This window comes from Brevibacterium renqingii (genome assembly GCF_017808095.1).
Classification (GTDB): Bacteria; Actinomycetota; Actinomycetes; order Actinomycetales; family Brevibacteriaceae; genus Brevibacterium; species Brevibacterium renqingii.
On sequence record NZ_JADBHG010000002.1, the window covers coordinates 228,370 to 286,040 of the forward strand.

General features: G+C 67.7%; 44 protein-coding genes (2 of these 44 only partly in view). 15 read left to right on the forward strand and 29 right to left on the reverse strand.

The window, feature by feature from the left end:
- The 8 genes from IIE29_RS06130 to IIE29_RS06165 all read right to left on the reverse strand — a co-directional run.
- Positions 1 to 672, reverse strand: partial view of an MFS transporter gene (locus IIE29_RS06130; protein WP_209324351.1) — the 5' portion only. The gene continues 555 nt to the left of window position 1, outside the view; only the first 672 of its 1,227 coding nucleotides appear in the window; its start codon is at positions 670 to 672; its stop codon lies off the left edge, out of view.
- A gap of 70 nt (positions 673 to 742) precedes the next feature.
- On the reverse strand, positions 743 to 2,149 hold the full coding sequence (locus tag IIE29_RS06135) for an amidase (RefSeq protein ID WP_209324352.1): 1,407 nt from the start codon (positions 2,147 to 2,149) through the stop codon (positions 743 to 745).
- Positions 2,146 to 2,856: an SRPBCC family protein gene (locus tag IIE29_RS06140; RefSeq protein WP_209324353.1), complete on the reverse strand. Its 711-nt coding sequence runs from the start codon at positions 2,854 to 2,856 to the stop codon at positions 2,146 to 2,148. Before IIE29_RS06140 ends, IIE29_RS06135 begins: the two co-directional genes overlap by 4 nt.
- 24 nt (positions 2,857 to 2,880) lie before the next feature.
- Positions 2,881 to 5,271, reverse strand: a complete 2,391-nt coding sequence (gene cutA / locus IIE29_RS06145; protein WP_209324354.1) for an aerobic carbon-monoxide dehydrogenase large subunit — start codon at positions 5,269 to 5,271, stop codon at positions 2,881 to 2,883.
- Positions 5,268 to 5,777 (reverse strand): (2Fe-2S)-binding protein, encoded by a 510-nt coding sequence (locus IIE29_RS06150; RefSeq protein WP_209324355.1) that lies wholly within the window; start codon positions 5,775 to 5,777, stop codon positions 5,268 to 5,270. Before IIE29_RS06150 ends, cutA begins: the two co-directional genes overlap by 4 nt.
- Complete coding sequence (locus IIE29_RS06155) at positions 5,774 to 6,739, reverse strand: FAD binding domain-containing protein (protein WP_209324356.1); 966 nt, start codon at positions 6,737 to 6,739, stop codon at positions 5,774 to 5,776. Before IIE29_RS06155 ends, IIE29_RS06150 begins: the two co-directional genes overlap by 4 nt.
- Before the next feature lie 4 nt (positions 6,740 to 6,743).
- Positions 6,744 to 8,219 (reverse strand): uracil-xanthine permease family protein, encoded by a 1,476-nt coding sequence (locus IIE29_RS06160; RefSeq protein WP_209324357.1) that lies wholly within the window; start codon positions 8,217 to 8,219, stop codon positions 6,744 to 6,746.
- Between the two features lie 237 nt (positions 8,220 to 8,456).
- The gene (locus tag IIE29_RS06165; protein WP_209324358.1) at positions 8,457 to 10,259 is read right to left on the reverse strand and encodes a PucR family transcriptional regulator; all 1,803 of its coding nucleotides are present in this window, start codon (positions 10,257 to 10,259) and stop codon (positions 8,457 to 8,459) included.
- A gap of 35 nt (positions 10,260 to 10,294) precedes the next feature.
- Here IIE29_RS06165 and IIE29_RS06170 point away from each other — a divergent pair, with 35 nt between their 5' ends.
- Positions 10,295 to 11,509, forward strand: a complete 1,215-nt coding sequence (locus tag IIE29_RS06170; protein ID WP_209324359.1) for an oxamate carbamoyltransferase subunit AllH family protein — start codon at positions 10,295 to 10,297, stop codon at positions 11,507 to 11,509.
- Positions 11,494 to 14,472, forward strand: coding sequence for a bifunctional FdrA/YlbE family protein (locus tag IIE29_RS06175; protein WP_209324360.1), 2,979 nt, complete (start codon positions 11,494 to 11,496; stop codon positions 14,470 to 14,472). The genes IIE29_RS06170 and IIE29_RS06175 overlap by 16 nt, the downstream gene beginning before the upstream one ends.
- Positions 14,473 to 14,501: 29 nt before the next feature.
- On the opposite strand, the gene IIE29_RS06180 is transcribed toward IIE29_RS06175, so the two are convergent.
- The 12 genes from IIE29_RS06180 to IIE29_RS06235 all read right to left on the reverse strand — a co-directional run bounded on the left by IIE29_RS06180 (position 14,502) and on the right by IIE29_RS06235 (position 27,316).
- Positions 14,502 to 15,635, reverse strand: a complete 1,134-nt coding sequence (locus IIE29_RS06180; RefSeq protein WP_209324361.1) for an XdhC family protein — start codon at positions 15,633 to 15,635, stop codon at positions 14,502 to 14,504.
- Positions 15,632 to 16,849 carry a VWA domain-containing protein gene (locus IIE29_RS06185; RefSeq protein ID WP_209324362.1) on the reverse strand — a complete coding sequence of 406 codons (1,218 nt, stop codon included), beginning with the start codon at positions 16,847 to 16,849 and terminating at the stop codon, positions 15,632 to 15,634. The genes IIE29_RS06180 and IIE29_RS06185 overlap by 4 nt, the downstream gene beginning before the upstream one ends.
- Complete coding sequence (locus tag IIE29_RS06190) at positions 16,846 to 17,763, reverse strand: AAA family ATPase (RefSeq protein WP_209324363.1); 918 nt, start codon at positions 17,761 to 17,763, stop codon at positions 16,846 to 16,848. The genes IIE29_RS06185 and IIE29_RS06190 overlap by 4 nt, the downstream gene beginning before the upstream one ends.
- Positions 17,764 to 17,791: 28 nt before the next feature.
- The gene (locus IIE29_RS06195) at positions 17,792 to 18,784 is read right to left on the reverse strand and encodes a carbamate kinase (RefSeq protein ID WP_209324364.1); all 993 of its coding nucleotides are present in this window, start codon (positions 18,782 to 18,784) and stop codon (positions 17,792 to 17,794) included.
- Positions 18,781 to 20,838, reverse strand: a complete 2,058-nt coding sequence (locus tag IIE29_RS06200; RefSeq protein ID WP_343071814.1) for a hydantoinase B/oxoprolinase family protein — start codon at positions 20,836 to 20,838, stop codon at positions 18,781 to 18,783. Before IIE29_RS06200 ends, IIE29_RS06195 begins: the two co-directional genes overlap by 4 nt.
- On the reverse strand, positions 20,835 to 22,964 hold the full coding sequence (locus IIE29_RS06205; protein ID WP_209324365.1) for a hydantoinase/oxoprolinase family protein: 2,130 nt from the start codon (positions 22,962 to 22,964) through the stop codon (positions 20,835 to 20,837). Before IIE29_RS06205 ends, IIE29_RS06200 begins: the two co-directional genes overlap by 4 nt.
- Positions 22,965 to 23,069: 105 nt before the next feature.
- A complete protein-coding gene (locus tag IIE29_RS06210; protein WP_209324366.1) occupies positions 23,070 to 23,924 on the reverse strand; it encodes an SDR family oxidoreductase in 855 nt (284 codons plus the stop codon).
- Positions 23,921 to 24,571: a nucleotidyltransferase family protein gene (locus tag IIE29_RS06215; protein ID WP_209324367.1), complete on the reverse strand. Its 651-nt coding sequence runs from the start codon at positions 24,569 to 24,571 to the stop codon at positions 23,921 to 23,923. Before IIE29_RS06215 ends, IIE29_RS06210 begins: the two co-directional genes overlap by 4 nt.
- A gap of 226 nt (positions 24,572 to 24,797) precedes the next feature.
- Positions 24,798 to 25,532, reverse strand: coding sequence for an ABC transporter permease (locus IIE29_RS06220; protein ID WP_209324368.1), 735 nt, complete (start codon positions 25,530 to 25,532; stop codon positions 24,798 to 24,800).
- Entirely contained in the window at positions 25,529 to 26,311 is a 783-nt protein-coding gene (locus IIE29_RS06225; protein ID WP_209324369.1) for an ABC transporter ATP-binding protein, read from the reverse strand. The genes IIE29_RS06220 and IIE29_RS06225 overlap by 4 nt, the downstream gene beginning before the upstream one ends.
- 56 nt (positions 26,312 to 26,367) lie before the next feature.
- On the reverse strand, positions 26,368 to 27,018 hold the full coding sequence (locus IIE29_RS06230) for a TetR/AcrR family transcriptional regulator (RefSeq protein ID WP_209324370.1): 651 nt from the start codon (positions 27,016 to 27,018) through the stop codon (positions 26,368 to 26,370).
- A gap of 52 nt (positions 27,019 to 27,070) precedes the next feature.
- Complete coding sequence (locus tag IIE29_RS06235; RefSeq protein WP_209324371.1) at positions 27,071 to 27,316, reverse strand: hypothetical protein; 246 nt, start codon at positions 27,314 to 27,316, stop codon at positions 27,071 to 27,073.
- Between the two features lie 323 nt (positions 27,317 to 27,639).
- Here IIE29_RS06235 and IIE29_RS06240 point away from each other — a divergent pair, with 323 nt between their 5' ends.
- The 6 genes from IIE29_RS06240 (at position 27,640) to IIE29_RS06265 (ending at position 35,185) form a co-directional block, all read left to right on the forward strand.
- Positions 27,640 to 28,914 (forward strand): pyridoxal phosphate-dependent aminotransferase, encoded by a 1,275-nt coding sequence (locus IIE29_RS06240; protein ID WP_209324372.1) that lies wholly within the window; start codon positions 27,640 to 27,642, stop codon positions 28,912 to 28,914.
- A gap of 34 nt (positions 28,915 to 28,948) precedes the next feature.
- Positions 28,949 to 30,847: a helix-turn-helix domain-containing protein gene (locus tag IIE29_RS06245; protein WP_209324373.1), complete on the forward strand. Its 1,899-nt coding sequence runs from the start codon at positions 28,949 to 28,951 to the stop codon at positions 30,845 to 30,847.
- Positions 30,848 to 31,003: 156 nt separating this feature from the next.
- Positions 31,004 to 32,317 carry a hydroxymethylglutaryl-CoA reductase, degradative gene (locus tag IIE29_RS06250; protein ID WP_343071815.1) on the forward strand — a complete coding sequence of 438 codons (1,314 nt, stop codon included), beginning with the start codon at positions 31,004 to 31,006 and terminating at the stop codon, positions 32,315 to 32,317.
- Positions 32,314 to 33,267 (forward strand): hydroxymethylglutaryl-CoA lyase, encoded by a 954-nt coding sequence (locus IIE29_RS06255; RefSeq protein WP_209324375.1) that lies wholly within the window; start codon positions 32,314 to 32,316, stop codon positions 33,265 to 33,267. The genes IIE29_RS06250 and IIE29_RS06255 overlap by 4 nt, the downstream gene beginning before the upstream one ends.
- 113 nt (positions 33,268 to 33,380) lie before the next feature.
- Positions 33,381 to 33,803 carry a hypothetical protein gene (locus IIE29_RS06260; RefSeq protein WP_209324376.1) on the forward strand — a complete coding sequence of 141 codons (423 nt, stop codon included), beginning with the start codon at positions 33,381 to 33,383 and terminating at the stop codon, positions 33,801 to 33,803.
- The gene (locus IIE29_RS06265) at positions 33,800 to 35,185 is read left to right on the forward strand and encodes a tripartite tricarboxylate transporter permease (RefSeq protein WP_343071816.1); all 1,386 of its coding nucleotides are present in this window, start codon (positions 33,800 to 33,802) and stop codon (positions 35,183 to 35,185) included. The genes IIE29_RS06260 and IIE29_RS06265 overlap by 4 nt, the downstream gene beginning before the upstream one ends.
- A gap of 103 nt (positions 35,186 to 35,288) precedes the next feature.
- Here IIE29_RS06265 and IIE29_RS06270 read toward each other — a convergent pair whose 3' ends face one another.
- Entirely contained in the window at positions 35,289 to 36,290 is a 1,002-nt protein-coding gene (locus IIE29_RS06270; protein WP_209324377.1) for a LysR family transcriptional regulator, read from the reverse strand.
- Between the two features lie 91 nt (positions 36,291 to 36,381).
- Here IIE29_RS06270 and IIE29_RS06275 point away from each other — a divergent pair, with 91 nt between their 5' ends.
- Together IIE29_RS06275 and IIE29_RS06280 are read left to right on the forward strand one after the other, a co-directional pair.
- A complete protein-coding gene (locus IIE29_RS06275; RefSeq protein ID WP_209324378.1) occupies positions 36,382 to 37,941 on the forward strand; it encodes an aminotransferase class I/II-fold pyridoxal phosphate-dependent enzyme in 1,560 nt (519 codons plus the stop codon).
- A 366-nt stretch (positions 37,942 to 38,307) separates the two neighbouring features.
- Positions 38,308 to 39,768: an MFS transporter gene (locus IIE29_RS06280; RefSeq protein WP_209324603.1), complete on the forward strand. Its 1,461-nt coding sequence runs from the start codon at positions 38,308 to 38,310 to the stop codon at positions 39,766 to 39,768.
- 158 nt (positions 39,769 to 39,926) lie between these two features.
- Here IIE29_RS06280 and IIE29_RS06285 read toward each other — a convergent pair whose 3' ends face one another.
- Positions 39,927 to 40,604, reverse strand: a complete 678-nt coding sequence (locus IIE29_RS06285) for a GntR family transcriptional regulator (protein WP_209324379.1) — start codon at positions 40,602 to 40,604, stop codon at positions 39,927 to 39,929.
- A 228-nt stretch (positions 40,605 to 40,832) separates the two neighbouring features.
- Between IIE29_RS06285 and IIE29_RS06290 the strand changes: the two genes are divergently transcribed.
- Both IIE29_RS06290 and IIE29_RS06295 read left to right on the forward strand, forming a co-directional pair.
- A complete protein-coding gene (locus tag IIE29_RS06290; RefSeq protein WP_209324380.1) occupies positions 40,833 to 42,917 on the forward strand; it encodes an oxidoreductase in 2,085 nt (694 codons plus the stop codon).
- Positions 42,914 to 43,930, forward strand: a complete 1,017-nt coding sequence (locus IIE29_RS06295) for a proline racemase family protein (protein WP_343071817.1) — start codon at positions 42,914 to 42,916, stop codon at positions 43,928 to 43,930. The genes IIE29_RS06290 and IIE29_RS06295 overlap by 4 nt, the downstream gene beginning before the upstream one ends.
- Positions 43,931 to 44,005: 75 nt before the next feature.
- On the opposite strand, the gene IIE29_RS06300 is transcribed toward IIE29_RS06295, so the two are convergent.
- Both IIE29_RS06300 and IIE29_RS06305 read right to left on the reverse strand, forming a co-directional pair.
- Positions 44,006 to 45,025 carry an adenosine deaminase family protein gene (locus tag IIE29_RS06300; RefSeq protein WP_209324381.1) on the reverse strand — a complete coding sequence of 340 codons (1,020 nt, stop codon included), beginning with the start codon at positions 45,023 to 45,025 and terminating at the stop codon, positions 44,006 to 44,008.
- A gap of 52 nt (positions 45,026 to 45,077) precedes the next feature.
- Complete coding sequence (locus tag IIE29_RS06305) at positions 45,078 to 46,436, reverse strand: NCS2 family permease (RefSeq protein ID WP_209324382.1); 1,359 nt, start codon at positions 46,434 to 46,436, stop codon at positions 45,078 to 45,080.
- A gap of 195 nt (positions 46,437 to 46,631) precedes the next feature.
- On the opposite strand from IIE29_RS06305, the gene IIE29_RS06310 reads away from it, so the two are divergent.
- Entirely contained in the window at positions 46,632 to 47,621 is a 990-nt protein-coding gene (locus IIE29_RS06310; RefSeq protein WP_209324383.1) for a LacI family DNA-binding transcriptional regulator, read from the forward strand.
- Between the two features lie 16 nt (positions 47,622 to 47,637).
- Here the strand turns inward: IIE29_RS06310 and IIE29_RS06315 are convergent, their stop codons facing one another.
- Complete coding sequence (locus IIE29_RS06315; RefSeq protein ID WP_209324384.1) at positions 47,638 to 48,963, reverse strand: FAD-binding oxidoreductase; 1,326 nt, start codon at positions 48,961 to 48,963, stop codon at positions 47,638 to 47,640.
- Positions 48,960 to 50,333, reverse strand: a complete 1,374-nt coding sequence (locus IIE29_RS06320; protein ID WP_425491443.1) for an aromatic ring-hydroxylating oxygenase subunit alpha — start codon at positions 50,331 to 50,333, stop codon at positions 48,960 to 48,962. The genes IIE29_RS06315 and IIE29_RS06320 overlap by 4 nt, the downstream gene beginning before the upstream one ends.
- 136 nt (positions 50,334 to 50,469) lie before the next feature.
- Here IIE29_RS06320 and IIE29_RS06325 point away from each other — a divergent pair, with 136 nt between their 5' ends.
- Positions 50,470 to 51,399, forward strand: coding sequence for a LysR family transcriptional regulator (locus tag IIE29_RS06325; protein WP_209324385.1), 930 nt, complete (start codon positions 50,470 to 50,472; stop codon positions 51,397 to 51,399).
- A 55-nt stretch (positions 51,400 to 51,454) separates the two neighbouring features.
- On the opposite strand, the gene IIE29_RS06330 is transcribed toward IIE29_RS06325, so the two are convergent.
- On the reverse strand, positions 51,455 to 52,357 hold the full coding sequence (locus tag IIE29_RS06330) for a hypothetical protein (protein ID WP_246475770.1): 903 nt from the start codon (positions 52,355 to 52,357) through the stop codon (positions 51,455 to 51,457).
- A 172-nt stretch (positions 52,358 to 52,529) separates the two neighbouring features.
- Between IIE29_RS06330 and IIE29_RS06335 the strand changes: the two genes are divergently transcribed.
- Positions 52,530 to 55,949 carry a hypothetical protein gene (locus IIE29_RS06335; RefSeq protein WP_246475771.1) on the forward strand — a complete coding sequence of 1,140 codons (3,420 nt, stop codon included), beginning with the start codon at positions 52,530 to 52,532 and terminating at the stop codon, positions 55,947 to 55,949.
- 26 nt (positions 55,950 to 55,975) lie between these two features.
- Here the strand turns inward: IIE29_RS06335 and dsdA are convergent, their stop codons facing one another.
- Complete coding sequence (gene dsdA / locus IIE29_RS06340) at positions 55,976 to 57,337, reverse strand: D-serine ammonia-lyase (RefSeq protein ID WP_209324386.1); 1,362 nt, start codon at positions 57,335 to 57,337, stop codon at positions 55,976 to 55,978.
- A gap of 31 nt (positions 57,338 to 57,368) precedes the next feature.
- Positions 57,369 to 57,671, reverse strand: partial view of an ABC transporter substrate-binding protein gene (locus IIE29_RS06345; protein ID WP_209324387.1) — the 3' end only. It continues 669 nt past the right edge of the window; the window shows 303 of its 972 coding nt (coding positions 670–972); its start codon lies off the right edge, out of view — the gene reads right to left on this strand; its stop codon occupies positions 57,369 to 57,371.

A 57,671-nucleotide genomic window follows, 5' to 3' on the forward strand; every position in this document is an offset into this window, starting at 1 on the left:
ACGGAGGAAGACCGCCCGTGACTCGGGCGGGATGGCGGGCAGCTGCAGGCGCAGGGAATGGGAACGCGAGAGCGCACTCTCCCTGACGCCCAGCAACGCCGCTCCTGCGAGCAGAAGGAGGACGGCGTGGATGAGGAACGGCGTGAACAGAGGGCGCGGCAATGCCTCGGCGACCGTTCCCGACATGAGGTTGCCCAATCCGAGGCCGCCGATGTTCGCCGCCGTGGCCAGTGACGTCGCGAGCCTGCGCCTGCCGGGCGGAGAATTCTCGAGCACTGTGACAGTCCCGGTGGCTGTGAAGATGCCGGCTGCGATCCCGGATAACACCCTTCCGGTGTAGAGCAGACCGAGATGATCACCGCTCATGAACAGCCCCGCCGAGGCGAGGGAGACGAGGACGCCTGCGGCCAGCAGCGGCTTGCGGCCCCAGGCCTCCGAGAGCCTGCCGAAGAAGACGAGCGCGGCGATGACGGCTCCGGCGTAGATCGAGAAGAGCAGCGTGGTCTGTGTGCTGCCGAACCCGAACTCGACCTGATAGCGCGGGTAGAGCGGCGTCGGCAGAGTGGTGCCGATCATGACGACCGCGAACACATAGGTCGCTGCGGCCAGCGTCCAGCCGGTGCCCGACCGATTGCCGACCGCAGCATGGTCAGCAGCTGTGCTGCGCTTCATCTCTGTCTCCCCTCTCGGACCGTTCGCTTCCTCTTCTCCGCCTGGCTTCCCGACTTGTGTTTCCCGATCCTCACAGGTCGGGACGGCGCCGGGCATATCCGGTGGCGGCCTCGAAGCAGCGGGCGATGCGGAGCACTGTGGCATCACCACCGACCGGTCCGATGATCTGCAGTCCGATCGGCAGACCGGTGGAGCTTAAGCCGGCGGGCACGCTCAGTGCGGGACAGCCCGTGGCGGAGATGAGAGTCGTCGAGTCGACCCACGCCATATAGTCCTCGATCGGTCGAGAGTTGATTCGAGTGGGATATTCGTCCTCCGCGGAGAACGGGAGGACCTGCGAGGTCACCGTGACGAGGACGTCGTGGGTGGAGAAGTAGTCGTTCATCGCCGACCACAGCCGCGCGCGTGCCCGGTCGAAGTCGAAGAGATCGGGCGCCGTGAGCGCGAGGCCGGCGTCGACATCGGCCTGCAGGGAGGCCTTCAGCCGCCCCGGATGGGCCGCATCCACCTCCCGCAGGTTCGCCGCGAACTCATAGGCCCTGGCCGTGCGGAACACACCGAGGGCCGCACGGAGGTCCGGCACGGACTCACTCAGCCGGGCGCCGAGGTCGGCGAACACCGAGGCGGCGACGGCGACCACATCCCTGACTTCGGCCTCGAGTTCGAGCAGACCATCGAGATCGAGAGAGAACCCTGCGGTGATTCCGCTGAGATCGGTCGCCTCCCCGCGCGAAGGCTCGAAATGCGGCGAGGCAGGCCCAGAGCCGGTCCCGCTGCACAGCTCCATAAGCCAGGCGACGTCGTCGACGGTGCGCGCCATGAAGCCCGGCTGGCTCAGCCACTGCCAGGGATCTTCGGGAAAGGTCCGAGGAATCCACCCGTGCGAGGGCCGGAGCCCGACGATGTTGTTGAACGAGGCGGGCAGGCGCAGTGAGCCGCCTGTGTCGGAACCGTCCCCGGCCGCCTGGACTCCGCAGGCGATGGCCGCGGCCGCGCCTCCCGAGGATCCGGCGGCCGACCGGGTGGTGTCGAAGGGGTTCCTCGTCGTCCCGAAGACGCGGTTGGCCGTGTGCGCTCCGGCCGCGAATTCGGGCACGTTCGACTTGCCCGTGGAGATCACGCCTGCCGCCTGCAGCCGAGCGACGACGGTGCTGGTCCGCTGCGGCACATGGTCGGCGAAGAGCTCGCTGCCGTAGGTCGTGCGCATACCTGCGGTGTCATGCGTGTCCTTGTGGGTCATGGGCACTCCGCAGAGTGGCGGCAGGCCCTCTTCACCGGCCGCACGCCGCCGGTCCGCCTCACGCGCCGCGGCGAGCGCGCGTTCGGGTTCGAGGGTGACGATCGCGTTCGTCGCCGGGTTGATCTCGGCAATGCGGTCGAGGTGCGCGGTCACGAGCTCGACGCTGCTGATCTCAGCGCTGTCGAGAGCGGCCGCCTGCTCGGCCAGGGACAGCCACGTCGGCGACTCCGTCGTCAACGACGACCGGCCAGGAGACCGAGGCAGACGCCGAGCAGCGCTGCACCCGCACCGACGGCGGCGCCGACGACGAAGCCGTCGCCGCAGGATCGATGGCTGCGGGCCGCCCAGGCGGCGGGAACCGCGGCATCAGCCGGTGCGGACGAAACTGCGGGCGCGCCCGCGGCGACGGTGCCCGATGCGACAGGAGCGGCAGCACCGGAACCGGAGAGCCCGTCCGCCTCCGCTCCGGACGAAGCACCTGCGGGCGCACCCTTCTCCGGCACACCGTCGCGGATGGCCGCGTCGATGTCGGCGAAGAACTTTTTCGCGATGCGTTTGGCGACCCCGCCGAGCATCCGCTGTCCGACTCCCCCGATCGGCCCGCCGAGCACGGCATCGGCTTCCCAGGTGATGTCGCTGCCGCCCTCGGCTCCGGGAGCCAGTGCCACCGAGATGTCCGCGCCGATCGTTCCCGGTCCGCCCGCGCCCTTGGCGCTGAGCACGAACGACGTGCCCTCGACCTCCTCGGAGAAGACGACGGTGCCCTTGTATGTGCCCTTGATGGCGGCGACGCCCATGGTGAGGACGACGTCGAAGCTGCCCTCACCGGTCCGGGTGAAGCTCTCGACTCCCGGAATGGTCGCGGCGAGGATCGACTCGTCGTGGAATGCGGCATAGGCCGTCGCCGGATCGGCGATCATCGTGGCTGTGGAGGAGATGAGCATGGTTCGGATGTCCTTCGGTCGGATTCAGCGGGAGCGATTGAGCTCGCCCGCGGCATGGTTAGTTCTCATATGCCACAGGGTCGAGGGGTCCAGCGGCATCGAGCGGATGGGGATCCCTTCGGCGTCCTCGAGCGCCGAGGCGATGGCAGTGGCGGCGGGAATCGTGCCGGCCTCGCCGGCCCCCTTGATGCCGAGCGGATTGAGCGGACTCGGAGTCTCGAGGTGGTCGGTCTCGACGTGGGGGACCTCGGACGCGAAGGGCATGAGGAAGTCCATGAAGGAGGCGTTGAGCAGCTGTCCGTCGGCGTCATAGGCCATCTTCTCGTACAGCGCCCCGCCGACTCCTTGGGCCACACCTCCGTGGACCTGCCCTTCGACGACGAGCGGGTTGACCATCGGTCCGCAGTCGTGGACGACACAGTAGCGGAGGATTCTGATGTCCGCGGTCTCTGGATCGGTCTCGACGATCGCGGCATGCATGCCGTTGGCCACGGTTGAGCGCAGCGGCGAGAAGAACTCCTGTTCCTCAAGCCCCGGTTGCTCTCCCGGCCCGATCGAGGGCTCGTCCTCGGCGGAGTCCTTGGCGAACTGGGTGGCCGCCCGTGCACTCTCGTCGAAGGCGTAGCGCAGCGGGTTCGACAGCACCGACACCGCCGCCAACGGCATCGACGCGCTGGGATCGCCCTTGACCTGGATCATGCCCTCGTCGATCTCAAGGTCCTCAGGATCGGCCTCGAGGGACTCGCCGGCGATCCGCAGAGCCTTCTGCCTCACCTTTTTCGCGGTGAGGTGGAGTGCGTTGCCGGCCATGACCGCTCCGCGCGAACCCCACGTGCCCACCGAATAGGGCAGCTTGCGCGTATCGCCGGTCTTAACATGGACTGTCTCGAGCGGGACTCCCAGCTCATCGGCGACGATCTGGGCGAAGACCGTCGCATGGGCCTGCCCGTGGGTCGTCAGGCCGGTCCAGACGTTCACCCGTCCGGAGGACTCGACCTCGATGTGTCCGCCTTCGTAGGGCCCGGCGCCGGTGCTCTCGATGTAGCAGGCGAGGCCGATGCCCACCCGGCGTCCCTCGCTGCGGGCCTGCTCACGGTAGGTTTCGAACTCGTCCCAGCCGACGATCGACTTGAGTTTGTCCATCGAGGTGACGAAGTCTCCCGAGTCGATGCAGCCCTCGGCTCCGTCCTGCATCCGTAGGCCCATAGGATGCGGGAAGTCGCGGACGAAGTTGCGCAGGCGCACCTCGGTGCGGTCGAGGCCGAGTTCGGCGGCGATCGCGTCCATCGTCCTCTCCATCATGAACACCGCATGGGCGCGACCGGCACCACGGTACGGGGTGACCATGACGGTGTTCGTGTACAGCGACCAGTACTCGACGCGGAACGTTGGGATCACGTACGGGCCCATGATGTGGGTGGAGGTGTTGAGCGGGACTATCACGCCGTAGGGCAGGTAGGCGCCGTTGTCATGCCAGAACTTCACGTCGAGTCCGAGAATCCGGCCCTCGTCGTCGAAGCCGACCTTGACCCATTGGGTCTGCGCTCTTTCGTGGGCGGAGGAGATGAAGTGCTCGCGACGGTCCTCGGTCCATTTGACAGTGGTCTCGAGCGCACGCGCGGCGCAGGCCACGGCGAGCTCCTCCGGCCAGGGGTGGTTGATCTTCACACCGAAGGCTCCGCCGACGTCGGGGGTGATGACCTCGACCCGGGTCAGCGGGATCTCGAGCTTGGCTGCGAGCACGGCCCGCAGACCCGTGCTCGTCTGCGTCGAGGAATGGACCTCCAGGCTCTCCTCGCCGGGATCCCACCGTGCCACGACGCCCTTGCCCTCCATCGGCATGCAGGCGCTACGCTCGAATTCGAGGTCGAGTTCGAGGACATGGGGCGCGCCCTCGAGCCCCGCATCGACATCGCCGACGTCCTGCACGATGTGAGCGGCGACGTTGTCCTCCATCCCCTCATGGACGATTCGCGTTCCCTCGCGGGACGCTTCGACGCCGACGACGGCCTCGCGGAAGCTGTACTCGACCTCGATGCGGTTCGCAGCGTCCTCCGCGATGTAGCGGTTCTCGGCGATGACCATGACGATGGGCTCACCGACGAAGTTCACATGGTCCTTGGCCAGGGCGTAACCGGTGTGCGGGGCGACGATGGAGGGATGCGGAATGAGCATCGGCAGCCGTTCCGCGGCCTGTCCGGGCAGGTCCTCGTGCGTCCACACCGCGATGACACCGGTGACGTCGAGGGCGCCGGTGACGTCGATGTCGAGGATGTCGGCATGGGCGTGGGGGCTGCGCACGAATGCGGCTGCGATCGCCGTTCCCGAGACGTCGTCGACATACCGGCCGTGGCCGGTGAGCAGGCGTGGGTCTTCGCGTCGGGTGATCTTCTGGCCGAAGAGGCGAGTGGTCATTGCGAGGCTCCCTCTGCGCGCAGTTCGGCGGCTCGACACACTGCGGAGACGATGTTCTGGTAGCCGGTGCAGCGGCAGAGGTTACCGGATACGGCCTCGCGCGCCTCTTCCGCGGTGGGGTTCGGATTCTCGTCGATGTAGGCGTCGATGGTCGTGACGAAGCCCGGGGTGCAGAAGCCGCACTGGAGACCGTGGCAGTCGATGAAGGCCTGTTGGACGTCAGACGGGTTCTCGGGATCGTCGCCGATACCCTCGACCGTTGTGATCTCATGGCCCTGAGCCGTGACGGCGAACATCAGGCAGGAGCGCACGGGCTCACCGTCGAGCTGGACCGTGCAGGCCCCGCAGACTCCGTGTTCGCAGCCCACATGGGTGCCCGTCAGCTCCAGGTCCTGCCGGAGCACGTCCGAGAGCAGCTTCCGGTCGGGAACCTCGAGCTCGTAGAGGGTGCCGTTGACTGCGAGTCGGATGTTCGATGTCGGTTCTGTGTCGATGTCTTCGGTCATGCTCGCCTTCTCTCCGTGTCGTCACCGGTCGTCACGACCGGGCTGTCCTCGCCGCGCGAATCCGCGGCCGTGCCGCGACCGCTCGCGCCGTCGCTGCGGCACAGGCGCCGGAACAGGCGGGAGGCGATCACTCCGGCAAGGTGTCTCCGGTAGTCCGCCGAGGCGTGGATGTCTCCACCGGGGTCGATGAAGTCGCGCGCCGCCTCGGCGACCGTGGCGGCGACCTCGGAGGCATCGCTGAGCCTTGCGCCCGATACGGCTTCGCCGAGGTCGAGGATGTCGGGAACGTCGGTGACGGAGACGAATCCACAACGCAGCCCCGTCACAGTCTCGCCGTCGACGTCGAGGATCATCCCCACTCCCGCAAGCGCGTAGTCCCCGCTGCGCCGGGCGAGTTCGTCGAAGCCTGTGCGCGAACCCGCAGACAGCGCTGGGAAGATCGCACGGGTGATGAGCTCATCGGATTCCAGCGAGGTCTCCAACGGCCCGATGTTGAGTTCCTCGGCGCCCAATGTCCTCTCACCGCGTCGGCTGCGCGCCTCGATGCGACCACCGGTGAGCGCGAGGACCATCGGCATCTCGCCGTTGGGATCGGCATGGGCGATCGAGCCGACGGTCGTGCCCCGATTGCGCACCGCGGGGTGCGCAACGAAACGCAGAGCCTCGCCGAGGAGAGGGTTGGCCCTGGTGACTTCCGCGCTGCGTTCGACCCGTCGATGCGTGACGCTCGCTCCCACGCAGATCTCCTCCGAACCGTCGGCGTCCGAGACCTCGAGCTCGTCGATACCAACCACGGAAGTGATGTCGAAGAGATCGCTGGGAGCGGCCAGGCGCATGTTGAGGACGGGAACGAGGCTCTGGCCTCCGGCGAGGATCTTTCCGGTGTCACCTCGAGCGGCAAGGAGGTCGAGAGTCTCGTCGACTGTCGTCGGTCGATGGATTCGCAGGGGTGATGGCTTCATCGTCTCATTCACTCGATTCCTGACCGCGTCGGCCGCGGTCGCTTTCCGCACCATCGACAACACGTCCTTGGTGCCCTTCCCGCCCGACAGAGAGACCAGCCCCACCGGCACCGCCGTCGGAGTCGGAAAGCATGTCAGCAGGTGCCAACCGGCGGGCAACATGGTACATGACCAGCATAGATATGGTTCCCAAGGCAATTCCCGAGAGGACGAAATCCTCGCTGAAGTTCAGGCTCACATCGCCGATCGCAATGATCAGGCCCGCCGAGACAGGCACGATGTTGAGCGGGTTAGCGAAGTTCACGCGGTTCTCGATCCAGATCTTCGCGCCCAGCATGCCGATCATGCCGTAGAGGACGACGGTGATACCTCCTAGGACACCTCCGGGTACCGCTGAGATGAGGGCGCCGAACTTCGGCGAGAGGCCGAACAGGATCGCCACCAGAGCGGCAACCCAGTAGGCAGCTGTCGAATAGACCCGAGTCGCTGCCATGACTCCGATGTTTTCCGCGTAAGTCGTCGTCGGAGAACCGCCCACGGAAGTGGCGACGACGGTTGCGACGCCATCGCCGATGACGGCACGGCCCATATACTTGTCGAGCGGGGCTCCCGTCATCTCTTCAACGGCTTTGACGTGACCAGCATTCTCGGCGACGAGGGCGATGATGCCAGGAAGCATGACGATGATAGCCGCGGCATTGAAAACGGGCAGATGGACACCGACGACTCCGGCCGCGGTGTCGGTCATGGGCGGAAATCCGATCCAGGGCGCCGTAGCGACACCAGAGAAGTCGACACGGAAGTGGGTCGTCACCTCACCAGCGGTAGCACTGAAAGAGGTGATCTGGCCGAACACCTGGTCGAAGATCCAGGACAGCACATAACCGAGCACAAGGCCGAGGAAGACAGCGATGCGACCAAGGAAGCCACGCACCCATACTGATACGAAGACGATGAAGACCATGACGATGACGGCGATCCACTGGTCCTGAGGCCAATAGGTGTTCGCAACCACCGGTGCGAGATTGAAGCCAATAAGCATGACGACGCCGCCGGTGACGACGGGCGGAAGGACTTTCATCAAAGCTGCAGAGCCGATGTAGTGGATGAACGTACCGACGAGGGCAAGGATGACGCCCGAAACCATGATCGCACCGGTGACCTCTGCGGGAGTACCTCCCTGAGCGGTGACAGCTGTGACGCCCCCGACGAAGGCGGCCGAGGTGCCGACATAGCTGGGCACCTTGCCCTTGACGATGAGCAAAAAGATGATCGTGCCGACTCCGGACATCATTACTGCCAGCTGCGGATTGAGCCCCATGATGATCGGGAAGACGAAGGTCGCTCCGAACATCGCAACGACGTGCTGGACGCCGAGCCCTACGGTTCTGCCCCACGTCAGGCGCTCGTCCGGAGCAACAGCCTGCCCAGGCGCTATGGTCTTTCCGTCGCCGTGGAGCTTCCAGGAAAACATCGACATGTGCCTCTCCTCATCGTTGAGAATTGCCGGCTCCGATACATGGTTCGTCAGTGATATAGGCCGCTTGACTCGATGTCTGCACGGTTACGGACCACTCCGACTCAGGAACCGACTCTATTGCGCCCTCGAGTCCTGTATCACGTCATTTCCTGCCAAAGAGAGACCCGGACCTTCGGCAGTCTTCGCCAACTTCCCTACTCGCAACATTCCTGCTCCGCAGATCCCGAACCCGCGCCTTCAGGGCAGCTTGACGATCTGCAGGGCGAGCGCGAGGGAGAGCCGCAGGTCCGGGTCCTCGGTAAAGGGACCGACCATCTGCTCGAGCTTGCCGATCCGGTAACGCAGAGTGTTGTAGTGGAAGAACAGCGCCCGCGCGGTCTCGGCGACGTTGAGATTATGGTCGAGCAGCTCCTGCAGGGTCTCGCGCAGCCCCGCGTACTCCTCCTTGGCATCAGTCGCCAATGGTCCGAGGACCTCTTCGGCGAAGTTGCGCAGCTCGGTCTGCTCCCCGACCTGGAGCAGCAGTCGGTAGACGCCGAGAGAGTCATAGTGACGCAGACCCTGACCGCGGGCGAGCTGCCGGCCGACCTCGAGCGCCCGCATCGCCTCCTGATAGGCCGGTGCCAGACGCGAGACGCCCTCGGCGGGGCGAGAGATCCCGACGGAGAACTGTCGCCGTCCGCCTCCCCCGTGCCCCCTCACCGAGGAGACGAATTCCTCCAAGCGACGGACTATCCTCTCTCGTGGTTCCGCTGCCAGGAGCACGATCACCTGATCGCCCGAGCCGACTACCGCCGCACGAGGATCGAACTGGGAGACGACCTTCGTCCAAGCGTCGGCGAACAGCGACTGCATCGTGCGTTTATTGCTCGCGTCCGTGGAATCGGCTTCGGAATCCACCTCGGCGACCGCGATGCTGATCGGCCGGTCGAGGTCCCAGCCGAGCGAGTGTGCGTGGGAGAGCACCCGGTCACTCGAGGCGATGTGACCGCGCAGCACTTCGAGGACGAAGTCGGTGCGGTACTTGCTCTCGACAGCGGTGATGGCCTGCTCGCGGGTGATGACGAGGGCGGCCGCGGCCGCGGCCTGCTCGAGCAGACGGAAGTCGCCCGCTCTCAGCGTCCGGGCGCCGAAGGCGACGATCCGGCCGAGGTTCGAAGCGGCGGGCAGAGTCTCGTCCGCCGGCCGCCGACCACCCTCGATGACGACGTTTCCCCAGTTCAGTGCCTCGTTCGCGGTAGTGTTTTCGTCTCGGCCGGGCCCTGTGCGTGCACTGCGCGCGTCTCCGCTGCCGCCTCGGGGTTCGCCGCGTCGACTGGCGCCAGCGGGTTCGTCCTCGACACGGAACCGGCCGGAACGGTCGAAGCACTCGAGAGCGGAGACTTCGGCAGACGAGACCTCCGCATCGGCCGTGCGCAGACATCTCACACGGCCGTCAAGCGTCGTCACCGCAGCGGCCACGCCCGTCCACTGTGCGAGCATGCGGCACACGTCCGCGAGGTCCCCGCCGCCGACCACAACGTCGACGAGTTCGCGCATCGACGCCTCCGTGCGAGCGATGACCTGAGCGCGCCGGTCGAGATTGCCGGTGAGCACCTCCTGCATGATCTCGTCGAAGCCGACGTCCTCGCCGAGGTGGATGAGCGGCAGGCCGAGGGCATCCGCGGCTCTCACGGCAGCCTCGGGGATCTGCTCGAGATAGCGCCCGGATTTGAGGCCGATGGCCGCCAGTCCGTGCCGGTCGAAGGTCTCGAGCAGACCCGCGAGGTCCTCGGGACGGTCACGGATCGGATACGCGGTCGTGAGCATCAGCTCCCCGGGCTTGACCCAGGGCAGGATGTCCGGAACCTCCATGACGTTCGACAACTCGACGACTCTGTCGAGACCGGCGGCACCGCCGATGAGTCTGGCCCCACGCATGCTCGGCAGGCTGAGCACATCCGCCACGGTGAGGGATTCGGCGGAGAAACCGTGTCCTTCTCCCCCGTCGAATGTCAATTCCTGCTGACCACATCCCGAAACCTTGGCATCATTTGACATGCATTGACGATAACAGGGCGGGATACTCTGTCGAAATGAGGTCTCGGTCCGTGGTTCTTCCCGCCACCGCCTCCCTCCTGCCGGTCCCCCGGATCGATGCGGCACGGGTCGGCGGCGCTGAGCATTCCCCGATCGCCCGCGACCCCGCCGAAGCCCGCCGGGCCCCCGCCGAAGTCCGCCACGCTCCCGCCGAAGCCCGCCTGGCTCCCGCCGGGGTCGGCGCTATCCCCGCCGAGGTGGTCCATGTTTTCGCCGCGGGGCTCTACCTCGCAGTCGGCAACAGCGAAGGTCCCCGAGGTACCGGCCGGCGCCTGCTGCCCATCATGGGGCCTGACGCCCTGGTGCTGCCCTTCGGGGTCAGTGTCCCGCAGCTCGACAGCACGCACCTCGCAACACTGCGGGCCGGAACCATTGCACGGGTGATCCCCGCCGTCTCACCGATGCGACTCGGCTCTCATCCGCCGATCTTCGAGCACCATGTTCCCTCACCTCGGTGGATTGGGTTCCCTGACTTTGCGCTCCACATCGTCCGCACGCACCGGCCGCTTCGTGTGAAGACACAACCGTGGAAGGGCATCGACCCAACAACGCTCGCCGCCCTGGCCGGCCATCTGCGACCCGGGCTGTCGGATCTGGGCTCCCGTGCCGGTGACCTCGCCTCCGCCCTCCTCGACGAGGACGTCGCCGCCACCGAGGCTGGGGTGCAAGCTCTCATCGGCGCCGGACCCGGCAGCACCCCCAGCGGTGACGACGCTCTGTCCGGCATCGCCCTCGCGCTCCGATCCACAGGCAGGAACCCTCCGCTCGATCTGCTTTCGCGCACAGTCGAACCTATTGACCTCGCCCAAGCGACTCCTGCACTGTCGGCAGCGCTCATCCGGGCGGCCGTAGCCGGTCACTGCGTGCCCGAGGTCGCCGCGGCGATCGAAGCCGCCCACACGCTGCTCACCACGCACAGGAGAGAACCACCGCCTCGGTCAGCCGCCTTCGCAACCCCGGCAGCGGGTTTCCCCGCCGTGCTCTCTCCGCTCGACCGGATCGGACACAGTTCCGGGCACGACCTGTTCACGGGGTTCCTCGCCGCCCTCACAGCTCTCACCTGCAGCCGCCCAATGCGGCCGGGAGTGAGCCGTTCGCTGTCACCACCCCGGCCTCCAACCGCGGCGACGATCTGCATCCGCGGCGGCGACGGCCCGCGGACTCCGACCCAGCACTCATCGAAAGGGACTCATCCATGCCACGCTCACTGACCGTCCGCCACGGCGTCTACGTCGACTCGGTCGCCCTCATGCAGGTCTCGACCGAGGTCAAGACCACTCCCGGGGTCGACGACGCCCTCATCGGGATGGCCTCGGAGCTCAACCTCGACCTCATCCGTGGAGCCGGTTTCGACATCGCCGAAGAGGTCACTCCGAACGACCTCATCATCGCCATCCGCGCGCAGTCGGAGGCGGCCCTGTCAGACGGCATCGACGCCGTCGACGTCGCCTTCGACAGGCTCACCGCCGCCGCCCGCGAGTCCACTGGCCCGGGCGGCTCCGTGCAGCCGGCGCTCACCGTCGAATCCGCGCTCGCCGGGTCCGACGCCGGGCTCACTCTCGTCTCGGTGCCCGGCGAGAGCGCCGGAGTCGAAACTCTCGCGGCCCTCGATTCCGGGTCCTCGGTGCTTCTCTTCAGCGACAATGTCGATGTCTCGACCGAGGTCGAACTCAAAACTCGTGCCGCCGAGCGCGACCTCATCGTCATGGGCCCAGACTGCGGCACCGCGATCATCTCAGGGGTCGGACTGGGATTCGCCAATGAGGTGCGCCGCGGGACCTTCGGCATCATCGCGGCCTCGGGCACGGGCGCCCAACAAGTCTCGGTCCTCCTCGATGCCGCCGGGGCCGGGGTCAGCCATCTCATCGGCACGGGCGGACGCGATCTCTCCCACGAGGTCGGCGGCCTCAGTGCACGACAGGCCATGCGGGCACTCGCCGTCGACGACGAGACCGAGCACATCATCGTGGTCTCGAAACCCGCCGACGCCGAGGTGGTCGCCGAGATCGAGGACCTCGCCGCCGAACTCGAAGTGCGTGTGAGCTGGGCGATCCTCGGCCCTGATTCCCCGAGTCTCACGGCTGGGGTCGAAACCGCCCTCAGCACAGCCGACTTCACTGTGCCCGAATGGCCGCACTGGGGAGTCTCCGAGCCGGCCGGGGCGCTGACCGGTTCGCTCATCGGCCTGTTCTGCGGTGGGACCATGGCCGATGAGGCGATGCTCATCGCGCGGTCCGCGCTCGGCCCGATCTCTTCGAACATCCCCCTGGCCGGAGCTGAACTGGTGAGCGGAACGGCCGTCAGCGCCGACGCGCACACCGTGATCGACTTCGGTGCCGACGAGATGACCCGAGGCCGGGCCCACCCGATGATCGACCCCTCGCTGCGTCTGCAGGCGATCCGGGATCTCGGCCCTTGGGCCGGTGTGCTGCTGCTCGACCTCGTGCTCGGCCACGGCGCCCACGAGGACCCCGCCGATGATCTGGCCGCAGCGATCACCGAGGCCAAGTCGGCGGCCGCCGAAGAAGGCCGAGTCCTGCCCGTCGTGGTCAGCCTCATCGGCACGAGTGCCGATCCGCAGGGCTTCTCTGCCGCCGTCCGCGCGCTCGTCGCCGCCGGCGCCGAGGTGTTCCTCTCGAACGCTGAGGCGAGCGCCCGTGCACTCGCCCACCTCGGCTACGAGGCACAGGTGAGTACGGTCGCCGAATCCTCGATGCCACCGTCGCGCGCCTGCCCGAATTCCTCCGGCGCACAGGCAGCGACCGACTCAGCCGACACCCAGAGCCTCTCGGGCCTGCTCGAAACCGCACCCTCCGTGGTCTCCGTGGGCCTGAGCCTCTTCGCCGAGGAGCTGCGTGCCCAGGCTGTGCCTGTGACGGAGGTTCCGTGGAAGCCCGCCCTCGGCGATCCGGCTGCGCTCTATCAGGTGATGGCCGACCCCCGTCGCCGGGAGGCGAACGCCCAGGCGGTTGAGCGCATGCTTGCCGCGGGGGCCGAAGTCGTGGGGCTTCGACCGGCCCGCGAGTGCCTCGGATTGCGCGAGGACGAGTTCCTTCACTCCGGCCCTCCGCTCGAGTGGGACCGAGCCTCTGGCCCGATGCGCGGGGCTCTGGCCGGCGCCGTCGTCTTCGAAGGACTCGCCGAGACGTTGGAGGCAGCGGAGGCCGGTCTCGCCGATGGCCGTTTCTCCTTCGCCCCCTGCCATTCCCGTGACGCGGTCGGGCCGATGGCCGGCGTGGTCAGCCCCTCGATGTGGATGTTCGAGCTCGTCGACCCGGTCCACGGCAATCGCGCCTACTGCTCTCTCAACGAGGGCCTCGGCAAGGTGCTGCGCTACGGCGCGAACAACGAGGAAGTGCTCACTCGCCTGAACTGGATGCGCGATGTGCTCGGCCCCGTGCTCGCCGCGGCCGTGGCCGCCACCGGGCCGCTGGACACGAAGAATTACGTCACGCAGATGCTCCAGTCCGGGGATGAGGGGCACAACCGCAATCGGACGGCGACCCTGCTCTTCCTCCGTGACATCATGCCGAAGCTCTTCACCCTCGACTTCCCCGCTGACTACCTCGCCGAGGTCGCGCGCTTCCTCGGGGCCAACGACTACTTCGCGCTCAACCTCGTCATGCCCACGTGCAAGCTCGCCATGGCGGCAGCGAAGGGGGTGCCCGGCTCAACTCTCGTCGTCACCATGGCCCGCAACGGCACGGACTTCGGCATTCAGCTCGCCGGCACCGGTGAGCAGTGGTACTCGGGCCCGGCGCAGATCGCCGACGGTCTCTACCTAGGCTCCTACGGCGTCGAGGACGCCAATCCCGACATCGGCGACTCCGCGATCACGGAGACCGCGGGCATCGGCGGCCTCGCGATGGCCGCAGCCCCCGCGGTCGTGCGTCTCGTCGGCGGGGATGTCGCCTTCGCGGTCGACACCACCCGACGGATGTATGAGATCACCCTCGGCGAGCATCCGCAGCATCAGATCCCCGTCCTCGAGTTCCGCGGGGTGCCGAGCGGAATCGACCTCGCGAAGGTGGTCCGTACGCACGTGCTGCCGCAGATCAACACCGGTATGGCCGGGAAGGTGGCCGGAGTCGGCCAGGTGGGCGCGGGACTCGTCACGCCGCCGGCCGAATGCTTCACCTCGGCGATCGAGGGCCTGAGCGCACATCGGCGCTGATGCCCTGCGCCCACCGGGGCAGACCGCGGTCAGCGGTGGATCGCTCCGGTGGTCGCGCTCAGGGGCGCCCCGGTGCCCTGCGACCTCTCGGCGAGCACTTCGGCGAGGATCGAGAGCGCGGTCGCCTCGGGAGAGCGTGCGCCCAAGTCGAGACCGATGGGACCGTGGATCCGCGCGATCTCCTCCTCGCTCGCCCCGGACTCGAGAAGAGCCTCGGTGCGTTGGGTGTGCGTGCGCCGGCTCCCCAGGGCACCGACATACCCGGCCGCAGACCGGACTGCCTCGAGGAGGACCGGGACGTCGAACTTGAGGTCGTGGGTGAGCACGGCGACCACGGTCGAGGCATCGATGCGTCCAGCTGCGGCCTCGGCGGCGAAGTAGCGGTGGGGCCAGCGGACGACGACCTCGTGGGCCGCGGGGAAGCGCTCTGCGGTGGTGAACACCTGCCGGGCGTCGCAGACCGTGACTCGGTAACCGAGGAACCGGCCGAGCTCGGCCAGGGCCGCGGCATAGTCGATGGCACCGAAGATGAGCAGGCGCGGCGGAGGCGTCGAGGTGGTGACGAAGACGCGAGTGCCCGAGCCGAGGCGACGTCCCGTCTCATCGTATTCGAGGATCCCGGTGGCGCCGTCGGCGATCATCGCTCGGGCGTCGGTGGAGATGTGTTCGGTGAGACGCTCATGAGCGAAGTCACCGTGCGCTCTCCCTTCCGTGTCGAGGGCGAGAATGCGGCTCGGTCCATCAAGTTCTGCGCCATCCTCCTCGGTGGCTCCCGGCAGCTCGAGAGCCAGTGCTGCCGCAAGGGATCCGGAGACCGCCTCGAGGTAGATCCGCAGTCGGGAGACAGCGGCGGGCTCGAGGACGGGGGTGACGAGGACGTCGATCTGTCCTCCACAGGCCAGCCCTACTGCGAACGCCTCCGCATCGCTCGTTCCGTAATGGGCCGAGGCCGCACGACCGGTGCTGAGGACCTCGAGTGCGAGTTCGTGCACGGCGGATTCGACGCACCCGCCCGAGAGGCTGCCGATGACCTGTCCGTCCGCGGCGACGGCCATCATCGCGCCCGCCGGTCGCGGCGCCGATGACCAGGTCTTCGTCACCACGGCGAGTGCGAAGTCCCGACCTCCGTCCAGCCAGGCGAGGATCGCGTGGGCCTCGTTCATGCGTGCGCCCCCTGATCGGTCGCTGTCGGCACCATGGTCGCTGTCGGCACGGCGCTCGCTGTCGCGTCCACGGCGGTCACAGGCCCACGGGCAGCTCGCGGAGTCGCGAACGCGCCTCCGTCGCCGGTGCCATGCGCCGATCCCGGTGCAGCGATGAGGTCGGCGACGTTCTGCCACTGGGCGACGGTGGTCGCCGGAAGCACGGCCTCGGTATGTGCCGCCGCGACGGCCAGGCCTCGAGTGCGCGCTTCGAATCCTGCGCGTCCGGCGCGGGGATTGATCCAGAGGAACCGATGACTGAGTCGGGCCAGCCGCGCGCAGGCGGTGTCGAGCTCCGCACAGTCCCCGTGTTCCCAACCGTCGCTGATGACGACGAGGATGCTGCCGCGGACCAGGTCCTTCATCCGCCCGCTGAGGAGTTCGGTCAGAGAATCGCCGAGGCGCGTCCCGGCTCCCGCGTCGAGGACATCACTCAGCGCCGAGGCGACACCGTTGCCTCCTCGCCCGTGCCCGGCCGCAGCTCGTGTGCGTCCGTCGACTCTGGTCAGGCGGGTCCCCGCCGTGAAGCAGCGGGCACCGAGCACTGCGGAACCGCGGGCGAGGAAGCGCAGTGCGGGCTCCCGCCATACGGTCATCGAGGCGGACACATCGGCGACGAGGGTGACGGGACGCCGGCGATGGAGGCTGCGCCTGCGCGGGATCGCGGAGATCTCCTCGGAGCGGATGAGCCTGCGCAGGATCCGTGGGGCGTCGATGATGCCGGTGTGTCCCGGGCGAGTCCGATGTGCAGGCCCGCACGGTGGTCGGAAGACGAGGCCGTCGATGAGGGCGGCGGCTTCACTGCCGTGTTCGAACCCGAGGTCGACATGACGCAGATGTTCGGTCCGGCCCGCTTCGGTGATCTCGCTCGCCTCCCCGCCTGCGCCCTCGGTGCTCATCTCGGGCCGGGGGTATTCGACGTCGATGCCCGGCTCCTCGGCATCCTGTCTGCCTGCCAGTCCGAAGACGGCGTCGAAGATCGCATCGTGGAGGCGAAGATGTTCGGGTCGGGTGCAGGTCAGCGCACGGGACGCGGCTCGGACCTGCTGCGGATCGAGCGGGTCGAGGCAGGCCGCGGCCGTGATGAGCGACCGCACCGCGTCCGGTTCTGCGGGCAGTCCCGCGGCCCGCAGCCGGATGCCAAGGGTCAGGAAGGTGTCCGTCAGGGTCCTCACGTTCCATCGCCTCCGGATGGGCTTAGAACCGTGCGGGCGGCGGCGAGGTCGTCGGCGTCCTTGAGAACGGCGGAAATCGTCGCCGCGATCGCTGGGTCGTCGAGTTCGCCGAGGCCGAGGGCGTGCAGGGCGCGCAGCCAGTCGATAGCCTCGGCGGTGCCGGGAGGTTTGAGCAGATCGGCGCTGCGGAGTCGGTTGGCCGCAGCGATGACGGCCCGGCGCAGGGACGCGTCGGCCTCGGGGACGTGCAGGGAGAGGATCCGTGATTCCGCCTCGACGCCGGGCTGGTCGAACCACTGGTAGAGGCAGCGTCTGCGCAGGGCGTCGTGGAGGTCGCGGGTGCGGTTCGAGGTGAGGATGACCAGCGGCGGGGTCTGCGTCGAGATCGTGCCGAGTTCGGGCACGGTGACCGACCAGTCGGCGAGCGCCTCGAGCAGCAGGGCGTCGAATTCGTCGCCGGCGCGATCGATCTCGTCGATGAGCAGCACCGGTCGCGGTTCGTCGGGCCCGAGTCCCCGCGAGTCCTCGATCGCGCGCAGGATCGGACGGGCGAGCAGGAAGGCCCGGTCGTGGAGCTCATCGTCGAGGCGGAGCGCGTCGATACGCTCCCCCGCCGAGCCGGACGCCGCCTCGATCGTGCGCACGTGGAGGATCTGCTTCGCGAAGTCCCAGTCGTAGAGCGCTTGGCTGGCCTCTAGCCCGTCGTGGCACTGCAGCCGGATGAAGGGGCCGCCGGAGGCGCGGGCGAGCGCGCGGGCCAGACTCGTCTTGCCCACGCCCGGGGAACCCTCGCACAGCAGGGGTTTGCCGAGGCGGTGGGCGAGCACACAGGTGGTCGCGAGTTCGGGTGCGACGATGTGCCCCACGCGCTCCAGCTCCTGTGCCAGGGCACGGGGATCGTCGAAGATCGTCATGGCTGCGTCGCCTCCTCCCGAGTCGAGTCTACTGATCGTCTCTGCTCTCTCGAACGTCCGCTGCCACCCGGTCATTCGAGTGCGTCTGACCGTGCGAACTCACGGCGGTGCCGACTCTCCCGGTCACCGCCGCGGCGAGCTGCGAGAGCTCGGCGATGACGGCTCGTGATCCGCCGTTGTCGACGAAGTCGAGCAGCGCGTCGACCTTCGGTCCCATCGAACCGGAAGCGAAGGTGCCGGTGGCACGCAGGGCTTTGAGCTCGGCTGCGGTGACGGCACCGACATCGCTCGCGTCCGGAGTGCCGAAGCCGGCGACCGCGCAGGGCACATCGGTGGCGATGATGAGCAGATCCGCGCCCACCGAGGCGGCGAGCTTCGCGGCACTGAGGTCCTTGTCGATGACCGCGGAGACCCCGGCACAGCCCCCGTCCCCGGGCACGACGGGAATACCGCCCCCGCCGGCGGCGACGACGATCCAGCCGGAGTCCGCGAGGAAGGAGATCATCGGGGTCTCGAGGATCTCGACGGGGCCCGGAGAGGCCACAACGCGACGCCACCCCTTGTCGCCGAAGTCCTTCCAGGTCTGACCGTGAGCGGTCATCTCCGTGGCGAAGTCCGCATCCTGATAGGACCCGATCGGCTTGACCGGGTCGACGAACGCTGGGTCGTCGGGGTCGACGACGGTGCGGGTGACCACGGCGGCGACCTTGTTCTCCAGCCCGCGGGCTGCGAGTTCGCGTTCGAGGGCGCTGACGATCGTGAAGCCGATGGTGCCCTGGGTCTGCGCTCCGCACCAGTCGAGGCTCACGGGCGGCAGCTCGTGAGCGGAGAGTTCGTTCTTGCGCAGGATGTTGCCGACCTGCGGCCCGTTGCCGTGGGTGATGACGAGTTCGTGTCCGGCCGCGACGAGATCGGCCAGATGCACGGCCGCGGCGGCGATTGCGCGTTGCTGGGCCGACGGAGACGGATCTCCGTCGGGCCCGGTCATCGCATTGCCGCCGAGAGCGACGAGGACTCTCACAGCCAGTCGACCGCCGCAGCTGAGGCTCCGTCGACGGAGAGCTGGGCATAGCCTGGTCCACGGTCGAAGAAGGGCTCGTTCGCATCCCGGGCAGCCCGCATCTGCTCGCGCAGCGCGGTCGTGGCCGCCTCGTCGGCCTCGGCACCGTCGACTCCGGCGGCATCGGCGCCGACGGATGCGCTCGGATCGGCAGTGACGACGACTCCGTAGGACTCACGAGCGCCGGCGATGCTCACCTTGCCCCAGCTAACGTCGCGGACCACCTCGGCGATCGGACGGTCGAGGGGGTCGCCCCAGCCTCCACCGCCCGTGGTGCGGATCCGCACGACCTCACCGGCGCTGATGACCTCGGCATCGGCGAGCGCATCGATCTCACGTTCGTTCGGGCCCCCCGGATCGATGGTCACTTCGAACGGCTTGCCCGCCTTTCCGCCCTTGACGCCCCAGCACGCGAGGATCGAACGGTCGGCGATCGACATGAAGTGTCCGTCGCGCAGCATCCGGATGTGCTTCTCGTAGCCGAGACCGCCGCGGTAACGACCGGCACCGCCTGAGTCGACGGCCAGACCGAGGCGTTCGACGCGGAACGGGAACCGGGACTCAGTGAATTCGGTGGGCAGGTTCCGGGAATCGGGGACGACGTGGATCGTGTCCTCGCCGTCGGAGTAGTAGCGTCCGCCGGAGCCTCCGCCGAGGACCTCGCGCATGAGGTAGTCCTTGCCGTCGCGGTCCTTGCCATAGACCCCGGTGTAGCGGATCGTCTCCTGGTCCGCGGGCATGCGGCCGTCCACGGCCTTCGCGACTACGCCGGCGAGGACGCCGAGGAGTCGGAGGATGACGAACGTGCGTGCGTTCGTCGGTCCGGGGAACTCGGGGGTGAGCAGGGTGCCCTTCTCCGGGAAGCGCATCTCGATGAGCGGCACGATGCCCTCGTTGACGTCGAGTTCGCCCATCCGCTCGGGAGTGTCGGCGAGGTTGCGCAGGATCGGGGCGAGCCACTTCTTAAGGAAGTTTCCGCCCACATAGTCACCGCAGTGGTTGATCGGTCCCGCGGCCTGGGCGGCGGTGCCCGTGAAGTCGACGATGAGCCGCGGTCCGTCGTCCGGTCCCCCGGTCGGCGTCTTCGTCAGCGTGATGCGCTGGGTGTGGAGCATTGGGTCCGAGACGCCGTCGTGCTCGGCATAGTCCTCCCAGACGTACTGGCCGTCGGGGATCTTCGACAGGATCTCACGGCGGTAGATCTCAGTGGAGTTCTGCAGAATCGCGTCGAAGGCCGTCTCGACGGTCTCGACTCCGTAGCGGGTGAAGAGTTCCGAGAGACGACGAGCGCCCATCAGGCAGGCCGAGCACTCGGCGTCGAGATCGGCCGACAGCGAATCCGGCATCCTGGAGTTGCGCGACATGATCCGCAGTGCGGACCTGTTCGGAACCCCTTCGGACCACAACTTGATCGGCGGGATCATGAGGCCCTCTTCGAAGACGCTCGTCGCCCCTGAGGGCATCGAACCGGGGCACGCCCCGCCGATGTCGTCGTGGTGGCCGAAAGCCTGGACGAAGCACACGACCCGTCCCTCGGCGAAGACGGGAACGGTCACGCACATGTCCGGCAGGTGGCCGATGCCGCCTTCGGATTCGTAGACGTCGTTGTGGAAGAACACATCGCCTTCGCGCATCTCCTCGATGGGGAAGTCCCGGACGACGGGGTGGACGAGTGCGGAGTACGAACGGCCTGTGAGCTTGCGCAGCTGCCGGTCGTGGATGCCGGCGCGGAAGTCGTGGGCATCGCGGATCATCGGGGAGCGTGAGGTGCGCGAGATCGAGGTCTCGACCTCCATCTCCACACTGGCCAGGGTGCCTTCGACGATCTCGACGATGATCGGGTCGACGCTCGACCCTTCCGCGGTGAGGCGATTGCCGTGCTCGTAGGCGGTCGGCAGGCCGGCCGGGTTGATCGGCGAGGCGGCGATGTAGTCGGCGAGCTCCTGGCCGGTCAGGGGTTCGGTGCGCAGCATCGAACCCGAATCGACGGCGCTCGTGTTCGCTGTGGTGGTCACTTGCTGTCCTCCTGACCGGTGGTGCGGGTGATGATGATGTTGGACGCGCGATCGATGCGCGCGCTGAACTCGGGGTGCAGAGGCACCGTCGAACCGAACTCCTCGATGATCGCGGGCCCCGCGATCTCGTCACCGGCCAGCAGCTCCTCGCGCCAGTAGACCGGGGTGTCGACGAAGCCGTCGGCGGCGTCGAAGCAGACGGGACGGTGTCCGGTCTTCGCCCTCTCGTCGAGGGCGGGCGCACCGTCGGCCGAGGCGATGCTGCGAGTCTCCGGTCGCGTGATCGGTCCGATGCCGGACACACGGAGGTTGACCCATTCGACGAACTGGTCGTCGGCGGCGGCGAAGTCGTAGCCGTAGAGCTTGCGGTGCTCGGCGTGGAAGGCTCGGGTTACCTCGTTGGCCCATTCCCTCGTGATCGCGCCCGCCGGTGCCGGGACGCGGACCTCGAAGGCCTGACCGAAGTAGCGCAAGTCGACCGAACGGTCGAACTGGTGCGCCGACGCGGGGAAGCCCTCACCGTCGAGTGCGGCGGCGGCCCGGTCTGTGAGTCCCGTGAAGAGATCGGCCACTTCGGCGATCTCGAGGCGGTCGTCGCGGCTGACGTGGGTCTGCACGTAGTCGTTCTTCACGTCGACGGTGAGCAGACCGTACGCCGAGACGTTGCCCGGGTCGTGCGGGACGACGACGCCGGCGAGGTCGAGGACGTCGACGAGGGCGCAGGCGAGCAGGGAGCCGGAGCCGCCGAAGGTCGCGAGCATGAAGTCGCGGACGTCGAGTCCGCGCTGGACGGAGATCTGGCGCAGGGCATTGGCCTGGTTCCAGGCGGAGATCTCGAGGATGCCGGTCGCCGCCTTCTCCGCGCTCAGTCCGAGGCGTTCGGCAATCCGGACGATGCCGGACTTCGCCGCGCCGACGTCGAGCGGGATCTCCCCACCGAGGAGGTGGGGCGGGATCCTTCCGAGGAAGACGTGGGCGTCGGTGATCGTCGGCTCCGTGCCGCCGTTGCCGTAGCAGATGGGGCCGGGATCGGCTCCCGCGGACTGGGGGCCGACCTTGAGCTGGCCCTCCGGTGTGGTCCAGGCGATGGAGCCGCCGCCGGCGCCGACGGTGACGACGTCGATCATCGGGATCTTCGAGGGGTAAACGCCGACGGTTCCCTCAGTGGTCAGGGCCGGTTCTCCGTCGATGACGACGGTGACGTCGGTCGAGGTGCCGCCGCCGTCGCAGGTGAGCACCTGGTCGAAGCCCGCTTCCCGGGCGATGAGCCCGGCGCCGAGCGCACCGGCGGCTGGCCCCGAGAGCACGGTGGTGATGGGCTGGTGGACGACCTCTTCGGCGGAGAGGACCCCGCCGTTGGACTTCATGATGTAGAAGGGCAGAGCGGAGTCCTCGCCGACGCCGGTGTAGGCGTCGAGGCGTTCGTGGATGTTGTGCACGTACTTCGAGACCTTCGGTTTGACGGCCGCGTCGACGAGGGTGGTCATCGACCGCTCGTACTCGCGGTATTCGCGCAGCACCTCGGAGCTCAGCGAGACCGTCGCCTCGGGGTGGATCTCGGTGAGGATCTCCCGCATCCTCTGCTCGTGGGCTGGGTTGGCGTAGGCGTGGAGGAAGTTCACGCCCAGCGTCATCACGCCCTGATCCTTGAACCACTGGGCGACCTCGCGCGCCTGCTCCTCATCGAAGGGACGGACCTCGCCGCCTTCGAAGTCGAGCCGACCGGACACGGTCTTGACGAGGTCGGCGGGGACGATGCGTTCGGGCTTGACCCAGAAATAGGAGTTGCCGTAGCCGTCGGGCACGGCCTGACGGGCGATCTCGAGGACGAACTCATAGCCTTCGGTGGTGATGAAGCCGAGACGGTCGAGCTTGCCCTCGAGCAGCTGGTTCGTCGCCACGGTCGTGCCGTGGCTGACTGCGCTGATGTGCTCCGCCGAGACCGAGTCGCCGAGCATGGCGAGCACCTTGTCGATGCCGTTGATGAACCCGTCGGCTGGGTTCGACGGCGTCGACGGAGTCTTCGTCGTCGTCAGAGTGCCGGTGGATTCGTCGAATGCGACGATGTCCGTGAATGTTCCGCCGGTGTCGATGCCGATGCGGATCCGTGGAGCGTGGGGCGACATCTTCGTCCTTCCAGGTCGCGTGGGATTTGCCACCATCTTTCCCGGTAGCCACGCTGACTGAACCGGCAAGAGCTGACAAACGCGAGTGCGTCTGTTGGCGAGAGTTCACAACAGGCTCTCGCCAAGGCTGGTGCGCAGCTCCTCGGCGAGCACCTCATCGAGGCTGCGGGCCTCGCGCCCGAGGATCGCCGGGATCCCGGCACTGCCGCAGGGCAGTCCGTAGCGGTCGTAGTAGTCGAACATCGCCGTCAGCCATGCGCGTTCACGGGCGTCAATGCCGGAATCGGCGTGGGCTTCCTGGGCGGCGGCCCAGGCCGCTGGATTCGTCACCTCGAGGCCCACCTTGGCGCCGAGGACCTCTCCCGCGGCCCGAGCGACGTCCCGGACGCTGACGAGCTCCGGTCCGCCGAGCTCAAGGGTCGCGCCGAGGTGGTCCTCGGTCGTGAGCAGCCGGGCGGCCGCCTCAGCGACATCGCGCAGACCGATGAGCCCGAAGGGAGTGTCGGCGCTGTAGGCGACACTGATGGCGGGTGGAGCCTCGCGCAGTCCGGGCAGGAGGTTCTCCACATAGGCGCAGGGTTGGACGATCGTGAAAGGCAGAGAGCTCCTGCGCACTCGGTCCTCGGCCTCGGCCTTCGCGACGTGGTGCGGCATCGAGGGGGCGTAGGGAGCAGCCACCGAGTGATAGACGATGCGCTCGATGCCTGCTCTGTGTGACGAATCGAGGAGCATCTCGATGAGCCCGAGTTCGTCGCTGTGCAGGTTCGGGGCCATGAGGTAGGCGGCGTGACAGCCGCGCAGAGCGGCAGTGGGATCGGCCAGGTCCCTCCGCCCGAGAGGGACCGGTACATGGCCTGCGGCACCCACTGCGTCTCCGATTGCACGCCCGGTCTTCCCGGTGCCGGAGACGATGGCGACCCTTCGCGCTTCGGCTGCTCTGTTCGATGGGATCTGGGTCATGAGTGGGTTCCTTCCAAGTGCAATCCGAATTGGGCTGCGGCTTCCGGGGTGTCGACGTCGACCAGCCCATCGCTACCCGGCGGCAGCAGGTCCGCGCACTCGACGCCGGTGACGCCGCCGCTTCCCGAGTGGCGTCTGAGCATGGCCCGCAGCCCCTCGTCCCCGGCGGCGGAGGCGAGCGCTTCGGCGATGTGCTCGCGACCGAGGGCGACGGGGTGACCGGGAACCGAGTTCCACTGCGCTCGGGCGAGAGTCTCGGGGGCTGTCACATCGAGCAGGCGACCGTGCGCTTCGGCCGGGACGTCGGGCAGGTCGAGCAGTGAGATGACGACACCAGCGGCCGAGTGCGGCACAGCCCGCAGCCCGGCACACAGGGAGCTGCTCAGACCCTGACGGTGGTCTGAGTTCTCGACGATCCGTGCGCTGCGGGGCACCAGAAGGGACGCCTGCGCCGACACCGGGCCGAGCACGACGATGACGTCCGAGGCGAGTCCTCGTGCGGCTGCCGCCGTCAGCATCCTCTCGACCTGGTCAGTCAGCAGCGCAGTGCCGTCCGTGCGGCGCAACAGGGCCTTCGGCCCGCCCATCCGAGTTCCGCTGCCGGCGGCCAGCAGAAGAAGACTCGGTGCCTCATTCACCTGCTCCATGTGCCCAGACTGGCACCCCTGTCGCCGCTGCGCCACTGCACATCTCACCAAAGACGGACGGGGTCCGTCGTCAGATCTCGTGGTACCGGATGGCCGCCTCCGGGCGTATCGCTCCCGACGTAGCGGGCCGTTGCTTAATACGCTCTTTACTGCGATCTGGCCAGCAAACGGGCGACCACATAGGACCGGCTGGCTGAAGACTTAGGCGACCAAACGCCACCAAACCTCACGGCGTCCGACGCCGCAAAGTGAGCGAGCCGACGATGACGGCACCGACGATCCAACAGGCGATGAAGAGCACCCGCAGCCAGATATAGGCATTGTCCTCATCTCCGGTCGAGACCGCCGCGAGCGCATCGATCGCGTGCGAGAGCGGCAGCCAGTCGCCGACCACCTCGAGCACATCGGGCAGCTGCTCGCGCGGGAGGAAGATCCCGCCGAGCAGGATCTGAGGGAAGACGAACACGGGCATGAACTGCACGACCTGGAACTCAGTGCGGGCGAAGGCGCTGGCCAACAGGCCCAACGCCGTGCCGAGCAGAGCATCGGCGATCGCGACGACAAAGAGCAGCCCGACCGATCCTTCGATCTCGAGACCGCACACCAGAGTTGCGTAGCCGACCGCCACGGCCGTCTGCACTACGGCCAGGAGACCGAACGCCAGGGTGTATCCGAGGATGAAGTCGCCGCGGCCCAACGGCATCGACAGCAGACGTTCGAGCGTTCCGCTGCGGCGTTCGCGCAGGGTCGCGATGCTCGTGACGAGGAACATGACGATGAACGGGAAGAGCGCGAGCATCGCCGGCCCGATGTCGGCGAACACTTCGGTCTCGTCGAAGATCCACGCCACGAGGCCGATGAGCAGGCTGGGCACGATCAGCAGCAGGGCGATCGTGCGCGGGTCGCTGCGGATCTGAAGCAGCACCCGACCCGCGGTGGCCAGCGTTCGCATCGGGGTCATCGTCTGCCTCCCCTCCGCGAGAGCAGATGCCTCGCAGGCTTCGTCCTCGTGCGGCCGCCAGGGCCGGCCGAATCCCGTTCGATGATCCGGAGGAAGGCCTCTTCGGCCGAGGCGGTCCCCGTGCTTCTCAGCAGCTCGTCGGGGGTCGTGTCGGCGATGATCGCGCCCTCGCGCATGAGCAGCAGCCGGTCGCAGCGCGTGGCCTCGTCCATCACATGGCTCGACACCAGCAGCGTCGTGCCGTCGTCGGCGAGCCGACGGAAGATCTCCCACAGGTCGGCGCGCAGCACGGGGTCGAGGCCGACGGTGGGCTCGTCGAGGACGAGCAGCTCGGGCGATCCGAGCATCGCCGCGGCCAGCGACACCCGGTTGGCCTGCCCGCCCGAGAGCGTGCGCGCCAGCCGATCGGCCTGCCCGACGAGGCCGGTGCGTTCGAGGACGCGGTCGACATCGGCCGGCGGCGCACCCTGGACTCGCGCGAAGTAACGCAGATTGTCCTTGACGCTGAGGTCCTCGTAGATGCTGGCCGCCTGTGTCATGTACCCGACCCGCCTGCGCAGAGGCGCCGACCCGGCCTTGCGGTCCAAGACCGTGACACTTCCGCCTGCGATGATCTGGACTCCGACGACGGCGCGCATCAGCGTGGTCTTCCCGCTGCCGCTGGGTCCCAGGAGTCCGATGATCGCGCCCCGCGGCACCTCGAGGTCGAGCCCGTCGATGACGGTGGAGCGACCCCGGCGAACCCGCAGACCGCGGGCGACGATCGCATTATTCATCATATGATGAATTAGACACCCGGGTGCCGGCCCCGTCAAGACTTGCGGAGGTGCGGATGCTATGCCGAACGGTCGTCGGCTTCTGGGCTGACTCCGTCGAGGTGGCCCTGCACAGCGGGGGCCAGACGCGCCGTCAGCTCATCGACCGACAGCGAGACGAGGGGTTCGAGCTCGAGGACATGGCGGATGATGAGCGCACCGGCCATCTGGGTGAGCACGAGGGTGGCCCGCAGATCCGCCTCGGCGCGCTCGACACCGGTCCTCTCGACCCGTCCTCTGATCGCGCCCTTGAGTTCGCGCAGCAGATACTGCCGGATCAGACGGCCGGCGTCCGAATCGCTCACCGCCGACCGGAGAACGGTCACCCCGATCGACTTCACCGTCGTGCGCTCCCAGGCCATGAGCACTGTGCGCACGAGCGATTCGCCGAGGCGCTCGTCGGGAACCTCGAAGGCCGATCTGACGATGCGATCGGGGCGCACGGGCAACCGGATCACCTCGGCGAACAGCCCCGCCTTGGAGTCGAAGTAATGGTGCACGAGTGCGGCATCGACCTCTGCGCGGCGGGCGATTGCGCGGATCGAAGCCGCGTCATACCCCTTCTGTGCGAACTCGGCCGATGCGGCCTCGGCGATCGCCGCGCGGGCGTCGCCGCTGCCCGCCTTGCGCGGACGCCCCCGCCGACGGGGTGCGGATGCTGACTCGACCATGCGCCTCAGCTTAGTCGGACGGCCGCACAGGCGGCGGCTGTGCTCGGACTCCTCAGCTGTCGGGCTCGGCCTCGTCGGGATCGGGGAGGTTCGACTCGTCTACGGCCTCGTGGGTTCCGTCGGCGTTGCGGTAGAGAGTCACGCCTTCGCTGTCGGCGGCTTCCCTGGCGTCGGCTTCGGTGTCCTCGGCCGTATAGCCCGGCGTGGCTCCGTAGGCGACATCGGGCCCGCTGGCCTTCGCCGCGAATTCGTCGAGACGCTCGTTGACCTTCTGCGCCTTGTCGCGCAGCTCATCCATCCGACCCATTCCTGCACTCCCTTCGTGACAGCGGCGCTCCGCCGAGAGGCTGCCCGGACGCCGGCCCGAGGAGATCGGTCGTGTGCTCACCGTCCGAAGCCCTCGGTCGCTTCCTGGCATCGAACACTTACGTGCATTGTAGTCGTTGTCCATTCCCGTCCGGCGCTCGCGATGAGCGCGCCCCGGACCCTGAAAGGTATGCACAACGATCCGCCGCCGGGATCAAAGGTTCGCAAAACGCGCCTCTGTCCGGTCTCGGCCTCCTGGGCGAGGGTCTTAGCGTGGAGACAGCAGACGTCGCGAAGAAAGGTTCCACGATTCACATGTTCAGGCAGTCGTCGAAGTTGGCCAATGTCCTCTACGACATCCGGGGCCCCGTCCTCGAAGAGGCCCAGGCGATGGAGGCAGCCGGACACACGATCCTCAAGCTCAACATCGGCAACCCCGCCCCGTTCGGCTTCGAAGCGCCCGAGGCGATCGTCCAGGACATGGTCCAGCATCTGCCGGTGACGCAGGGCTATTCGGATTCGCGCGGAATCCTCTCGGCCCGCCGCGCGGTCGTCCAGTACTACGAGACCCGGGGCATCCACAATCTCGGCACCGAGGAGGTCTTCCTCGGAAACGGCGTCAGCGAACTCATCACCTTGAGCCTGCAGGCCCTGTGCAATCCGGGCGACGAGATCCTCGTGCCCGGGCCCGACTATCCGCTGTGGACCGCCTCGGTGGCGCTGTCCGGCGGCACCCCGGTCCACTACCGCTGCGCCGAGGAGGACGCCTGGCAGCCGGATCTGGACGACCTCGAATCGCGCATCACCGAACGCACGCGCGGCATCGTCGTCATCAACCCGAACAACCCCACGGGCGCGGTGTACTCGAAGGAGACGCTGCAGGCGATCGCCGACATCGCCCGTCGCCACGGCCTCATCGTCTTCGCCGACGAGATCTACGAGAAGATCACCTACAACGGCGTCGAGCTGGTCAACATGGCGACCCTGACCGGTGACGACGTGCTGTGCCTGACCTTCTCGGGCCTGTCGAAGGCCTACCGCATCGCCGGCTACCGCTCCGGCTGGCTCGCGATCACCGGGCCCCTGCCCGAGGCGCACAGCTACCTCGAGGGGATCAAGCTGCTCGCGAACATGCGCATGTGCTCGAACGTCCCGGCTCAGCACGCGATCCAGGCGGCCCTGGGCGGGAAGCAGTCGATCGAGGACCTCGTCCTGCCGACCGGGCGCCTCGGCGCACAGATGCAGGTCGCGCATGAGGGACTCAACTCGATCGACGGAGTCTCGGCCCATCGCGCCGACGGCGCCCTGTACATGTTCGCGAAGCTCGACGTCGAGAGGTTCGGCATCACCGACGACGAGCAGTTCGCCCTCGATCTGCTGCGCGAGCAGAAGATCCTCATCTCCCACGGCACGGCCTTCAACTGGCCCAACCCCGATCACTTCCGCCTCGTCACCCTGCCCTCGGTCGAGGTGCTGACCGAAGCGATCGAACGGCTCGACACGTTCCTCTCCGGTTACAGGCAGGTCGCGAAATCCACCTGCGAGCTTCCCATCGTGCGCGAGGAGGAAGCGCGAGGTGCGGCCGGGTGAGCCGGCCCCGCCCGGTCCCTGAGACACTGGAGCCATGGCAGAGGTCGACAGTGGAGTGAAGGGTGTGCCGGAGGCCGCCGTGACCGAGATCGTCGGCGCGCTCTCCCGCGGAATCGACCTCGACCGCGCGGGCCTGACGCACCGCCTCGGCGCGCATCCGGACCTCGTCGACTCCTTCGTCGACCTCCAGGCGACGATGGCCCGGTGGAAGCAGAAGGACCGTGAGCGCTCCGCGCTGCTCGAAAGCGCCTCCGAACTCATCCGCGTGCGGGACACGAAGAAGCTGCTGCAGAAGCTCGTCGATCGCGCCCGCGCGCTCATCGGATGCGATATCGCCTATCTCTCCCAGTACTATCCGGACACCGATGATCTGCGGGTCCAGGCCAGTCAGGGCGCGATCTCGAGCACTCTCAAAAAACTGCGGGTCCCGCCCGGCATCGGCCTGGCCGGTCAGGTGGTGCGCGACCGCGCCGCACACTGGACCTCGAACTACGATCTGACGTCTCTGCCGCACGAACGTCGGGTCGACTCGGCCGTCAGAGCCGAGCGCATGGAGTCCCTCCTCGGTGTCCCGATGGTCGTCGACGGTGAGGTCCTCGGCGCCCTCTTCGCCGCCAACCGCTATGCGCATGACTTCACGACCGACGAGATCACTCTGCTCTCGGCACTGGCCGACCATGCCTCCGTCGTACTCAAGACGGCACGGCTGATGGGAGAGCTCGCCGAGGCTGCCCGGGCGTCCGCGGACGCCGAGGAATCGGCCGCCGCTCAGGCGAGCACGCTCCAGCGGCTCGTCGAGGTCGAAGAGCACCTGACCCAGCTCGTCCTGCAGGGCCAGGGCGTCCCGGCGGTCAAGGACACCATCTCGCAGATGCTCGACGCCGAGGTGCTCGTCGTCGACAGCGAGCGCCTCGGCTCCCCCGACTTTCCCGCCGAGGAGCGCTTCTTCACCGGCCTCACGGTCGACCGAGCCGATATCGTCTCGGCACTGAGTCGCAGCCGAGAGACCGGGCGGAGCGCGCAGGTCGCCGATGCGGGGAACCTGCTCGTCGCCTCGGTGGCCTCCCACCGCCGTCAGCACAGCGGACTGTTCGTCCGCTTCCATGGCGAACCGGCGAACGGGGACGCGAACATCGTGGCCCAGGCGGCGCAATCCCTCGCTCTCATCCGCATGAACGAACAGGCCCGCGCCGATGCGGAGAACCGTGTCCGCGGGGAACTCGCCGTCGACATCATCGCCGGCACCCGCGACCTGGATGAGCTCGAGGCTCGCTCTCGGGCCGGCGGCTTCAGCCTCCTCGGCCCCTGGCGGCTGATGACGATTCAGGGCGGTGCCGACATCGATGACAGCATCGGGCCACGTCTGGCCCGCATCGAACCGCGGATTCTGCTGACTCAGCGCTCGCCCGGGCTCACCGCCCTCATCCCGAGCTCGGTGCTGCGCGAAAGGCCGACTCTGGACGCACTGTTCGCCGAGTCCGATGCCCTCGCCGGTGCCCTTGCGGTCATCTCCGGCACCGACTGCGAGCGGGCCCAGCTGCGCCGCGTCGAGGACGAGATGTGGTCGTGCATCCGCATCCTCAACTCCCTCGGCGTCGACGAGGGATTCCACCCGGCCGAGGACTTCGCCCCCTACACCGCGATGTTCGGCACCGCTCCGGAACAGGTGGAGAGGTTCATGGACCGCATGCTCGGCCCCCTGCGTGAGTGGGATCATCAGCACTCCGCCGAACTCCTGGCCACGCTGCGGGAGTACTTCGACTCCGGTGCGAGCATCCGAGGCACGGCGGACCGCATGGCCGTGCACGTCAACACCGTCAAACAGCGGCTGGAAAGAGCCGACCGCGTCCTCGGCGACGGATGGAGAGCCCCGGAACACGCCTTTCGGCTTCAGGTCGCGCTTCGCCTGGACCGGCTGAAGCAGTCTTCCTGATCCTCCGGCAGACTCTGTAGCCCTCTCATCGGAACTGCCACCGTGGTCGTTTGGCCGAAACAGCCATGATTTCGCGCCCATCATGTCCCGAACGGACATGGTGGAGTCGATATCTCCATGGTTGACTGATCTCTCGCGAAGGATCCCCGATCGACGGTGGCTGTCGGTCGACGACGAACCGAGTGGAGACACACGATGGCAGAGAACAGCCGCATCGCCGGCTTCCGGAACATGACGGTCGACGAACGCAGAGCGGCCATAGCGGATGCGACCGAGCTCGAGGCCGAGTCCTTCGCGCAGATGGATGCCACCGCCTTCGCCCCGGAAGCGGCCGCCGACCTCAGCGAGAACGTCATCGGAGTGTTCTCCCTTCCCCTCGGCACAGCCACGAACTTCACGATCAACGGCACCGATGTGCTCGTGCCCATGGCGACCGAAGAGGCCTCGGTCATCGCCGCCGCGAGCAATGCCGCCCGGATGGCGCGCCCGCAGGGCGGTTTCTCCACCAGCTCGACCCGCCCGGTCATGCAGGCCCAGATCCAGCTGATCAACGTCGCCGACCCCCATGCCGCACGCACCCGGATCCTCGAACGACAGGCCGAGATCATCGACCTCGCCAACGCGCAGGACCCCAAGCTCGTCGAGGTCGGCGGCGGTGTCACCGGACTCGAGGTCCGCCTCGTCGAGGCCCGATCGGAGACCTACTTACTCGTCCACCTCCTCGTCGACGTCCGCGATGCGATGGGAGCGAACGCGGTGAACACGATGGCCGAGGCCGTGTCCGACACCGTGGCCGCCATCGCCGAGGGAGAGGCGCTTCTGCGGATACTGACGAACAAGGCCGACCGTCGTCTCGCACGGGCCCGGGCCGTCTTCGACCGCGAGCTGCTCGGCGGTGAGGAGGTCATCGACAACATCCTCCACGCCTTCGAACTCGCCGCCGCCGACCCCTACCGAGCGGCCACTCACAACAAGGGCATCATGAACGGGGTCTCGGCCGTCGTCCTGGCCACCGGCAACGACACCCGCGCCGTCGAGGCCGGCGCTCATTCCCACGCTGTGGTCGACGGACGCTACACCTGCCTGTCGAGGTTCGAGAAGAACGCCGCCGGCGACCTCGTCGGCACCCTCGAGATGCCGATGCCGGTCGGCCTCGTCGGCGGGGCCACGAAGGTCCACCCCGCCGCACGCGCGGCCCTGCAGATCGCCGAGGTCTCCACCGCGCAGGAGCTCGCCGAGATCATCGTCGCCACCGGCCTGGCCCAGAACCTCGCGGCCCTGCGGGTGCTGGCCACCGAGGGCGTGCAGCGCGGGCACATGTCCCTGCACGCGAAGAACCTCGCCGCCTCCGCCGGAGCCACCGCAGACGAAAGTGCGATCATCGTCGCCAGGCTGATCGAGGAGAAGACCTTCCGATTCGACCGCGTCCAAGCGCTGCTCACCGAACTCCGCTCCGGCGGTGCCCGGTGACCGCCGTCCTGCCGCAGCGGGTCCCGCAGCCGGACCTGCCCTCCCGCGTCAGCATCTGCGAGGTCAGCGCCCGCGACGGACTGCAGGCCGAATCGCGCACGCTTCCGGTGTCCGTGCGCCTCGAACTCATCCGCCGCCTCGCCGAGGCGGGGCTGACCTGCATCGAGGCCGGCAGCTTCGTGTCGACTCGAGCGGTCCCCCAGATGGCCGATACGAGATCCGTCCTCGCCGGGCTCGACCTAAGCGCCGAGGCCGCCTACCCCGTCCTCGTTCCCAACCAGCGGGGGCTGAAGGACGCCGTGGCCGCCGGCGCGGTCGATGTCTCCGTATTCATCAGCGTCACGGAATCGTTCTCGCAGGCCAACCTCGGCGGCTGCCTGAGCGAGACCACCGAGCGCGGCCTCGAGACCGCACGGACGGCCGCGGCAGCGGGCCTGCGTGTGCGCGGCTATCTGTCGATGGTCTTCGGCGACCCCTGGGAAGGTGCGGTCGAACCGGAACGTGTCGCAGCCGCCGCTCGCGACCTCCTCGATGCCGGCTGCACGAGCGTCTCGCTGGGCGACACCATCGGCACCGCCACTCCCGGACATGTCAGCCTCGTTCTGGAGACATCGGTCCGCGCCGGGGTCCCGATCGAGGCGATCGCCCTGCACACCCACAACACGTTCGGCCAGGCGCTGGCGAATGTCTACGCCGCGCTCCAGCTCGGAGTGCGGCAGTTCGACTCCTCTGCGGGCGGGGTCGGAGGATGTCCGTTCGCCGGCAGCGCGACCGGTAACCTGGCCACCGAAGACCTCCTGTGGATGCTCGACGGCCTGGGAATCTCCACAGGGGTCGACATCGACGCGGTGGCCGCGACGAGCCGGTGGCTGAGCGAGCAGCTCGGCCGAGAGCTCTCATCGGCGACCCCCGCCGCCGTCCTCGGCCGGCAGCCTGCTGCCCGCCGCTGACAGCCTGCTGCCCGCCGCCGGCTGACGGCCGTCAGCTGCAGCCTGCAGCTGACGGCAGCCGGCCGCACCGAACCGTCCCTGACCGCCCGCGACCCATAAGAAGGCAGGCAACGATGCCGCAACTCCTCGAAGTGTGGAACGACACCGTCGATCCCAAGCACCTGACCGGCGGGATCGCCATCGGCGTCGGAATCGCCGTCCCGGCGTTCCTCATCTCCGATCATCTCTTCAGCGCCTCCGGCGGCGACGAGGCGCTGTCCCATTCCTACGCTCTGCTCATCGGCATCGTCGGCTGCGTCCTCGGCGCCGTCATCGCAGGCGTCCTCTTCAAACCCAAACGTGTGATCACGACCTCGGCCGCCGATACGCGCAGCCGCCAGGAGGTCATCGACGAGATCGTCGAGGAGTACGGAGAGCTCGGCGATCCGCGCGAGCTGGGCCCCCGGGCGCAGGCGGAGATCCGCGCTCTCGGCCTGTTCGAGGCCCTCGTCGACAACTATGAGGCGCATCAGCGTGGGAAGGACGGCCGGCAGTGAGCGCAGAGCTCCTCGAACCCATCCTCTGGGCGGTCGGGATGGCGCTGCTGGCCGCGGTGCTCTTCACCGGCATCGGCCTGATCTCCGGCACCGATGAGACGGCGATCGTCGCACCCCTGGCGCTGCTGGTCATCCTCATCGGCGTCCCTCCGGCCGGAGTCATCGCCTTCTTCCTCGCCGCGATCATCTCCAAGCACATCTCCCACGCCGTGCCCACCACGCTGCTCGGCATCCCCGGGGACACCACGGCGGTGCCGATGCTGCGCGAGGCGCAGCTGCTGCGCTCCCTGGGCATTCCCCACATCGCGCTGCAGAAGGCGATCTCCGGCGGGGTGGTCTCCGTCGTCATCGCGATCCCGCTGTCGATCCTCTTCGCCCTCGTGCTCACCCCCTTCGCCGAGGCCATCGGCGCGGCCGCTCCCTGGATCTTCATCGCCGCCGCCGTCCTCGTCGCCTACACCTCGAAGGGCAGGCTCGCCGCGGTCGCCGCCCTCATCCCCTTCGTGCTGCTCATCGTCGGCCTCCAGGCCTTCATCATGGAGCAGAAGGAGGCCACCTTCACAACCTCCTTCTTCCTCGGCATCGCCACCGGCCCGCTCATCTTCGACCTCTTCGCCGCCCTGTCCCCGGTCGGCCGGCGAGCAATGGCACAGTCGGGCAAGCGGGAGTTCGCCCTCGCCCCGGATGTGCGACCAGCGGGCAGCGGACGGCTGCCGAACCCCTTCAAGGTCTTGGACGGCAAGCAGCTGGCCTACACCAGCGGCTCGGCGGCCATCACGAGCGCGACCTTCGTCTTCTCCCCCGTGGCCATGGCCGTGCTCATGGGCGAGATCGCCGGAAGCCGGATCAAGAACGGCTACCACCGTCTGACGACGGTCATCACCGTGCGCAACGGCACCACGGAGTCGACCTATATCGCGGAGACGCTGATCCCCCTCATCGCGATCGGCCTGCCGCTGTCCCCGATGGCAGCAGGTCCGGCCGCACCGCTGTTCAACGCTCCGCCGGTCTACACGCTCGATACGGAATCTGGGACGAGCAGCAATCTGCACGATCTCCTCTCGACCGGTCAGTTCGCGCTCTTCTCCGTCATCGCGGCCGTCATCGCCATCGTGATCGCCTATCCGTTCGTGATGACCAACGCCCACCGGGCCGCGACGTGGGTCATGCGATCGGTCTCCCATGAGGCGATCATCACCGGATTCGCGGCCCTTATCTGCGTCATCTGCCTCTACGAGGGCGGGCTGCTGGCCCTGGGCGTGACCATCACCGTCGGCCTCGTCGGCGGTCTGTTCAACCGGATGATCGGCATGCACGCCGGCGTCCAATTCATGGGCTACTACGTCGCAGTGCTCACCGTGCCCGCGCTGCTGGCCCTCTGAGCCGCGGCGCTCGACCTCCGTTTGTGGTCACTCCGCCGAGGCCACGCGCCCGTTTCGGCTGTTTCGCCTCGGCGGAGTGACCACAGACGCGGCTTTCACCGGCTCACCGCCATCTCCGGGTGACCGTGCGGACGTCAGCGACCACCTCGGCGATGGCGGAATCGTGGGCATCGGCGATCGGATCGTGCCGGGTCCTCCCCTTCTGCTTGGACCGCGAGACGAGCAGCACGTCCCGGCGGCAGGCGCTCAGGGGCATCGGAATGACCTCGATGTCCGGATCGGCCGACAGGGAGGACTCGGGGATCATCGCGACCGCCAGACCGGCCGAGATCATCCGGTTGATGGCCGCGTAGTCGTCCATCCGCATCCCCACTCGCGGCTCGAAGCCGGCAGCGAGGCAGAAGGACCGGACCACTTCGTCGATGGCGTCGCCGGGATCGATGCTGAAAGCCCAGGTCTGGGACACGAGCACGGTGAGGTCGGGCAGGCCGTGGTCATCGACGGCGATCGGTCCGATGGACTTCGGCACGCACAGGAACAGCCGTTCGGAGTACAGGTGCGCCGAGCTCAGCGTGGTCGGGATCCAGGTCCTGTCGATATCGGTCGACACGAGCAGCGCGAGGTCGAGGTGGCCGGACTCGAGCCGGGAGACGAGCTTCGCATGCTCGTCCATCGTCACGTCGAGGGCCGCGGTGAGCATCTCGGTCCGCTCACCTGCGACCGCCTCGTCGCGGGTAAGCCAACGGGGACGGTGCTGCAGCTGGTCGTGCAGGCGCGGAATGACGCGGGCGCCGACCGTGGGCACCGCGCCGATCCTGACCGGCACCGCCTGGGACTCGCGCCACAGCGCCACCTCCGCGCCGAGGCGGTCGCACAGCCCGAGGATCTCGCCGGCTCGCGAGACCACGAGGCTGCCCACGGTCGTCGGATGCGAACCGCGCGGAGTGCGGTCGAGGAGTGTGGCACCGAGCGCGCGTTCGAGGCTGCGCAGGTGATGATTGACGGTCGGCTGGCTCCACTGCAGCTTCGCGGCCGCCCCGGCCACGGATCCGGCCTCGGCGACGGCACGCAGAGCGGTGAGGCCGCGAGTATCCAGAGGTTCCATTGCTCTCCCCTCTCCAGTTCAATACTGACTATAGAGCAATCGAGGAAACTTGGTATTCTCCTCGCCCTGCTCTTCTCCCTAGCCTGGGAATATGACCGTGCACCAGGACTCCCCCATGACCCCGGCCCCGCACTCCCCCGCAGGACCCTCGACGCATCCCACTGAGGCGCAGACCCGCGCGCCCTATGCCGAGGCGCTGGCACACGCGGCCCACCGCGACTCCCTGTTCCTGTCCACCCCCGGACACGGAGGCACGAGCGAAGGCATCTCCGCTGGTCAGGCCGAATACTTCGGCGAACACACCCTCTCCCTGGACATCCCCCCGCTCTTCGACGGCATCGACCTCGGCTCACACACCCCGAAGGACGAAGCCCTCCAGCTGGCCGCCGAGGCCTGGGGTGCCCGGCGCACCTGGTTCCTCACCAACGGCTCCTCACAGGGCAATCGCATGGCGGCCCTGGCCATCGGCGCCCTCGGCACCGGCGTCGTGGCCCAGCGCAGCGCCCATTCGAGCTTCATCGACGGCATCGTGCTGGCCGGACTCAACCCCGGCTTCGTCTTCCCGAACGTCGACGAGGTCAACGGAATCGCCCACGGCGTCACCCCCGATGCGCTGCGACAGGCCATTCGGAGCCATCCGGAGCCCGTCACCGCCGTCTACCTCGTGACCCCGAGCTACTTCGGCGCCGTGGCCGATGTCGCAGCCCTCGCCGAGGTGGCCCATGCCGCCGGTGCGGTGCTGATCGTCGACGCCGCCTGGGGCGCCCACTTCGGCTTCCACCCCGACCTGCCCGCATCCCCGGTGACGCAGGGAGCAGATATCGTCATCATGAGCACGCACAAGCTCGCGGGCTCGCTCACCCAGTCCGCACTGCTCCACTTAGGCGACACCGAACTCGCCGATCGGCTCGAACCGGCACTCGCCCAGGCCTTCATGATGACGGCCTCGACCAGCGAGAACGCTCACCTGCTGGCCTCGATCGACGTCGCCCGACGCGAACTCATGACCTCCGGCGAGGCGATCACGCAGTCACTGGAGAACATCCGCCACGTGCGAGCCCAGCTCGAGGCGACCGAGCGCTACCACCTGCTGTCCGGCGAGTTCCTCGGCCACGCCGATGTCGTCGACATCGACCCGTTCCGCCTGCCCATCGACATCACCGCCACGGGCCTCGACGGCCACACGGTGCGCAAACGTCTGGCCGAGGAATTCGACATCTTCCCCGAGATGTCGACGGCCACCACGCTCGTCGCCCTCATCGGGATCGGCAAGTCCCCGGACATCGAGCGGCTCATCGACGCCCTGGAGACACTCCGCCTCGAAACCGCTGCGCACGCCGATGCCGAAGCCGCTCAGCCTGCGAACGCCGCCGGCGGACTCCCGCCGCTGCCCACCGCGGGCCGATTGGCGATGACGCCTCGTGCGGCCTACTTCGCCGAATCCGAACTCGTCACCGCCGCCGAGGCGGTCGGCCGAGTGAGCGTGAGCTCGCTGGCCGCTTACCCGCCCGGCATTCCGAACGTCCTTCCCGGCGAGGAGATCACCGCGGAGACCGTCGCCTTCCTCCGAGCCGTGGCCGCCAGCCCTTCGGGACATGTCCGCGGCAGCAGCGATCCCGAATTAGGATACTTTCGAGTAACCAAATTCTGAGGCTGCTGCCATGCCGATCCACCGCTGATCACACTGCTCGCCCACCCAGAATCCACTCCGCCATCACCCGCGCAGGCCGTTGTCCCCACTGGGAACGACGGCCTCGTCGCTTCCTGGGAATCTCATTTCTCCCCCGCCGAACGTCCGTACGTCTGTCATACTCGTTTCTGTGATCTGGCTCACGAATCTTATTGACATGCCTCAGCGATCACGTAAGGATGATTCGCGTTGTTCGAAACCGAACGCCTCGTCGCCGAGCCCCCTCGGCGGCCATGAATATGTCGAAATGAGGACCCACTCATGACAACCGAACATGCTGATTCCGCCGCGGAGGGCAAGAGACCCCCTCGCAGAATGCGGAAGGCGATGAAGAAGCGCCTCAAGGAAGAGCACTGCATCCTCGTCGAACCCAAGTCGATTCGCACCGCGATCGGGGGGACCACCGTCGGCAACTTCATGGAGTGGTTCGATTTCGGTGTCTACGGCTATCTCGCCGTGACGATGACGTCCGTCTTCACCGAAGGCATGGACAAGCAGATGGGCCTGCTCGTGACGCTGCTCGGCTTCGCGGTCTCCTTCCTCGTGCGTCCGCTCGGCGGAATGGTGCTCGGACCCCTCGGTGACAAGATCGGCCGCCAGAAGGTCCTCTTCTTCACGATGGCCACGATGGCCACGGCGACCGCCCTCATCGGTGTGCTGCCGACCGCAGCGCAGGTCGGGCTGTGGGTCATCGTGCCCCTCTACCTGCTCAAGATGATCCAGGGCTTCTCGACCGGCGGCGAGTACGCCGGAGCCACTACCTACGTATCGGAGTTCGCGCCCGACAAGTCCCGCGGATACTGGGCCTCATGGCTCGATGTCGGCTCCTACCTCGGCTTCGCCGCCGGTGCCGGCACCGTGGCCATCACCACCGTGATCAGCACCGGCATCGCGGGCGAGAACGCGATGGTCGACGGCGGCTGGAGGATTCCGTTCCTCGTCGCCATCCCGCTCGGCGCGGTCGCGATCTGGTTCCGCATGAAGATCCCCGAGACCCCGAGCTTCGAAGCGAACGAGGATGCGGGTCTCATCACGAAGGACAAGGACGATCAGTACGCCCGTCACGGTCTCCTCGGCGTGGTCCGTCACTTCTGGAAGGAGATCCTCCTCGGGATCGCGATCGTCGCGGGCTCGCAGACAGTGGGCTACGCGCTCACGAGCTTCATGCCGACCTACCTCGAGGAGACCGTCAAGGTCTCGAGCGTCCAGGCCGCCGTCGTCACCATCCCGGTGCTCGTGATCATGTCGGCCTGCCTGCCGCTCATCGGCAAGCTCTCGGACAAGCTGGGTCGCAAGTTCGTCTTCATGGTCGCTGCCGGCGCCACGATCGTGCTCATCGTCCCGGCCTTCGCGGTCATGCAGATCGGCACGATGGCCGCCGTGACGATCGCGCTCTTCATGGTCGCGATCCCGGCTGGCTTCTACATCGCCTGCCTCGCCTCGACGCTGCCGGCCCTGTTCCCGACTGCCTCGCGCTACGGTGCGATGGGTCTGACGTTCAACCTCGGCGTGTCCCTGTTCGGCGGCACCACTCCGCTGTTCGCACAGGCGCTCATCGACCTCACGGGCAACTCGTACATGCCAGCGTTCTACATCATGTTCTTCTCCGTGATCGCCTTCGTCGCCGTGTGCTTCATCAAGGAATCGGCTCGTCGTCCTCTCCTCGGGTCCTTCCCGACGGTGGAGACGCGGGAGGAGGCCGTCGAGCTCGTGGCCGGTCAGGATGAGAATCCCGATCTCGACCCCGACACGATGCCGATCCCGGTCATCCACGAAGCGAGCAGGTGAGCCCGGCACCAAGGTGACACCGTCGAGGCGGGTCACCTCGGTGGCGACCGGCGGACGGTCGGCGGACCGGAGGCAGTCGGCGAGCCTGTGACGGTCGACGGACTGAGACGGCCGACGGACTGAGACGGCCGACGGGCTGAGGCGGCCCGCGGACGGCTTCAGTGCCCGACGTCCTCCCCGCGACGGAAGAAGTAGAGGTTGCCGGTGACGAGCTCAGCGACCTCATCGGCGCGTCCGGCTTCGATGAGGTCGACGATGACCGGCAGCTCGCGGGCGGAGTCGACGGCGATGCGATCGATCTCCGCCTTCACATTGAACAGTCGGGACTGATCGCGCAGGCGCAGGCTGATGTCGGCGGCCCGAGCCCCGAGCCCGTATTCGAGCAGGGCCTCGTGGAAGCGGCGATCATGCGTGTAGAACTCTGCCACATCACCTGCGTCGGCGGCCGCAACGGTCTCCGCCGCATGCTCCCGCAGGCGGGCGAGCGCCTCTCCGACGTCCACTGCGAGGATGTTCTCCTCGGTCACGACCGCCTCGCAGAGACGGCGCACAGCAGGCACTGCCAGGAGCACCCGGATGCGGATGATCTCCTCGAGATCGGCCTCGGTGACCGGCACGAGCCGGAAGCCGCGATTCGGCACCGCCTCGACGGTGCCCTCGGTGACCAGCGCCATCATCGCCTCACGGACCGGGCTGAGCGACATGCCCAGCTGCTTGGCCAGACCCGCGGCCGAATAGATCCGATCCTCGGCGAGCTCACCGGCAGTGATGGCATCGCGGATGATCGCCAGCGCCTGCTCCCGCAGCGACTCGGTCCGCGGCCTCGCTCGCTCCATCTCGCCTCCTCCTCGGCACGGAAATCTGCGCGCTCCTCGGCCCAGAGTTCTGCGTGCTCCTGGGCACAGAGCCCTGCACGTTCCTCGACCCAGAACCCTGCGAGGTCGACACGCATTCAACTATTGACAGCATAACCACGAGGTCGCACGATGGAGGTAGGTAGTCGGTAACCGATTACCTCTCGCAGCTCCGTCAGCGGAGCCGTTCCTGCGATGAAGGAGGAACCCATGACCGCCGATCCCCGGCTCGGCACGTCCGCCGACCCCCAGCTCGGCACGTCCGTCGATCCGCTGCTCCAGCCCTTCGACCTCAAAGGCCTGACCCTGCGCAATCGCATAGTCTCGACCTCACACGAACCCGCCTACACCGAACTCGGCATGCCCAAGGACCGCTACCGCCTCTACCACCGGGAGAAGGCCCGCGGCGGAGTCGGACTGACCATGATCGGCGGCTCGGCCATCGTATCCAAGGACTCCCCGGCCGCCTTCGGCAACATCGACCTGTCCACCGACGAGGTGGTGCCGTGGCTGTCCGCGATCGCCGAGGACTGCCACTCCGAGGGCGCGGCGATCATGATCCAGACGACGCATCTGGGACACCGCTCCTCGAACTTCGCCGGAGACTGGCTGCCGCTGGTCTCGGCCTCGCGGACTCGGGAGGCCGCACACCGCTCGTTCACGAAGGCGATCGAGGACTTCGACATGGACCGGATCGTCTCGGACTTCGCCGCCGCGGCCGCGCGGGTCGCCGCGGCCGGACTCGACGGACTCGAGATCATGCACGCCGGCCACCTGCTCGATTCCTTCCTCGCCGCGTGGCTCAACGAACGCGACGACGAGTACTCCGGTGAGCTGGAGAACCAGATGAGGTTCCCGCTGCGCATCATCGACGCGGTCCGGGCGGCCGTGCCCGAGGACTTCCTCGTCGGCATCCGCATGGCTGTCGACGAACGCCGCGCCGACGGCATGGACGAGGCCCGAGCCGCCGAGGTCCTGACCACCTACACCGCCCACGGCATCGACTTCCTCAGCCTCAATGTGGGCACGATCAGCTCCGATCGGGAACTCGCCGAGGCGATCCCCGGGATGGGCACGCCCGCGGCGCCGTGGCTCGAGACCTGCCGCCGCATCCGCGAGGCCATCGACATCCCCGTCCTCCACGCCGCCCGCATCTCCGATGCCGCGACCGCCCGGTTCGCCCTCGAGGACGGCTGCCTCGACCTCGTCGGGATGACCAGGGCGCAGCTGGCCGATCCGCATCTCGCGCGCAAGATCGCCGAGGGCCGGGAGGACGACATCCGGCCGTGCGTGGGGGCGAACATGTGCCTCGACTCGATCTACACCTCCGGCTCGGCGACCTGCATCCACAATCCCGCCAGCGGTCGCGAGGCCGAACTGCCGCAGGAGATCCCCCACGACGCCGAGGCGGGACCCAAGCACGTGGTCGTCATCGGGGCCGGCCCCGCCGGTCTCGAGGCGGCTCGGGTCGCCGCCGTCCGCGGGCACCGGGTGACGCTGCTCGAGGCCGATGACGCGCCCGGCGGACAGGTGCGCATCGCGGCCCGCTCGCAGCGCCGCCGCGACCTCATCGGCATCATCGACTGGCGCGTCCAGCAGTGCGCGAAGCACGGCGTCGATCTGCGGCTGAATGCCTTCGCCGAGGCGGCCGAGGTCCTCGCCCTCGAACCAGACGTCGTCATCATCGCCACCGGCGGGATCCCCGACTCCGCATATCCCTTCCGCGACCAGGGCCCGTCCTTCGACGTCTGGGACGTCATGGATGATCGGCTGCGATCGAAGCAGCGGGTGCTCGTCTTCGACGATCACGGGTTCTACCCCGCCCTCGACGCCGTCGAGCGTCTGGCCAGAGCCGGGCAGCAGGTCACGTACGTCAGTCCCGAACGCACGATCGGGATCGATGTCGGGTCGATGAATTCCCCGGCCTATCTGCAGGTGTTCTCCGAGTTCGGAGTCGAGGTCCGCCTCGGCGAGCGATTGGCCGCGAAGCCGCGGATCGAAGGTTCCGAGATCGTGGCGAGGCTGCGCCACGAGTACTCGGACCGCGAGTCCGAACTCGTCACCGATGCCGTGGTCGTCGACTTCGGGACGACGCCGAACGATGAGGTCTATTTCGAGCTCAAGCCCCGGTCGAGCAATCATGGGTCGACCGATATCGACGCCTGGGTGAACGGGAGATCTCAGCCCGCCGAGCCAGACGCGGGGTTCAGGCTCTACCGCATCGGCGATGCCGTCGCCTCCCGCAACGTCCATGCCGCCGTGCTCGAGGGGCTGCGAGTGGGGATGGGCCTGTGACGAGACGAACTGCGATCTGCAGCAGCGTCGACTATCACACGGCCGGGGAGCCCTTCCGCATCATCGCCGATCCGCCGGTCGAGGCCCCCGGTGCCTCGGTAGCCGAGAAGCGAGCTCGCGCGGTGTCCGGGTCGGCCCTCGACGATCTGCGTCGGCTGCTGTGCTTCGAACCGCGCGGTCATGCGGACATGTACGGCGGCTTCATCACCGCACCCGACGACGCCGATGCGGACTTCGGCGTGCTGTTCTGGCACAAGGACGGCTTCTCCACCGCCTGCGGTCACGGAACCATGGCGCTGGGCGCATGGGCCGTCGAGTCCGGACTCGCAGCGGCCGAGCCGTCCGGACTCACGGAGGTCCGCATCGACGTGCCCTCGGGGCGGGTGAATGCGCAGGTGCACACCGATTCGGCCGGAGAGGTCACCTCGATTGATTTCGTCAATGTCCCCAGCCGGCTCGTCGCCACCGGGATCACGGTCGACACGGGCCGCGGACGGCTGTCGGTCGACCTCGCCTGGGGCGGGGCGCTCTACGCCCTCGTCGACGGCGACCGCCTCGGGCTCGACGTCGTGCCCGAGGACCTCGGTGAGCTCATCGCCCTCGGACGCGAGGTCAAGGCAAGCCTCGCCGGCCACCCGGAAACCGCGCATCCCGTCGATGAGCGCCTGTCGGGCGTCTACGGCACGATCATCGTCAACCGCTTCGGCACCACGGACACCGGCGAACTGCACCAGCGCAATGTCACGGTCTTCGCCGATGGCCAGGTCGACCGTTCCCCGTGCGGTTCCGGCACGGCAGCCCGCATCGCCGCACTGCACGCCTCCGGGGAACTCGTCCCGGGGCAGACGCTCATCCATGACTCGATCATCGGCACGCGCTTCCGCGCCCGAGTGCTCGAGGAGACGGCCGACGGAGTCGTCCCCGTCGTCGCAGGCACCGCCCACCGGGTTGCGAGCACGAGCTTCGAGCTCGACCCCCGCGACGCTCTGGTGCCCGGCTTCGTGCTCAGATGAGCCGGATCACCGAAGCGGCACGGCGTGTCCGGTCCGAACCCTTGACAGCACCCGAGGTGCCGATAGGCCGTGCGTCTAGGCCCCGAACACCGTGGCCCGCAGCCTCGACTTCGCCTCGTCGTCGAGGAATGCGGCCGCGATCGAGTTCTCGACGAACCACGCTTCATCGACTGTGGTCATCAGCTCGCCCGCGATGTCCATCTCCCTGCGCAGAGTGGTCGGGAACAGAGCGGGGTCGTCAGAGTTGATCGAGACTCTCAGACCGGCATCCACCATGGCGGCCACGGATTCCCTGCGCCAGTCGATGAGCGCACGGCGCGAGGTCGTGAAGGCCACATTGAAGATGGTTCCCCGCTCGGCACAGCGCGCGACGATCTCGGGGCTGCGGAGGATCTGATAGCCGTGATCGATACGGTCGCAGCCGAGGACGTCGATCGCCGTCGTCACGGTCTCCGCGGTCGGTGCGTGCTCGCCGGCGTGGGCGGTCCGGAAGAGACCGTGCTCGCCCGCCAGCCGGAACGCCTCGGCGAATTTCTCCGGCAGGCCCGCGAGCTCATAGAAGTCGAGTCCGATGCCGACGACATCGGGGCACGGGTGGGCGATCACGGTCTCGACCATCTCCGCCGCCACCTCGGCGGTGTCCTCCCGGTTGACGGCGGCGACGGCGCGGCCGTCGACTCCGAGCTCGTCGCGTGCCCGCGCGAACCCGTCGGAGATGCCTGCGGTCATCGCTGTGTAGTCGACGCCGGCCTGCATGTGGACGGAAGGGCTGAAGGCGAGCTCCGCATAGCACAGTCCGCTGTCGCGCTGCCCGTCCTCGAGCGCCTCGAAGACGACGCGGGCGAAATCCTCACGTCTCCGGAGGCTGGCCGAGATGAGCTCGTAGACGCGCAGCAGCGGAAACCAGGGGCCGCGGGTGCTCTCCTCTTCCGTGGGGTCGGAGTTGATCCGCGGATACAGCTGACCGGCCGGCAGGGGCAGCTCCACTCCGTTCGCGTCGGCCAGCTCGGCCAAGGTTTCGGCCCGCACGGTGCCGGGCAGGTGGAGATGGAGATCGATGAGGGGCAGCACGGTGTCGCACCTTTCCTTGGTCATTGGCTCGCCGGTGACTCGCAGCGGCGAACCGGCGGAGGGAGATCTGGGGTCTTCAGGCGATGGCGATGAAATAGTAGACGAGGAACGGAGTCATCACCCACATGCCGGGATGGATCTCCCGCCACTTGCCGGCCAGGAGCTTGATCGGCACATAGGCGAGCAGCCCGGCTGCGATCCCCGTGCCGAAGTTGCCCCACAGCAGGGTGCAGATGAGCACGATCACTGCGGGGATGAGCTCGGTGAGATCATCGGAGTCGATCCGGCGGAAGCCCGCGGCGATGGTCAGGCCCACCACGATGACGACCGGGGCCGTCGCTGCCGAGGGGATCGCCGCCGCCAGCGGTGTCGCGAAGAGCAGAAGCGCGAAGCATGCGGCCGCCCACAGTGAGGACAGACCGGTGCGGCCGCCTGCCTCGACTCCTGCCGTCGACTCCGCGTAGGTGGTCACCGAGGGAGCTGCGAACAGCGAGCCGCCGATGATCGTGCACGAATCGACGAGGAACGGTCGCTTCGGATCGATGGCACCGCCGTCCGGCTTCGCTGCCCGTCCCATCGTGTCCGTGACCGTCATGATCACGCCGGTCGTCGAGAAGAACTCGGAAGCGAAGAACGCAAAGAGGAACGGCAGGTAGTGCGGCGACAGCGATTCGACGAGGTCGACGTGCATGAACAGCGAACCGTCGATGGTCGGCAGCGCGACGGGCAAGCCCTCGAGGTGGGTCAGACCCAATGGAATGCCGACGAGCGTCGCGGCGATGATGACGATGATGAAGCTGCCTCGGACCTTTCGGGCGTTGAGCGCCACGAGCACGACGACGCCGGCCAGGGTGACCAGTGCCGCGGAGCTGGAGAGATCGCCGAGTTCGAGTGAGCTCTCTCCGGGCTGGACGAGCCCGGCCGAGCGGAACCCGACGAAGGCGATGAAGACGCCGATGGCCGGTCCGATGGCCATCCGGATCGAGTGCGGGATGATCCGGGTGATCAGACTGCGGATGCCGAAGAGCGTGAGGAGCAGGAAGATGACGCCCGACCACAGCACCATGCCCATGGCGACGGGATAGGACACTTCGCCGTCGAGGACGAGGGTGTAGGCGACGAGGGAGACGCCGCCGAGGCCGGGGGCGAGCACCATCGGCAGATTGCCGAAGATGCCCATGGCCGCAGTGCCGAGGATGACCACGATGATCACGCTCGTCGTCACGGCTCCGACGGGCAGCCCCGCGTCGGAGAGCATCCCGGGGATGACCACGACCGTGTAGGCGGTCGCCAGGAACATGCTCAGTCCGGCCACGAATTCGCCTGAATACGTGGAACCGCGGGCGACGACGGGAAACCTCAGCCACTTCCGCTCGGTCGAGTCGCCGTCGCCGTCCGCGTCGCGAACCTCGCCGGCTGTCTGTCTCTGGGCCACAGTTGTCTCCTCGCTGCGGTGAAGCATTCCCGATCGGTCATCTCGTCTGTGCGTCGAACAGTGCATGTAAGCGCTTGCATAAGTATGTGCGAGGCCTGCTGAAGCGGTCAAGGCGTCTCATCTCCAGCTTCCAGGCATCCCTGACTGCGGCTGGGGTATCTTGGCAGGGACAGGCGACCGCAGGAAGGATCGACAGTGGTGACTCTGGCCGATGTCGCTCGCCAGGCGGGCGTCTCCTTGGCGACCGCCTCGCGGGTGTTCGGCAGGCCGGAGATGGTCGGCGCTGAGACCACCGCAAGAGTCATCGAGGTCGCAGACCGACTCGGCTATATCGCCAACTCGACCGCACGGGCCCTGGCCAGGGGCAGTTCAGGCCTGCTCGGGCTGGTCGTGCCCCAGCTGTCGAGCTCGTATTTCGCACCACTCATCTCGGCTGTCCAGTCCGAAGTGGAGAGCTCGGGCTTCGAACTCATCATCGTCGACTCCCACGGCTGCCCCGAGTCCGAGGTCGAGATCGCCGGGCGCCTGCGAGGCCGGGTGGACGGGCTCATCTTCGCCAGTCCACGCAGCTCGGGTGCCGCGTTGGCGGAGGTGGCGCGCGGCTTCCCGATCGTCACAGTCAATCGTGAGCTGCCGGATTTCGACTCGGTCAGCGTCGATGTCACGGCGGGCCTGACCGAACTCTGCGAACTCCTCATCGCGCGCGGACACAGAACGATCGCCTACCTCGGCGGCCCTGCGGGCTCCCTCTCGGACGACGGACGGTTCCTCACAGTCCGCACTGTGCTCGAGGACAACGGAGGCGAAGCACGGAGATTCGGCCCCGTCGAACCGAAAGTGAGCGCCGGCACCGAGAGCTTCTCGATGCTCCAGGAGGGCGGCGTCAGCGCGGTCATCGCCTACAACGCGCTGGTGGCGCACGGGCTGATGCTCGCTGCGGCCGCAGTCGGGGCGAAGGTACCCGAGGATCTCGCGGTCGCCGCCGTCGATGATCTCATCGACATCGGACTCGGCCTGCCCTCGCTGACGGCGATCACGCAGCCGATGGGCGAGGCCGGAAGCAACGCCGGACGGATGCTCGTCGCCCGGGTCGCTCCCCCGCGCAGGGCCGATTCGGACGCCGGCACACGAACGGCCCAGCACCTCGTGCTCCCATCGACCCTGGTCATCGGCGAGACGTGCTGACTGAGGCGCCGCGCTCTCACCGCCTGACGACGAGGTCGGTCAGCGGAGTGGAGCAGCAGGGCAGGAACTTGCCGGCGGCGATCTCCTTCGGGCGGATGCCGCCCGCGTGATTCATTTCGACCTCGCCGCTGACGAGGTCGGACTTGCAGGTCCCGCACATCCCTTCGGAGCACGACGACGGCATCGCCAGTCCCGCGTCGAGGGCGGCGTCGAGAACCGTCGTCGCCGATGAGCACTCGATCCGTCGGCCGCTGTCGGCGAACTCGACGGTGTGCGCCTGCGCGGCCCAGCCGCCGTCGGCTCCGGCACCGGGCCCGCCGACGGCGGTGAGCACCTGGGAGGGTCGGTCGGCGCCGACGCTCATCGCCGCCCGGGACAGGCGCGCGGCGGGAGAGGTGGCGAAGACGAACGACTCCTCATGCGCCCCGGCAGAACCGAGCTCGAAGAGCAGAGGTCGGACGGCGTCCATATACCCGCTCGGGCCGCAGACGAAGGTCTCGCGGTCCCGGAGATCGGGGGCCACCTCGGCGAGGGTGTCCGCGGTGATGCGACCGCGCCGACCCGACCAGATCTCGGTCTCCGAGTCGCGGGAGCACAGGACCTCGACTCGCACTCCCGGCACCTGGGCGAGCTGCTCGAGCTCGGGACGGAAGATGATGTCTGCAGGGGTGGCCGCGCTGTGGACGAAGACGATGTCGGTGGCCTCGCCGTTCGCCCGGGACAGCAGGCTGCGGACCATGGACATGATCGGCGTGATGCCCGAGCCGGCCGAGAGGAACAGGTGCCTGTCCGCCGGGTGGAAGCTCGTGCTGAAGAGCCCGTAGGGTCCGTCGGCATGGAGCCGGTCGCCGGCGGCCACCGCATCGTGGAGGTGATTCGACACCGGTCCTTCGGCTACGCGTTTGACCGTGATGGTGAATGTGTTCGTCCCGAAGGGCGCCGAGGAGATCGAATAGCACCGCTCGAGGCCGAGCTCGGGCACGCGCATGGTCACGTACTGTCCGGGTTCGAAGTCGACGGAGGCCATCCATGGTGCCCGCAGCTCGAAGGTCTTCACGTTCCGAGTCACTTCGGTGATGGCCACGACGTCGACGTATCCCGTGAGCAGTTCGGGGTCCGCGGGAGTCGTCGGCTCAGCGGGAGACGTCCGGTCCGCGGGAGACGTCCGGTCCGCAGTTACCATCGGCTCGCCAGGCGCCGCGGCCGGCTCGGGTTCGTGGCGCGTCTCCTTGCCCGGGCGTGTGCTGCGCCCGGGCACCCGGAACGACGACTTCGCCGCAGCCTCTGGGACGGTGTCGGGCGTGCCGATTCCCGCCGGCAGGGTCGAATGGCGGTACCTCATCGCCGGTTCACCGTCCTTTCGGATCGGCCCGCTCCGGCGTCGCGGTGGGCCTTGAGCCTCTCGATGTACCAAGTGCAGAACGCATCGACCTGCTCCTCGGTCGGCGCATAGGGTCCGGGCTCGTAGGCCGGAGAAGACACCCCAGCCTGAGCCCGTTCGCAGAACATCGCGTCCTGTTCGTTCGTCTTGATCCACACCGTCGTGAGGTTGTCGAGGTCATAGTCGACCCCTTCCTCGGCATCGGCGGCCACGAGCCAGGTGGTGCGCACAAGCGTCCTGTCCTCGGCCAGCGGGAGCAGACTGAAGGTGACGACGTGGTCGCCCATCGCGTGGAACCACATGTTCGGCTGCACGTGCAGCGAGGCCCGACCGAGGACGAAGGTGTCGAGATCGCCCAGCAGCTTCGCCGAGGCGGCCGAGCCGTCCATTGTGTACGACTCCCCCTTTCCGTCGAGCGCGGCACGCTCGATCCGGAACCCGGTCGGTCGTCCGCTGAGCTCCTCGACGAGGGCATACGGCAGGCCGTTGCGCTCGCAGTTGATGCGCAACTCCTCCTCGGCGTCGAGGTAGCGCTGGTAGGCGGGCAGCAGCCGCTTCGGGATCTCCTCCGGCTCGTAGCCGTAGGTGGGGAAGAAGGTGCAGGTGAGCTCCGGGTGGCCGGCCTCGCAGTGGTAGCACTCGCGGTTGTTCTCCATGACGAGCTTCCAGTTCGAGTCCTCGATGAGGTCGACCTGAGCGGCCACCTTGGCTCCGGCGATGTCGTGCGGGCTCAGATAGGGCTCGATCACGGCGGCCACCTCGTCGATGTCATCCGGACCGTCGTGCAGACAGATGAAGATCAGCCCGCCGATGACGCGGACGTCGACCGCGCGCAGCGAAAAGCAGGCCATGTCGAACCCAGGCGCCTGAACTCCTGCGGAGATGAGCTCGCCGCCGGGCGTATAGGTCCACTGGTGGTAGCCGCAGACGATGTTGCCCACCGATCCGGACAGGTCATTGAGCAACCGGGTGCCGCGGTGGCGGCACACATTGTGGTGGGCCCGGATCTCGCCGTCGTCGTCACGGATGACGATGACCGAATAGGTGCCGATGTCGATGGTCACGTAGTCCCCGGGCTCGGGCACCTCGGCGAGCGAGGCGACGAAGATCCACGTCGAGGCGAAGATCGCCTCGAGGTCGCGGGCGAAGAACTCGGGGCTGATGTAGAAGGGCGCGGGAAGCGAGTAGCCGGGACGGCGCTCGTCGATGAGCCGGTCGAGGGCCTCCTGTCCGGTCATGCCCCCGGGATGCATCGCGTCGGGCGCGCTTCCCTTCGCATCCGCTCCGCGGTTCGTGCGTGTGAGCCTGTTGCTGCCTGGTGCCAGGATCAATTCGTCCACCACCTCTTTGTGATCTCGGTGCCGCCCCGCTGCTGTGACTGGGAGCGAGCCCCGTACCTTCAGTGTCCGCCACGGCGCTGACGAAGAAAAGCGAAGATTCTTCACCCGAATCATGCAATACTGTTGCATGATCGATCCGCGCCTCCAAGTCCTCCGCGTCCTCGCCGAAGTGGGCACCCTCACCGAGGTCGCCAATCGTCTCGGATATACGCCATCAGCCGTATCGCACCAGCTCAGAACCCTGTCGAAGGATCTCGGCGTGCGTCTCGTCGAACCGCGCGGCAGAGGCCTCGTGCTCACCCGCGCCGGTCAGCTCCTGCTCGACCGCTCGCAGGAGCTGTTCACGCGGTGGGAGGAGATCCGCGGTGAGCTCGACGATCTCGCGTCCGGGAGCATCTCGACCGGCAGAGCGCTGCGGCTCTGCGGCTTCTCGACGGCAGCGGCCACCCTGCTGCCGCCGACGGCGCAGGCGGTCATCAAGCGGTTCCCCGGCGCCGAGGTGACGATCATCGAGGCCGAGCCCGAGGAGTGCTTCGATCTGCTCGTGTCCGAGCACGCCGACGTCGCGGTGGTCGTGGCCACGGACCCGCTGCCCCCGCGGGGTGATGCCCGCTTCGAGCAGTCCGCGCTCTTCAGCGATCGCCTCGACCTCCTCGTTCCCACCGGGCACAGCCTGGCGAAGAACTCGGCGGTGTCCTTGAGCGATGCCGCCGAGGAGCCGTGGATCCTCGACCGCCCCGGCTCGCCCTACCACCGCCTGGTCCGCACGGCCTGCGCGGCAGCCGGGTTCCAACCGGAGAAGGCGCATCAGTCGCGGGAATGGGAGACCGGAGCGGCGCTGGTCTCGGCGGGGCTGGGGGTCGCTCTCATCCCCCGACTGGCCCGCCTGCCCGAGGGCTTCGACGTCGTCCGGGTTCCGCTGCGCGGGGACCCGGTCCCGTCGCGGAAGATCCTCACCGGCATCCGCAGCGGATCGTCCGGTCAGCCGATCATCGCGGCCGCCCTGGCGGTGCTCGGCGAGGTGTCGGCGGAGGTTGCACGTCGCTCGGTCGGCTGAGCTGAATTCCCGCCCCCTCGCCGCCCCGCCCCTGCAGGACACACGATCCGGCGCTTCAGTCCTGCAGTCGGGTCGTTCCGTCGTGGCCGCCGGAGGTGTTCAGCTGCTTGGCGTAGCAGCTGTCGGGTCCGAGTCCGTGCGATGAGCACCAGGACAGTGCGTCATCGGGGTCGTCGTAGCCGATGCCGACGACCGTGACCCAGAAGTCGCTCTCCTTGAAGCTGTTGAAGTCTCCTGACCAGATGAGCTTGACCCGAGGGAACTCCTCGCGCATCTGCTGGTGCTCATCGAGGATCGCCTCTTCGTCCCAGGTCTTGCCCTCGGCTTCGAGACCGGGTCTCTTCGAGCTCAGCTGGGGTACCCATTTTCCGTCGAGTTCGCTCTTGACCTCTTTGCCATCGGCAGCGGCGAGCTGCTTGAGCGCCTTCTTCGGATCGTCGGGCAGCTCGGACTCGGTCTCGCTCGGTTCGGGGGCCTCACTCGCAGCGGCCGAGCTGTCGCCGCCGCTGTTCTCTTCGCCCTTCGGCTCCTCGCTGGAGGCGGCAGCGGACTGAACATCGGAATCCTTCGGGAACAGCGTCGCCGCGCCCCAGCCGATCCCCACACCGAGGACGATCACGATCACGGCGAAGAGTGCGATCAGCCCCCAGCGCCGCTTCGGCGCCGGCGCCGGCTGGTGGTACGGTCCCGGGCCCTGCGGATACGGGTGTCCGCTCTGCGGGTGCGGATGCCCGTTCTGCTGGTACGGATACCCGTCCTGCGGGGGCGGGTGCCCGTTCTGCGGGTGCGGATGCCTGTCCTGCGGGTACGGCGGCTGGGCAGGCTGATGCGTCGGCGCCGACTGTGATCCCCAACCGCTATTCGGCTGCGGTCCGGGATGCGACGACCACTGACTGCCGGATCGGTCGTTGACGTCCCACTCGTTCTCATCTCCACGCCCGGGAGGATTCGCACTCATCCGCAGCTCCAGATCGATCAGACACATTTCAGAGAAAGTCTCCAAGGAAACTTCTCTTGCATTCACAGCTTATTATAAGTTGTGTACTACAAATGGCCTGATACCTCCCGGCAATTGCTGCATTGTGAATCACCCGCCGGGTCGCTCGGGTCACGGCATGTGAGGACTGGGCATGAACGACGCATCCGACGAGACGAAACCGACACCGGCAGAGGATCCGAAGGATCGAGACCCCGAACAGCCGACGGGGTCAGAGACCGCGGCCTCTGAGGCAGCTGAAACCGCCGAGGAGCCCGAGAGCGGAGCGGCCCCCGGGGCCCCGGCAGAGGATGTCGACCCCCAGGATTCCGAGCCCACCGAGGTGACGGCTCGCTGGGCACCTCCGGCAGAAGCGGCGGGAGGCGGCCCCACCGTGTCCGCCGCTGGCGGGTCTCACTCCTCTTCTTCGCCCCAGTACCCGGACACGAGTGCCTACACGCACGGACCGGGACCCGATGCGCAAGATTCGGGACTGCACGGGCAAGGCTCGGGTCCGCATGGGCAAGGTTCCGGCCCCTTCGGGCTGAACTCCGGCCCCTACCCACAGGGGCCGGGTGCTTACACTCCCAGCGCAGATCCCTACGTGCAGGGCGCGAGCGCCTACGCGCAGGGTCCAGGCCCTCGCCCGCAGAGTTCCGGCCCCTACGCAGAGGGTTCAGGACCCTACTCGCAGCCTCAGGCGGCGGGCTCCTTCCCTCAAGCACCGGGAGCGTATGCCCCGGGCTCGGGACCCGTTCCGTATCCCGCTGTGCCCGGTCAGCCGGTGCAGGCTCCGAAGTCGAAGCTCACCTCGGCGCTGGCGAAGGGCGCGACATGGCAAGCGGCTCTGATTCCGCCCGGCGTCGCCCTCCTGGGCGGGATCATCGCCTCCATCATCCTGACGGTGCTGGTCTCCTCGATGTCGGATTTCACCTCCCTGACCGAGGATACGGGCTTCGACCTCGACGGCATCAGCTATGCCATGCCATTCATCCTGCTGGCGCTGTCGCTGTTCGGTTCGGCGGTGCTGCGGCTGTCCATCCACGCCACCGACAGCTTCGATGCCCAACTGAGCGTCTTCATGGTCGGTGCACCGCTGGTGGTGACCGTCATCATCGTCGGCCTGCTGTGGTGGCTGACGAAGCGCAGCGAGCGCAGATCTCCGGCCCCCAACCGCGTGACCACCTGGGTGCGCATCGCCATCTCGACACTGGCGATGACCCTGGTGCTCTTCCTCCTGCAGGTCGTCTTCGCCGCCCGCTTCTCCACCTTCGAGAACGAGGGCGCGATCACCTTCTCGCTCTCGGCGATCACCGCTCGATCCTTCTTCCTGCCCCTGCTCGTCATCCTCGTCACGAGCGTCGCCGGCCGAGTCGCCGGTCATTTCAAGGGCACCGAGGCGATCGGTGCGCCGTTCCTGCGTTGGGCCGTCCCACCTCTGCTTGTGACCTGGGTCCACCTCGTCGTCTCAGTCGTCCTGTTCTCGATCGTCGCGCTCTTCGTGCTCCCGTTCTCGGTCGATATGCCGGGCCGGCTGGTGCCGCTGACGTTCCTCAACATGGGTCTCGTCCTCACCTCTCTGACCCACCTCGGCGGGATCAGCGCCTCGGCGCAGGGAGATCTCGGCTTCTATGCGGACAGCTTCTCCGAGAACTTCACGATCTTCAGCCGGGACGCTCCGGGCCAGCTGTGGCTCGGTCTCTTCGTCGTCGTGGCGGCAGTGCTGATCGCGACCTTCGTGGCCACGGTCACGCGGCGCCCAGCGTGGACTGTGCTCGAGCAGGACAGGCAGCAGTGGTCGAGCGCGTGGAAGCTGCCGCTGGCATTCTGCCTCGTGTGGGGTCTGCTGTCGCTGCTGGCCGTTCCGCTGCGGATGTCGATGTCGGGATCCGCCGAGGCGGCCATGATCTTCGGCGGCTCCGGCGCGGCTCGGATGGGAATCGGTCCGCTCGCGTGGACATTCCTCATCTTCGCCGTGTGGGGCGGCCTCATCGAGGTGCTGTCCCGAACGCTCGGCCCCAAACTCGTGCTCACCTTCCCGGCCGTCGCGCGCATCACCGCCGGCCGTACCGTCCACCCGCATTGGGGCCCGCACTTGGGGATGAGCGAACCGCGCTTCGCCTTCATCCATCCCGATCTGGTGCGGGCCTCCGCCCAGGCGGCACCGCCCGTCGCACCTGCCCCCGGTCAGATGGGGCCGCAGGGCCACCCCGGATATCAGGGGCAGCCGAACCCCCAGGGGCAGTCGGGTCATCAGCGGCAATCGGGTCATCAGGATCAGCCGGGATATGAGGGTCAGCTGGGATCGCAGGGTCAGCTGGGATCGCAGGGTCAGCTGGGATCGCAGGGTCAGCCCGGTCATCAGTCTCGCCCCGGAGCGCAGGCGTACTCGGCTCCGGTCGGGCCGCCGGCGGATCCGCGCTCGACAGGCCACCACCCCTATCCGACGGCCGCCGGGCAGCAGGCATTTGCGCCGGGTCAGGAAGGAACGCAGCCCTACGGCGGTCCGGCGCAGCCTTTCGACAGGAAGAAGGCCACGCTCGTCACGGTCGTCGCCGGTGGGGCGGTCCTCCTCCTCGTAGCCGCTCTCATCGTCGTCAACCAGGTCAATGGGCACATGTTCGGACCCGAAGCGACCGTGGAGAAGTACTTCGCGGAACTCTCCGACGGCGACGCCGAGGGTGCGCTCAAGATCGCAGATGTCGACGTTCCGCAGGAGTCACGGACCCTGCTGACGAACGAGGTCCTCGGCGGATCCAAGGCCCTGCCCGATGATGTCACCGTCGACGACGCGGACATCTCCGGGGACACGGCCACTGTCGCGGTCACCTATGACGTCGGCGGCTCCAAGGGCAACAGCACCCTGACACTGCACAAGGCCGGCAAGAAGACCCTCTTCTTCGACGACTGGGCTCTCAAGACACCCGAACTGCTCACTCTCGCCGTCGACACTCCCGGACTGAGCACAGTCAAGGTCAACGGAGTCGACGTCGACACCGACGGCTCGACCTTGGCGCTGCCGGCCTTCCCCGGCCTCTACACGATCGGCCTGGCCGAGAAGACGGATCTCATCAGCGCCGATCCCGTAGAGGTCCGGGCTTTCCTGGGCGATGAATCGGACATGGAGGGTGAGGATGTGCCGCTGCTCGCCGCCCAGCCCTCGGACGCCTTCCGCACCGAGGTCGACAAGCAGGTCAAGACGCTCATCGACAGCTGTGCCGAGAAGACCGTGGCCCAGCCCGACGGCTGCCCGTTCGGGTCGTCCCTGGCGGACAGCTACGACGCCACCGATCTCAAATGGTCGATCTCGTCCTATCCGACGGTGATCGTCGCCGACGAGTCGGTCGGTTCCGATCCCTATGCGGATCCCGAATCCGCGACCGGTCCCAACGGGGGTCCGGCGTGGCTGATCTCCTCGGACGCCACGGGCGAGGCGCTCGTGACCGGCAGCTACGAGATGTTCGATGAGACCGAGTCCTTCGACGACACGGTATCCATCTCATTGAGCGGCACGGCCGAGATCGTCGACGGCAAGGTCGTCATCAACGTCGAAGACGATCCCTGGGATTGGTGAATCCGGGCAGCGGCGAACAGCCGGTTTCAGTCGACGAACACCGCCGAGGCGGGGTCTATGATCGTCGGCATCAGCCGGATTCCGTCGGCGACGTATTCGGCGCGCTCGCCGGCGGGGACCATCGCCCCGCCGGTGAGCCAGACGAGGTGTGTGGCCGCATCCGACCACGGGACCGCCGCGGCCGGCCGCCACGGAATGCTGAGACCGGCGGTCGCCGAAGGCTCGACATCGATGCCCTCGGTCTCGTGGAGCACCCCGACTCCTGCCCGGATGACCTCGTCCGGCACCGAGGCGAATCCCGAGATCAGCGGCCCGATCGTCGGTCCGATGAACCGTGATGGCCGTGTGACCGCCAACCCGTCGGCTGCGGTCTGTCCGCTGAGGCCGATGTCCTGGACGGCGATGTCGCTGTGCCGGTCCGAACGGACGCCGAGGAACATCGCCGGTGCCTGGCTCGGTTCGACGAAGACGCAGTGGACGCTGTCGCCGAACACCCGTTTGAGCCCGAAGGTCACCCCTCCGGGGCCTCCCCCGATTCCGCAGGGGAGGTAGACGACCAGCTGATTCTGTGCATCGACGGTCACCCCGGTCGAGTCGAGCTGCCGTTTGAGACGCAGGGCTGCGACCGAGTATCCGGCGAAGAGGCTGACCGAGTCCTCGTCGTCGACGAAATGCGTGCGCTCGGCCCCCCTCGCCGAGGCGCGACCGGCTTCCACGGCCTCGACGAAGTCACCGGCGTGTTCGATGACGTCGACTCCGTGAGCGCGCAGCAGCTCCTTCTTCCATTCCCGGGCATCGGCGGACATGTGCACCGAGGCGGCGAACCCGAGGGCGGCGCTGAGAATCCCGATCGACAGGCCGAGGTTGCCCGTCGACCCGACGACTATCCTGTGGTCCGCGGCGATCCCACGGAATCTCGCACTCGCATATACTGCGGGATCATCAGGATCGAGGCCGTGGTCGGCGGCGACGGCCTCGGCGAATTCGAGCACCTCGTGGAACCCTCCGCGGGCCTTGATCGACCCGCTGACCGGCAAAGCATCGTCGCGTTTGAGCCACAGCTTCCCCGGCAGTCGGGCACCGAACAGTCGCTCGAGCCGGTCTTGTGCTGCCGGGGCCGGGGCCAAGGGCGACTCGATCAGGCCACCTGTCGCACCGGTTCCGGGGAAGATTTCGGCAGCGTCGGGACGCGTCGTCGCAGTCTCGGGGAAAGCCTCGGCGAACCACGGGGCGAAACGGGCGAACCGAGCCGCCGCGGAATCCATCGCGGCCTCGAGTTCGGGCAGGACCGCCTCGGCGGGGGTGCCGCGGATCCACGTGGTCGGTGTGCCTTCGGCCAACGATCGGATGACCTCGTCGTCGGTGAGCTCGGGCGGAAGATCAGTCATGGACCGATGGTAGCCCGGCCCGGCAAGGAGCTCACTTCTCGACGATCTGCTTCGCACCTTCGAGCACCTCGGCGAGTTCCTCGAGCCATTCGGCATATCCGGCATAGGTGTAGGCGCGCTTGTCGTCCCATGTGCCCAGCTGCCCGGCCTCGACCGCGGGAAGCCTTTTGAAGACCGGGTTGTCCTCGTAGTCGGCGGATGCATCGTGGACGAGGAGGACATCGGCGGGGTAGTCAGACATCTTCTCCCAGGAGACCTCTGCCCAGCTGCTGTCGTCGCTCGAGTCGGGGCCGACGAGATCGAGTCCGTCCTCGCGGAGCATCTCGGCGATCCC

Excerpts from the sequence above, each read along its gene's own strand:
- IIE29_RS06140 (WP_209324353.1), bottom strand. The coding sequence starts at position 2,856 with ATGCTCATCTCCTCCACAGCCACGATGATCGCCGATCCGGCGACGGCC.
- cutA (WP_209324354.1), bottom strand. The coding sequence starts at position 5,271 with ATGACCACTCGCCTCTTCGGCCAGAAGATCACCCGACGCGAAGACCCA.
- IIE29_RS06150 (WP_209324355.1), bottom strand. The coding sequence starts at position 5,777 with ATGACCGAAGACATCGACACAGAACCGACATCGAACATCCGACTCGCA.
- IIE29_RS06155 (WP_209324356.1), bottom strand. The coding sequence starts at position 6,739 with ATGAAGCCATCACCCCTGCGAATCCATCGACCGACGACAGTCGACGAG.
- IIE29_RS06160 (WP_209324357.1), bottom strand. The coding sequence starts at position 8,219 with ATGTCGATGTTTTCCTGGAAGCTCCACGGCGACGGAAAGACCATAGCG.
- IIE29_RS06165 (WP_209324358.1), bottom strand. The coding sequence starts at position 10,259 with ATGTCAAATGATGCCAAGGTTTCGGGATGTGGTCAGCAGGAATTGACA.
- IIE29_RS06170 (WP_209324359.1), top strand. The coding sequence starts at position 10,295 with ATGAGGTCTCGGTCCGTGGTTCTTCCCGCCACCGCCTCCCTCCTGCCG.
- IIE29_RS06175 (WP_209324360.1), top strand. The coding sequence starts at position 11,494 with ATGCCACGCTCACTGACCGTCCGCCACGGCGTCTACGTCGACTCGGTC.
- IIE29_RS06180 (WP_209324361.1), bottom strand. The coding sequence starts at position 15,635 with ATGAACGAGGCCCACGCGATCCTCGCCTGGCTGGACGGAGGTCGGGAC.
- IIE29_RS06190 (WP_209324363.1), bottom strand. The coding sequence starts at position 17,763 with ATGACGATCTTCGACGATCCCCGTGCCCTGGCACAGGAGCTGGAGCGC.
- IIE29_RS06205 (WP_209324365.1), bottom strand. The coding sequence starts at position 22,964 with ATGTCGCCCCACGCTCCACGGATCCGCATCGGCATCGACACCGGCGGA.
- IIE29_RS06210 (WP_209324366.1), bottom strand. The coding sequence starts at position 23,924 with ATGACCCAGATCCCATCGAACAGAGCAGCCGAAGCGCGAAGGGTCGCC.
- IIE29_RS06215 (WP_209324367.1), bottom strand. The coding sequence starts at position 24,571 with ATGGAGCAGGTGAATGAGGCACCGAGTCTTCTTCTGCTGGCCGCCGGC.
- IIE29_RS06220 (WP_209324368.1), bottom strand. The coding sequence starts at position 25,532 with ATGACCCCGATGCGAACGCTGGCCACCGCGGGTCGGGTGCTGCTTCAG.
- IIE29_RS06225 (WP_209324369.1), bottom strand. The coding sequence starts at position 26,311 with ATGATGAATAATGCGATCGTCGCCCGCGGTCTGCGGGTTCGCCGGGGT.
- IIE29_RS06230 (WP_209324370.1), bottom strand. The coding sequence starts at position 27,018 with ATGGTCGAGTCAGCATCCGCACCCCGTCGGCGGGGGCGTCCGCGCAAG.
- IIE29_RS06235 (WP_209324371.1), bottom strand. The coding sequence starts at position 27,316 with ATGGATGAGCTGCGCGACAAGGCGCAGAAGGTCAACGAGCGTCTCGAC.
- IIE29_RS06240 (WP_209324372.1), top strand. The coding sequence starts at position 27,640 with ATGTTCAGGCAGTCGTCGAAGTTGGCCAATGTCCTCTACGACATCCGG.
- IIE29_RS06245 (WP_209324373.1), top strand. The coding sequence starts at position 28,949 with ATGGCAGAGGTCGACAGTGGAGTGAAGGGTGTGCCGGAGGCCGCCGTG.
- IIE29_RS06260 (WP_209324376.1), top strand. The coding sequence starts at position 33,381 with ATGCCGCAACTCCTCGAAGTGTGGAACGACACCGTCGATCCCAAGCAC.
- IIE29_RS06270 (WP_209324377.1), bottom strand. The coding sequence starts at position 36,290 with ATGGAACCTCTGGATACTCGCGGCCTCACCGCTCTGCGTGCCGTCGCC.
- IIE29_RS06275 (WP_209324378.1), top strand. The coding sequence starts at position 36,382 with ATGACCGTGCACCAGGACTCCCCCATGACCCCGGCCCCGCACTCCCCC.
- IIE29_RS06280 (WP_209324603.1), top strand. The coding sequence starts at position 38,308 with ATGAAGAAGCGCCTCAAGGAAGAGCACTGCATCCTCGTCGAACCCAAG.
- IIE29_RS06285 (WP_209324379.1), bottom strand. The coding sequence starts at position 40,604 with ATGGAGCGAGCGAGGCCGCGGACCGAGTCGCTGCGGGAGCAGGCGCTG.
- IIE29_RS06290 (WP_209324380.1), top strand. The coding sequence starts at position 40,833 with ATGACCGCCGATCCCCGGCTCGGCACGTCCGCCGACCCCCAGCTCGGC.
- IIE29_RS06300 (WP_209324381.1), bottom strand. The coding sequence starts at position 45,025 with ATGACCAAGGAAAGGTGCGACACCGTGCTGCCCCTCATCGATCTCCAT.
- IIE29_RS06315 (WP_209324384.1), bottom strand. The coding sequence starts at position 48,963 with ATGAGGTACCGCCATTCGACCCTGCCGGCGGGAATCGGCACGCCCGAC.
- IIE29_RS06325 (WP_209324385.1), top strand. The coding sequence starts at position 50,470 with ATGATCGATCCGCGCCTCCAAGTCCTCCGCGTCCTCGCCGAAGTGGGC.
- IIE29_RS06330 (WP_246475770.1), bottom strand. The coding sequence starts at position 52,357 with ATGAGTGCGAATCCTCCCGGGCGTGGAGATGAGAACGAGTGGGACGTC.
- IIE29_RS06335 (WP_246475771.1), top strand. The coding sequence starts at position 52,530 with ATGAACGACGCATCCGACGAGACGAAACCGACACCGGCAGAGGATCCG.
- dsdA (WP_209324386.1), bottom strand. The coding sequence starts at position 57,337 with ATGACTGATCTTCCGCCCGAGCTCACCGACGACGAGGTCATCCGATCG.